The sequence below is a fragment of the Streptomyces sp. MK7 genome (genome assembly GCF_032658145.1).
GTDB classification, from domain to species: Bacteria; Actinomycetota; Actinomycetes; order Streptomycetales; family Streptomycetaceae; genus Streptomyces; species Streptomyces spiralis.
In genome coordinates this window covers 1-56008 of record NZ_JAVACL010000038.1, presented here as the reverse complement: position 1 = coordinate 56008, position 56008 = coordinate 1, and the positions used below count along the sequence as shown (strand labels likewise).

Annotated in this window: 58 protein-coding genes (1 of these 58 cut by a window edge); 25 read left to right on the top strand and 33 right to left on the bottom strand. The window is 71.2% G+C overall.

The window, feature by feature from the left end; genetic code table 11:
• Positions 1-821 carry the 3' portion of an excinuclease ABC subunit UvrA gene (locus R2S09_RS30970; protein ID WP_316744584.1) on the top strand. The gene continues 1570 nt to the left of window position 1, outside the view, so only the last 821 of its 2391 coding nucleotides appear in the window; its start codon lies off the left edge, out of view; the stop codon is at positions 819-821.
• Positions 822-872: 51 nt separating this feature from the next.
• Here the strand turns inward: R2S09_RS30970 and R2S09_RS30965 are convergent, their stop codons facing one another.
• The 5 genes from R2S09_RS30965 to R2S09_RS30945 form a co-directional block, all read right to left on the bottom strand.
• Positions 873-1505, bottom strand: coding sequence for an RraA family protein (locus R2S09_RS30965; protein WP_316744583.1), 633 nt, complete (start codon positions 1503-1505; stop codon positions 873-875).
• A gap of 118 nt (positions 1506-1623) precedes the next feature.
• Positions 1624-3750 (bottom strand): aminoglycoside phosphotransferase family protein, encoded by a 2127-nt coding sequence (locus R2S09_RS30960; RefSeq protein ID WP_306191392.1) that lies wholly within the window; start codon positions 3748-3750, stop codon positions 1624-1626.
• Positions 3751-4054: 304 nt separating this feature from the next.
• Complete coding sequence (locus R2S09_RS30955; RefSeq protein ID WP_316744582.1) at positions 4055-4927, bottom strand: winged helix-turn-helix domain-containing protein; 873 nt, start codon at positions 4925-4927, stop codon at positions 4055-4057.
• A 454-nt stretch (positions 4928-5381) separates the two neighbouring features.
• Positions 5382-6089 carry an HAD family hydrolase gene (locus tag R2S09_RS30950; protein WP_316744581.1) on the bottom strand — a complete coding sequence of 236 codons (708 nt, stop codon included), beginning with the start codon at positions 6087-6089 and terminating at the stop codon, positions 5382-5384.
• Between the two features lie 29 nt (positions 6090-6118).
• Entirely contained in the window at positions 6119-6997 is an 879-nt protein-coding gene (locus tag R2S09_RS30945; protein ID WP_306191388.1) for a FadR/GntR family transcriptional regulator, read from the bottom strand.
• Positions 6998-7180: 183 nt separating this feature from the next.
• Between R2S09_RS30945 and R2S09_RS30940 the strand changes: the two genes are divergently transcribed.
• Positions 7181-7372 carry a hypothetical protein gene (locus R2S09_RS30940; RefSeq protein WP_306191387.1) on the top strand — a complete coding sequence of 64 codons (192 nt, stop codon included), beginning with the start codon at positions 7181-7183 and terminating at the stop codon, positions 7370-7372.
• A 72-nt stretch (positions 7373-7444) separates the two neighbouring features.
• Here the strand turns inward: R2S09_RS30940 and R2S09_RS30935 are convergent, their stop codons facing one another.
• The 4 genes from R2S09_RS30935 to R2S09_RS30920 all read right to left on the bottom strand — a co-directional run bounded on the left by R2S09_RS30935 (position 7445) and on the right by R2S09_RS30920 (position 11980).
• Positions 7445-8362 (bottom strand): winged helix-turn-helix domain-containing protein, encoded by a 918-nt coding sequence (locus R2S09_RS30935; protein ID WP_316744580.1) that lies wholly within the window; start codon positions 8360-8362, stop codon positions 7445-7447.
• 365 nt (positions 8363-8727) lie between these two features.
• Positions 8728-10041 (bottom strand): GNAT family N-acetyltransferase, encoded by a 1314-nt coding sequence (locus tag R2S09_RS30930; RefSeq protein WP_316744579.1) that lies wholly within the window; start codon positions 10039-10041, stop codon positions 8728-8730.
• Positions 10042-10139: 98 nt separating this feature from the next.
• Positions 10140-11144 (bottom strand): asparaginase, encoded by a 1005-nt coding sequence (locus tag R2S09_RS30925; RefSeq protein WP_316744578.1) that lies wholly within the window; start codon positions 11142-11144, stop codon positions 10140-10142.
• 101 nt (positions 11145-11245) lie between these two features.
• Positions 11246-11980 carry an ABC transporter permease gene (locus tag R2S09_RS30920; RefSeq protein ID WP_306191383.1) on the bottom strand — a complete coding sequence of 245 codons (735 nt, stop codon included), beginning with the start codon at positions 11978-11980 and terminating at the stop codon, positions 11246-11248.
• Positions 11981-12174: 194 nt separating this feature from the next.
• On the opposite strand from R2S09_RS30920, the gene dtd reads away from it, so the two are divergent.
• The gene (dtd, locus tag R2S09_RS30915) at positions 12175-12600 is read left to right on the top strand and encodes a D-aminoacyl-tRNA deacylase (protein ID WP_306191382.1); all 426 of its coding nucleotides are present in this window, start codon (positions 12175-12177) and stop codon (positions 12598-12600) included.
• Between the two features lie 29 nt (positions 12601-12629).
• Here dtd and R2S09_RS30910 read toward each other — a convergent pair whose 3' ends face one another.
• The 6 genes from R2S09_RS30910 to R2S09_RS30885 form a co-directional block, all read right to left on the bottom strand.
• A complete protein-coding gene (locus R2S09_RS30910) occupies positions 12630-13595 on the bottom strand; it encodes a folate-binding protein YgfZ (RefSeq protein ID WP_306191381.1) in 966 nt (321 codons plus the stop codon).
• A 10-nt stretch (positions 13596-13605) separates the two neighbouring features.
• The gene (locus R2S09_RS30905; RefSeq protein ID WP_306191380.1) at positions 13606-14043 is read right to left on the bottom strand and encodes a Fur family transcriptional regulator; all 438 of its coding nucleotides are present in this window, start codon (positions 14041-14043) and stop codon (positions 13606-13608) included.
• Positions 14044-14059: 16 nt separating this feature from the next.
• The gene (locus tag R2S09_RS30900) at positions 14060-14635 is read right to left on the bottom strand and encodes an FABP family protein (protein ID WP_306191375.1); all 576 of its coding nucleotides are present in this window, start codon (positions 14633-14635) and stop codon (positions 14060-14062) included.
• Between the two features lie 225 nt (positions 14636-14860).
• Positions 14861-15784, bottom strand: coding sequence for a hypothetical protein (locus R2S09_RS30895; protein WP_316744577.1), 924 nt, complete (start codon positions 15782-15784; stop codon positions 14861-14863).
• Positions 15781-16506: a hypothetical protein gene (locus R2S09_RS30890; protein ID WP_316744576.1), complete on the bottom strand. Its 726-nt coding sequence runs from the start codon at positions 16504-16506 to the stop codon at positions 15781-15783. Before R2S09_RS30890 ends, R2S09_RS30895 begins: the two co-directional genes overlap by 4 nt.
• A gap of 146 nt (positions 16507-16652) precedes the next feature.
• On the bottom strand, positions 16653-17303 hold the full coding sequence (locus R2S09_RS30885; RefSeq protein WP_316744575.1) for a hypothetical protein: 651 nt from the start codon (positions 17301-17303) through the stop codon (positions 16653-16655).
• A gap of 193 nt (positions 17304-17496) precedes the next feature.
• On the opposite strand from R2S09_RS30885, the gene R2S09_RS30880 reads away from it, so the two are divergent.
• Positions 17497-17859, top strand: coding sequence for a DsrE family protein (locus R2S09_RS30880; protein ID WP_316744572.1), 363 nt, complete (start codon positions 17497-17499; stop codon positions 17857-17859).
• 44 nt (positions 17860-17903) lie between these two features.
• Here R2S09_RS30880 and R2S09_RS30875 read toward each other — a convergent pair whose 3' ends face one another.
• The 8 genes from R2S09_RS30875 to R2S09_RS30845 all read right to left on the bottom strand — a co-directional run bounded on the left by R2S09_RS30875 (position 17904) and on the right by R2S09_RS30845 (position 23363).
• Positions 17904-18161: a DUF3099 domain-containing protein gene (locus R2S09_RS30875; RefSeq protein ID WP_030164685.1), complete on the bottom strand. Its 258-nt coding sequence runs from the start codon at positions 18159-18161 to the stop codon at positions 17904-17906.
• Positions 18162-18256: 95 nt separating this feature from the next.
• Entirely contained in the window at positions 18257-18544 is a 288-nt protein-coding gene (locus R2S09_RS30870; RefSeq protein WP_010351646.1) for a DUF1416 domain-containing protein, read from the bottom strand.
• 38 nt (positions 18545-18582) lie between these two features.
• Positions 18583-19428 carry a sulfurtransferase gene (locus R2S09_RS30865; RefSeq protein WP_306191370.1) on the bottom strand — a complete coding sequence of 282 codons (846 nt, stop codon included), beginning with the start codon at positions 19426-19428 and terminating at the stop codon, positions 18583-18585.
• Positions 19429-19578: 150 nt separating this feature from the next.
• A complete protein-coding gene (locus tag R2S09_RS40680; protein WP_350751515.1) occupies positions 19579-19659 on the bottom strand; it encodes an Ms5788A family Cys-rich leader peptide in 81 nt (26 codons plus the stop codon).
• A 197-nt stretch (positions 19660-19856) separates the two neighbouring features.
• Positions 19857-20582, bottom strand: a complete 726-nt coding sequence (locus R2S09_RS30860) for a DUF2993 domain-containing protein (protein ID WP_306191368.1) — start codon at positions 20580-20582, stop codon at positions 19857-19859.
• A gap of 312 nt (positions 20583-20894) precedes the next feature.
• Positions 20895-22118 (bottom strand): hypothetical protein, encoded by a 1224-nt coding sequence (locus R2S09_RS30855; protein ID WP_316744569.1) that lies wholly within the window; start codon positions 22116-22118, stop codon positions 20895-20897.
• 3 nt (positions 22119-22121) lie between these two features.
• On the bottom strand, positions 22122-22376 hold the full coding sequence (locus R2S09_RS30850; RefSeq protein WP_030164669.1) for a MoaD/ThiS family protein: 255 nt from the start codon (positions 22374-22376) through the stop codon (positions 22122-22124).
• Positions 22377-22418: 42 nt separating this feature from the next.
• On the bottom strand, positions 22419-23363 hold the full coding sequence (locus R2S09_RS30845) for an alpha/beta fold hydrolase (RefSeq protein WP_316744567.1): 945 nt from the start codon (positions 23361-23363) through the stop codon (positions 22419-22421).
• Positions 23364-23643: 280 nt separating this feature from the next.
• On the opposite strand from R2S09_RS30845, the gene R2S09_RS30840 reads away from it, so the two are divergent.
• From R2S09_RS30840 to R2S09_RS30795, 10 genes are all read left to right on the top strand, one after another.
• On the top strand, positions 23644-24435 hold the full coding sequence (locus tag R2S09_RS30840) for a response regulator transcription factor (RefSeq protein ID WP_306191364.1): 792 nt from the start codon (positions 23644-23646) through the stop codon (positions 24433-24435).
• 199 nt (positions 24436-24634) lie between these two features.
• Positions 24635-25657 carry a LacI family DNA-binding transcriptional regulator gene (locus R2S09_RS30835; protein WP_306191363.1) on the top strand — a complete coding sequence of 341 codons (1023 nt, stop codon included), beginning with the start codon at positions 24635-24637 and terminating at the stop codon, positions 25655-25657.
• 178 nt (positions 25658-25835) lie between these two features.
• Positions 25836-26909: a trypsin-like peptidase domain-containing protein gene (locus R2S09_RS30830; protein WP_316744565.1), complete on the top strand. Its 1074-nt coding sequence runs from the start codon at positions 25836-25838 to the stop codon at positions 26907-26909.
• 132 nt (positions 26910-27041) lie between these two features.
• Positions 27042-27275 (top strand): hypothetical protein, encoded by a 234-nt coding sequence (locus R2S09_RS30825; RefSeq protein ID WP_306191361.1) that lies wholly within the window; start codon positions 27042-27044, stop codon positions 27273-27275.
• A 138-nt stretch (positions 27276-27413) separates the two neighbouring features.
• The gene (locus R2S09_RS30820) at positions 27414-28166 is read left to right on the top strand and encodes a response regulator transcription factor (RefSeq protein ID WP_306191360.1); all 753 of its coding nucleotides are present in this window, start codon (positions 27414-27416) and stop codon (positions 28164-28166) included.
• Entirely contained in the window at positions 28163-29647 is a 1485-nt protein-coding gene (locus tag R2S09_RS30815) for a HAMP domain-containing sensor histidine kinase (RefSeq protein WP_306191359.1), read from the top strand. The genes R2S09_RS30820 and R2S09_RS30815 overlap by 4 nt, the downstream gene beginning before the upstream one ends.
• Positions 29648-29698: 51 nt before the next feature.
• Positions 29699-30619, top strand: coding sequence for a mycothiol synthase (gene mshD / locus R2S09_RS30810; RefSeq protein ID WP_306191358.1), 921 nt, complete (start codon positions 29699-29701; stop codon positions 30617-30619).
• A gap of 131 nt (positions 30620-30750) precedes the next feature.
• Positions 30751-33102, top strand: coding sequence for an RNA degradosome polyphosphate kinase (locus R2S09_RS30805; RefSeq protein ID WP_306191355.1), 2352 nt, complete (start codon positions 30751-30753; stop codon positions 33100-33102).
• Entirely contained in the window at positions 33083-34312 is a 1230-nt protein-coding gene (locus tag R2S09_RS30800) for a CHAD domain-containing protein (RefSeq protein WP_316744562.1), read from the top strand. Before R2S09_RS30805 ends, R2S09_RS30800 begins: the two co-directional genes overlap by 20 nt.
• A 32-nt stretch (positions 34313-34344) precedes the next feature.
• Positions 34345-34776, top strand: a complete 432-nt coding sequence (locus R2S09_RS30795; protein ID WP_306191353.1) for an NUDIX hydrolase — start codon at positions 34345-34347, stop codon at positions 34774-34776.
• A 34-nt stretch (positions 34777-34810) separates the two neighbouring features.
• On the opposite strand, the gene R2S09_RS30790 is transcribed toward R2S09_RS30795, so the two are convergent.
• Positions 34811-34993, bottom strand: coding sequence for a hypothetical protein (locus tag R2S09_RS30790; RefSeq protein ID WP_306191352.1), 183 nt, complete (start codon positions 34991-34993; stop codon positions 34811-34813).
• Between the two features lie 143 nt (positions 34994-35136).
• Here R2S09_RS30790 and R2S09_RS30785 point away from each other — a divergent pair, with 143 nt between their 5' ends.
• Both R2S09_RS30785 and R2S09_RS30780 read left to right on the top strand, forming a co-directional pair.
• Entirely contained in the window at positions 35137-35991 is an 855-nt protein-coding gene (locus tag R2S09_RS30785) for a hypothetical protein (RefSeq protein ID WP_306191351.1), read from the top strand.
• Positions 35992-36124: 133 nt separating this feature from the next.
• A complete protein-coding gene (locus tag R2S09_RS30780; RefSeq protein WP_306191410.1) occupies positions 36125-36292 on the top strand; it encodes a hypothetical protein in 168 nt (55 codons plus the stop codon).
• 33 nt (positions 36293-36325) lie between these two features.
• On the opposite strand, the gene R2S09_RS30775 is transcribed toward R2S09_RS30780, so the two are convergent.
• Positions 36326-36691 (bottom strand): metal-sensitive transcriptional regulator, encoded by a 366-nt coding sequence (locus tag R2S09_RS30775; RefSeq protein WP_316744559.1) that lies wholly within the window; start codon positions 36689-36691, stop codon positions 36326-36328.
• Positions 36692-36927: 236 nt separating this feature from the next.
• Here R2S09_RS30775 and R2S09_RS30770 point away from each other — a divergent pair, with 236 nt between their 5' ends.
• Positions 36928-37548 carry a DUF47 domain-containing protein gene (locus tag R2S09_RS30770; protein WP_030183796.1) on the top strand — a complete coding sequence of 207 codons (621 nt, stop codon included), beginning with the start codon at positions 36928-36930 and terminating at the stop codon, positions 37546-37548.
• 7 nt (positions 37549-37555) lie between these two features.
• Positions 37556-38554: an anion permease gene (locus R2S09_RS30765; protein WP_316744555.1), complete on the top strand. Its 999-nt coding sequence runs from the start codon at positions 37556-37558 to the stop codon at positions 38552-38554.
• Positions 38555-38686: 132 nt separating this feature from the next.
• On the opposite strand, the gene pstB is transcribed toward R2S09_RS30765, so the two are convergent.
• The 4 genes from pstB to pstS all read right to left on the bottom strand — a co-directional run bounded on the left by pstB (position 38687) and on the right by pstS (position 42824).
• Entirely contained in the window at positions 38687-39463 is a 777-nt protein-coding gene (gene pstB / locus R2S09_RS30760) for a phosphate ABC transporter ATP-binding protein PstB (RefSeq protein ID WP_316744554.1), read from the bottom strand.
• 47 nt (positions 39464-39510) lie between these two features.
• Positions 39511-40575, bottom strand: a complete 1065-nt coding sequence (gene pstA, locus R2S09_RS30755; protein WP_316744553.1) for a phosphate ABC transporter permease PstA — start codon at positions 40573-40575, stop codon at positions 39511-39513.
• Positions 40572-41579, bottom strand: a complete 1008-nt coding sequence (gene pstC / locus R2S09_RS30750; protein ID WP_316744551.1) for a phosphate ABC transporter permease subunit PstC — start codon at positions 41577-41579, stop codon at positions 40572-40574. Before pstC ends, pstA begins: the two co-directional genes overlap by 4 nt.
• Positions 41580-41690: 111 nt before the next feature.
• Positions 41691-42824: a phosphate ABC transporter substrate-binding protein PstS gene (gene pstS, locus R2S09_RS30745; RefSeq protein WP_316744549.1), complete on the bottom strand. Its 1134-nt coding sequence runs from the start codon at positions 42822-42824 to the stop codon at positions 41691-41693.
• Positions 42825-43131: 307 nt separating this feature from the next.
• Here pstS and R2S09_RS30740 point away from each other — a divergent pair, with 307 nt between their 5' ends.
• Positions 43132-44748: an FAD-dependent oxidoreductase gene (locus tag R2S09_RS30740; protein ID WP_316744548.1), complete on the top strand. Its 1617-nt coding sequence runs from the start codon at positions 43132-43134 to the stop codon at positions 44746-44748.
• A 57-nt stretch (positions 44749-44805) separates the two neighbouring features.
• On the opposite strand, the gene R2S09_RS30735 is transcribed toward R2S09_RS30740, so the two are convergent.
• The 3 genes from R2S09_RS30735 to R2S09_RS30725 all read right to left on the bottom strand — a co-directional run bounded on the left by R2S09_RS30735 (position 44806) and on the right by R2S09_RS30725 (position 47590).
• Positions 44806-45513, bottom strand: coding sequence for a phosphatase PAP2 family protein (locus R2S09_RS30735; RefSeq protein WP_316744547.1), 708 nt, complete (start codon positions 45511-45513; stop codon positions 44806-44808).
• 155 nt (positions 45514-45668) lie between these two features.
• Complete coding sequence (locus tag R2S09_RS30730; RefSeq protein WP_306191342.1) at positions 45669-46676, bottom strand: bifunctional lytic transglycosylase/C40 family peptidase; 1008 nt, start codon at positions 46674-46676, stop codon at positions 45669-45671.
• A 116-nt stretch (positions 46677-46792) separates the two neighbouring features.
• On the bottom strand, positions 46793-47590 hold the full coding sequence (locus R2S09_RS30725) for a trypsin-like peptidase domain-containing protein (RefSeq protein WP_316744544.1): 798 nt from the start codon (positions 47588-47590) through the stop codon (positions 46793-46795).
• 457 nt (positions 47591-48047) lie between these two features.
• Here R2S09_RS30725 and R2S09_RS30720 point away from each other — a divergent pair, with 457 nt between their 5' ends.
• The 6 genes from R2S09_RS30720 (at position 48048) to R2S09_RS30695 (ending at position 55395) form a co-directional block, all read left to right on the top strand.
• Positions 48048-48356: a hypothetical protein gene (locus tag R2S09_RS30720; protein ID WP_014673544.1), complete on the top strand. Its 309-nt coding sequence runs from the start codon at positions 48048-48050 to the stop codon at positions 48354-48356.
• Between the two features lie 246 nt (positions 48357-48602).
• A complete protein-coding gene (locus R2S09_RS30715) occupies positions 48603-49460 on the top strand; it encodes a hypothetical protein (protein WP_316744533.1) in 858 nt (285 codons plus the stop codon).
• Positions 49450-50790: a hypothetical protein gene (locus R2S09_RS30710; protein ID WP_316744531.1), complete on the top strand. Its 1341-nt coding sequence runs from the start codon at positions 49450-49452 to the stop codon at positions 50788-50790. Before R2S09_RS30715 ends, R2S09_RS30710 begins: the two co-directional genes overlap by 11 nt.
• A gap of 14 nt (positions 50791-50804) precedes the next feature.
• The gene (locus R2S09_RS30705) at positions 50805-52346 is read left to right on the top strand and encodes an SCO6880 family protein (protein ID WP_399145059.1); all 1542 of its coding nucleotides are present in this window, start codon (positions 50805-50807) and stop codon (positions 52344-52346) included.
• A gap of 14 nt (positions 52347-52360) precedes the next feature.
• Positions 52361-53785 (top strand): ATP-binding protein, encoded by a 1425-nt coding sequence (locus R2S09_RS30700; RefSeq protein WP_306191336.1) that lies wholly within the window; start codon positions 52361-52363, stop codon positions 53783-53785.
• A gap of 14 nt (positions 53786-53799) precedes the next feature.
• On the top strand, positions 53800-55395 hold the full coding sequence (locus R2S09_RS30695) for a type IV secretory system conjugative DNA transfer family protein (RefSeq protein WP_399145035.1): 1596 nt from the start codon (positions 53800-53802) through the stop codon (positions 55393-55395).
• A 3-nt stretch (positions 55396-55398) separates the two neighbouring features.
• Here R2S09_RS30695 and R2S09_RS30690 read toward each other — a convergent pair whose 3' ends face one another.
• The gene (locus R2S09_RS30690) at positions 55399-55965 is read right to left on the bottom strand and encodes a GNAT family N-acetyltransferase (RefSeq protein WP_316744528.1); all 567 of its coding nucleotides are present in this window, start codon (positions 55963-55965) and stop codon (positions 55399-55401) included.
• Between the last annotated feature and the right edge of the window lie 43 nt (positions 55966-56008).

Below are 56008 nucleotides of genomic sequence, written 5' to 3'. Positions count from 1 at the left end.
GTGTCGCCGGCTCCGGCAAGAGCTCGCTGGTGCACGGCTCGATGCCGGCCGGCGCCGACGTCGTCTCGGTCGACCAGACCCCGATCCGCGGCTCGCGGCGCAGCAACCCGGCGACGTACACCGGTCTGCTGGAGCCGATCCGCAAGGCATTCGCCAAGGCCAACGGGGTGAAGCCGGCGTTGTTCAGCGCGAACTCCGAGGGCGCCTGCCCGAACTGCAACGGCGCGGGGGTCGTCTACACCGACCTGGCGATGATGGCCGGGGTCGCGACGACCTGCGAGGAGTGCGAGGGGAAGCGGTTCCAGGCGTCGGTGCTGGAGTACACGTTCGGCGGGCGGGACATCGCGGAGGTGCTGGCGATGCCGGTGACCGAGGCCGAGGAGTTCTTCGCCACCGGTGAGGCGCGGGTCCCGGCGGCCCACAGGATCCTCGAGCGCATGGCGGACGTCGGCCTGGGCTACCTCACCCTGGGCCAGCCGCTCACCACGCTCTCCGGCGGCGAACGCCAGCGCCTGAAGCTGGCCACGCACATGGCCGACAAGGGCGGCGTCTACGTGCTGGACGAACCGACGACGGGCCTCCACCTGGCCGATGTCGAACAGCTCCTCGCCCTCCTCGACCGCCTGGTCGACTCCGGCAAGTCGGTCGTCGTGGTCGAGCACCACCAGGCGGTCATGGCCCACGCCGACTGGATCATCGACCTCGGCCCCGGCGCCGGCCACGACGGCGGCCGGATCGTCTTCGAGGGCACGCCCGCCGATCTCGTCGCCGCCCGCTCCACCCTCACCGGCGAGCACCTCGCGGCCTACGTGGGCGCCTGACCGTGCCGCGCGCGGGCGGGGGTTCGAGGAGGTCCGTGGCCCGGCCTCGGCTCAGATCTCGAACCCCTGCTCGCCGAGGATCCCGTCGATGCGCGCCCGGTGGGCGCTCTCCCACTCGTCCGGGGTCTGTGTCGCCTCCTTGACGAGCTGTGCGTGCGCCGCCGTCAGGATCTCGTCGGCGCGGGCGGCCGGCACCGCCACCACGCCCTCCTCGTCGGCCACGACGATGTCCCCGGCCTCGACCTGGACCCCGCCGCAGCGCACGGGCCGGTTCAGAGGGCTCGCTGCCGACTTGCCGCCCGGGACCGGGATGACACCCCGGGCGAAGACCGGGAATCCCATCTTCCGTACCTCGGCGAGATCGCGGATCAGGCCGTCGGCGACGAAGGCGGCGACACCCCTGCGCCGCGCCACGGCGCACACGTTGCCGCCGGCCAGCGCGTAGTCCAGGTCGCCGGACTCCACGACGATCACCGAGCCGGGTTCGGCGCGGTGGACGGCGGCGTGCAGCATGAGGTTGTCCCCGGGCGGGCAGCGCACGGTGAACGCCGGCCCGGCCACGCGCGGCACCGGCTGCCACAGCGGCCGGATCCCGATGTCCATGACCCGCTCGCGCCCCAGCAGGTCGGCGAGAGTGGTGACGGGAACGTCCCGGAAGGCAGCGACGACGGCGGACTCGGTCATGCCAACGACCCTAGCCTGCCCGGTGGCTTCGGACGGCTGCCGACATTCACGGGACCGCGGAGCAGCCGCCGGACCGGTCGTCGGTCAGGGGCCGGCCGCGGCCGCCACGGCGCAATCCCTACGCCAGGGCGCGGGCAAGGTAGGGGTTCGCCGTGGAGCGGACCTTCAGCCCCAGGGAGCCGGTGGCCGCGGCGAGGGTCATCGCGTACGAGTCGATGGCCCTGCGCACGTTGGGGGCGTCCAGGCTGGCGCCGGTCACCAGGCGGTCCAGGTCCACGTAGGCGGACCGCACCGTCTCGATCCACCGGTACACGCGCCAGTCCTGCGACCAGTCGGCCGTGTAGTCCGCGGGCAGGTTGCGCTCCCAGCGCCGGAACATGCGCTGCCGGATCTCCGGGCGGGTCGGGGTGAGGTGCATGTGCCGGACCAGGTCGTACAGGGGATCACCGATCAGGGCCATCTCCCAGTCGATGAAGGTGAGGGCCAGGGCGTCGTCGCGGCGCACCAGGTTCCAGGGGTTCAGGTCGCCGTGCAGCAGGGCCGGCCGGCGCGGGCTCACCCAGTACCGGCTCAGGATCTGCCGGAGCCTGGGCGCGTCGGGGAGCCCGAGGAGCCGGGCCAGCTGCTGCGACTCCTTCGGCAGGTTCCCCACCAGGATCACCAGCTGGTCGCACAGCCAGGTGAAGAAGGTCTCCTCGCCCGCCACGGGGTCGAGCGCGCTGTAGTCGACGCGGGTCAGCGCGCAGAGCTGGTCGACGAGTCCGTCCGCCTCGTGCGGCAGCAGGCCGTGCACCGGATGGCCGGGCGGGCGGTCGGTGTCCTCGGGCCCGACGTAGGTGTGGATGGCGTACTGCTCACCCCGGTGGCTGCGGCCCAGGGCGAGCACCCGCGGGGCCGCCACCGGGGCCCCCGACCGCTCGATGGCCCACAGCACGGCGTGCTCGCTCAGGAAGCTCGGTTCCCGCCGGCAGACGTTGGCCACCTTGCGGCGCACCACGACCGGACGGCCCACCCCCGGCACCCGCACCACCGAGTTCAGGTGCGCGGTGCCCTTGAACACGCGGCTGGCCGGTGCCATCCCCTCGGCGACCAGCGCGTGCTCGACGGCGGAGGCGGGGAAGTCGGAGCGCTCGGGAAGCCGGCGGTCTCCTGACCAGGAGATCGATCCGCCCGTCCGGCCCGGGCCGCCCCGCACCGCCGCCCGGGAGGCCCGCCAGCGGAAGAGGACACGTTCCACCTCCGGTGTGTCCGGCACGTTCCTGAGGGCGAGCGGTTCGGCGGCCGCCTCCAGCGCCCGGCGTACGGAGGCCGTCGCCTCGTCCAGGCTCTTCTGGTCGGCCGAGTCCTCCAGGGCCTTCGCGGCTCGCATCACGTCCGGGTAGACGGACTGCGCCCGCTCGAAGGCGACATAGTGCTGAAGGTCCTTGGCCAGGCCGTTGACGGCCGCGGGGCGGATGCGGCTCATGGCCGCCGCCCAGGCGTCGATCACCTCGCCCCACTGGTGGCCGGGGTAGCGCATCCGGACCAGGTGCGTCGCCAGGTCGTGCAGCGGGTCGCCGTAGGTCGCCAGTTCCCAGTCGACGCAGATGAGGGGCGGATCGCCGCTGTAGGACATGATCAGGTTGTCGCGGTGCAGGTCGGCGTGGAGCAGGCCGAAGGGCCGCCGGGCCATGGCCGGCACCCGCTCGGCCAGCCGGACAAGGGCGTCCTCCGGAATGCCCAACGCGGCGAACAGTCCACCGAATGCCTGCCAATTGGGCTGGCGGATCTGCCGATCCGCACGGCGTACGAGGGTCTGCAGGAAGCCCTGGCTGTCCTTGTCGTTGCGCGGCCAGTCCGGTGGCAACGGGGGCAGCGCCTCACGGCGGACCTGGGTCATCCGGGCGAGCAGTTCCACCAGCGCCCTGACGAGCAGGGTGTCGACCGGCTTTCCGTTGGCGCAGACGCTGGAGAGGGGCACGCCCTCGACATAGCTGTGGATCGCGAAGGCGTCCTGCTTGACCAGGCATTCCGGGACGTTGGGCAGCACGCCCCGGAGGGAGTCCAGGATCTCCGACTCGTCCGGCCACGTCCTGATCACCACGGGCAGCGCCTCGGCGCGGCGGATCCGGACGGTCACCGAGATGCCGGCCTCCCGGTGCAGCAGCCGGGCCATGTGTTCCGTCAGGGGCAGCACGTAGTTCCGGTTGTGGTGACCGCTGCTCGCCCGGCCGAGCTCCGCCGCGTGCTGTACGAACTCCTCCACGTCGCGGACGGCACGCTCCCCGAGAGAGGGACGGGGAGGAGGTGGTGCGCCCACGGCCGCTCCAAGTGCTCACGCGAGAATCACAGTATGGCAAAACGTAGGACAATGCTCATATCGGGCACGGCTGAGCGCGCTTCCTGTCGGCACAACGGGTGGTGTGCCCATGCCTGTGCCTGCGGCTCGCGTCGCGGAGTCGAGGTCGCCTTGCACACCACCTCTTGCGAGCCATACGTGCCGTGCGGAGCCGTTGCTCATGCGGTGCGGGCATGCTACAGCACACCTCTGGGGCCACCGGCCACTTCCGCTACTCGGCCAGCAGAGTCCACACGGACTCGAACCAGGCCTGCATGGAGGTGGCGAAGACGGAGCCCGGTGAGTCGGGATCCGCGTCGCGCACATGGTGGGTGAGGGTGGAGCCGAGGCCCAGCACGTCGAGTGCCCTGATCTCCTCACCGCTCTCCAGGAGCACCGGACGCTCGATCACCTCGTAGGTCCCGAAGAGGACTTCCGCCTCGTTGATCACGTACAGCTTGAAGGCCGGCGTCAGCGGTGCGTGCCGGATCTGCACGTCGACGTCGGGCACCAGGCCCTCGGTCCTCAGCTCGGCCAGCACACCCCGCAGCGACTCCGTGTGCCGCCGCGTGATGGCGTGCAGACGGTCGCGCAGCAGGTCGGCGCCCTTGTCGTCCATGGCCCTGGGATAGGGCAGCGGCAGCGAGGCGGACGGCAGGAGCATGCGCAGGGCGATGCGCCGGGGCCGGATGAAGCCGCCCCTGATCCGTTCCGCCTGGAGCCGGATGTGCGCGTCCAGCGACTCGGACGTCAGCGTGTAGACGTCCAGGGTCACCTCGGGCTGCTCGAAGGCCTCGCTGATGAGGGGGGCCAGCGTCACGCCCCGGTGCGAGCGGGTGGCCTTGGCGGACGAGGACTGTATGCGCTGGTTCTTGATGACGCGTGAACCGCTGCCCTGCCGTGACTCGATCCAGCCTTCGTTGCTCAGCTCCCGCAGCACCCGCTGCACGGTGTCGCGGGAGACCCCGAACTCCTCGGCCAGGTCCCGCTGGGAGGGCAGGAACGAGCGCCTCGGGTACGTTCCGTCGGCCATCCGGGACCGCAGTTCCTCGGACACCCTGCGGAACGCCCGGCCGCCGCCGTCGCCGGTGCGTTCTTCGGTCACGACTGGACCGTACCGCTACCGGTCCACTCGCAAACGGATTTCCGGCCCTCCGGTCGGCCCTGTCGGTCCGGCCGGTACGGCGGGTGCGGCGCGCCGGGCAGCTTGTACGCCGGTTGTACGCGGGTTAATCGGTCAATCGAACCGGGGACAACCACTTCACGACAACCAGTCCAATTGGTCCAATGGCTGGCCGAGTCACTGGAACTGGAAGGGTGGGTGGGGAACGTGGGGAACGTGGTCCTGCTGCAACTCCTGCGGGTCGCGGGTGAGTTCCTGCTGACCGGCGGAGCCCAGGCCAGGCTGGGCTCCGCCGGTCTGGCCCTGCTGGTCGCGGTCACCGTGGGCGTACGGGCCCGCCGGGCCGGCCTCGCCGTCGGCGCCGCGGTCCTGTTCACGCTGCTGATGGCCCAGGCCCAGGAGTCTCTCCGGCGGACGCCTGTCGCAGGACCACGTCCTAGCCGCGCAGGATCCGCAGCACGGGTTCCAACGAGTCCACGATCACGGTGGCGCCCGCCTCCTTCAGGAGCTTCTCCTTGCGCGCGTTGTGCGCATAGCCGAGGAAGGGGACGCCGGCGCGGAACGAGGCCTCGTGGTCGGAGGGGGTGTCGCCGATCATCAGGGCCTCCGCCGGGGCCGCGCCCGTCGCGTTCAGGGCCCGGTTCAGGCAGTGCGGGTCCGGCTTGAGGTGGTGCAGGTCCTGGGTGCGGCCGTAGACGTGGGGGTCGAAGCAGGCGGTGAGGCCCCGGCCGTCGAGGTAGGCGCGGACCACGAGCGGCGAGTTGTTGGTGGCGATGGCGAGCCGGGAACCCAGCGCGGCCCAGGTACGGATCAGCGGGTCGGCGTACGGCGTGGGCCAGGCGGAGGAGGCGGCGTGCAGCTCCTCGTGGGTGAGGCGGGCCTCCAGTTCGGCGACCAGGTCGCTGCCGGGGTGCCGGCGGTCCACGGCGCGCAGCACGACGTGCGGGTCCAGCGACTCGCGCTCGCCCTCGGTGAGCAGGCCGTGCAGCCCCCGGCCTTCCAGCCACCGCACCAGCCCGGTCGCCACCCGCTCCGAGGAGTGCCCGGCGAACAGACGGCAGATCGGGCCGTCGAAGTCCCAGAGCACGGCCCGCGCACGGGTGACCAGTTCCCGCAGTTTCTCGTTCTCGGTCGTCTCTGCCACCGAATCGGTCTGCGTCGTATCAGAAGTCACTAGGAGAGTGTCAGGTCCGTGGTGATGGTTTCCCAGAGGGCGTCGAACCACTTCTGCGATTCCGTCACGAACGCGGCGTCCCGCTGCCCGGCCCGCTTGACGAAGGAGAACAGCAGCGAGGCGGAACCCAGGGCGTCGTACATGTCCAGGGTCTCGTCGCCCCAGTCCTCCTCGCGCCGGGTGAGGGTGTAGTAGCCGATCAGTGCCTCCTCGCCGTTGAGCAGGTAGAGCTTGACCGGCGGGGTGAAGGGCAGGGCGCGGAAGGCCACGTGTACGTCGATGCCGTGGGTGGCGCGCAGGGACTGAAGGTTGTGCCGCAGCACATGCCCCTGTGCGTTGCGCATCTCCAGCCAGCGCTGGTGCACCACCTCGTCCTCGTCGCCGCCCTCCACGGGAACCGGGAAGGCGAGGGAGATGTGCTTGGACGGCACCAGGATGCGGACGTCGATGGCGTCGGGGCGCATACGGCCCTCGTGGATCAGCCGCAGCGGCTCGCCGATGGCGACCATCAGCGTCTCCGCCGTGTGGCACACGACGTCGATCCGCACCCGCCGGGCCGAGAACGCCTCCGTCAGCCGGGGCGCGAGGCCCACCATCGTCGGCAGGGGCTCCTCGCGCACGGGGGCCGCCTCGGCGATCCTCGGCGGGCTGCCCTTGCTCACGTTGCTGAGCAGGCCGTCCTCCTGGAGCGCCCGCAGGGCCTGGCGCACGGCACCGCGCTCCACCCCGAACTCCTCGGCGAGTTCGGCCTGGGTGGGCAGGCGGTCGCCCGGCTTGAGCTCGCCGGTGCGGATCCTGTCCCGCAGTACCTCGGCGATCTCCTGGGCAGAGCTTCTGCGGCTCCCGTTCACGGCCACGTTCTCCTGGGTCACGACCAAACGCTACAACTCTGATCCACCTGACGGGAGTTGTTTGAAACCTGTTTATAGGTGGCCGCCAAGTGGGGACAACTATAGAAGAGTTGGCCACCAACTTGAATTAGTTGGCGAAAGTTAGTTGCACCTCCTGCTCCACAGCACCCCCACTCCCATCCGCCCAGGACAGCCCGAAGGGGGAACGCCGTGCCTGTTGCTCTCGCTCTTCTGTCCGCCGTCTTCGTCGTCGGCTTCGAGCAGCTCGTCCAGGTGAAGTACGGCGCGACGGGCATCGTCGGCCTGCTGCTGCTCACCGTCGGCATCAAGGCCAAGAGCCCGGCCGTCAGCTCCGCCGGGGCGGTGGTGCTGGCGGTGCTCGTCGCCGGTCCCGCCCTGTGAACGGCCCGGGGCCGCTGCGCGTCACGCCCCGTGGACCGCTCGACCCGTCGTTCCGACGACCCGTGGGAGACGTCAGCTCGTCAGCACCAGCTCCGAGCTGATCGTCTCCCACAGTGCGTTGAACCACACGTGCGACTGCTCGACGAACGTCGTGTCGCGCGGTCCGGCGCCCTCGACGAAGGAGAACAGCATCGACTGGGAGCCCTCCGCGTCGTACAACTGGAGGTGTTCGTGGTCGATCTCCTGCTCACGCCGCCGCACGGTGTAGTACGCGAACAGCGCCTCGGTGGCGTTGAGCAGGTAGAGCTTGACCGGCGGGGTGAAGGGCAGGGCCCGGAAGCTGACGTGCACGTCGATGCCGTGCGTGGCGCGCAGGGCGAGCAGGCTGTGCCTGAGCACCTGGCCCTGCGCGTTGCGCTGGGCCAGCCACCGCCTGCGCAGCCGGCCCGCCGCGGCCGAGTCCACCGGCGCCGGGAAGGCGAGTTCGATGTCCCGGCTGGGCAGCAGCACCCGCACGTCGACCTTGGCCGGTTTCAGTCGCCCGGCATGGATCTGCCGCAGCGGTTCACCGATGGCGAGAGTGAGCGAGATCGACGTCAGGCACAGGGCGTCGATCTCCACGTGGGAGGCCTCGAAGGCGGCGGCGATACGCGGGGCGAGCGCGGCCGTGGTGGGCAGCGGAGGGGCTGCTGTGCCGGTCAGGGCACCTCGCGGGTCGGGGGCGACGGTCGCCGGGCTGCCCTTGGACACATTGCTGAGCAGATGCTCCGAGTACAGGATGCGCAGGGCCCGCCGTACGGCCGTGCGCTCCACGCCGAACTCCTCGGCGAGTTCGGCCTGCGTGGGCATGCGCTGGCCCGGCCGCAGTTCACCGGTCCTGATCCGCCGCCGCAGTTCGTCGGCCACCTCGCGGTGTGACCTCTGTGGCCGTTGTGACCTCTTCCGCCCAGTGGCGGAGGCGTGTTCCGGGTCCACGGTCGAACAGTACAACTTCCCGCCATCTTTAGACAGTTCGCGGAAAGGTGGTTATGAGACGCTTCCAGGCGGAGATAAGACAAGTGAAGTTGGTGGCCAACTTGAACGACATGGTTGAACCATCCAAAGGTTGGCCACCAGGGTGACAGTCGGGGAACGCCGTACCGCGCTCCCTTCCGGAGGGGAGCCGGGAGCCCGGTCGGCACCGCACAGCCACGGCTCGACAGCCGGGACGCACAGCCACAACCGAAGACGGTCGGCACAGCCACAACTCAAGACGGTCAGCACAGCCACAACCGAACATCGTGAGCACGGCCACAACTGAACAGCCAAGCTACGGATGCGTCACCCCTGTCACTGTCACCGGCAGGAAGGAGCGTTCAGAACATGTCCGGGCACCACGGTCGCCTGGATGTACGCAGCAGGGCGTCGGCCACCACGGCGGCGCCCGCTCGTTCTTCCTGGACCCGGCCGAGTGCCGCGAGCCGCACCGCCGACTCGTCGCCGAGCCACAGGGCCGCCAACTCGCCCACGTCCAGCGTCAGATCCGCGCTCCGAGTCGTCGGCGTACAGGACGCTCCCTCGGGCGAGGCCTCCAGCCGCCACCGGCCCCCGGCCGGTCCCGTCCCGTCGCCGATCTCCAGCACCAGCGTGCCCGTCCCCTGGTACGTCCGCGCCTCCAACGCCCGTACGACGTCCAGGATCCGCACCCACAGCCAGTCCGTCTGCGTGGTGACCGCGGCCGCGCGCGGGTCCGGCAGGAGAAGGGGCAGCAGGTCGTCCGGGGCCCGCCGGCCGCTCTTGACCCTCACCACCCAGTCGATCGAGCACACGTGCAGCCACAGCGCGCGCTCGGCGGCCGGGGTCACCGCGATGAGGCTCTTCACGGTGGCCGTGTTCAGCGGCTGCTTGGCATCCGACCAGGTCTCGTCGCACACGTACACCGCCAGGCCCTCGACCGTGCCGTCCGCCGCCCGGTACACGGCGTGGAAGGGCTCGGTCCACGGCTCGCGATCCAGACGCCGCGCGCCGGTGCTGACCTGCCACCAGCGCTCGGAACGGTCGATCAGGCCGGGCCGGGCGTGGCGCAGCCGCTCGTGCAGTTCGGGGCCGAGCTTGCGTACGTCGTCGCCGCCCACGAGGTCGACACGGCCGCCGTCCTGCGGGCCCGACCAGCGCGGGTCGAGGCCCGCCCGGGGTACGTCGATCGTCCACTCGGTGGTCCAGGTGGCGGGGCCGAAGCCGTAGCGGCCGTAGATCGGGTACTCGGCCGCGATCAGGGTGGCGACGACGTCGCCGCGCTCCTTCGCCGCGGCGAGGTCGTGGGCCATCATGCGGGTCAGCAGGCCGCGGCGGCGGTGGGTGGCGGTGACGGTGACGTTGGAGATGGCGTCGGCGGGGACGGGCGTGCCGCCGACGGCGGTGAGCTCCTGCGGGAAGGAGCGGAACGTCGCGACGATGGGGGTCCCCCCGCGCGAGCGCATTCGAGAGTGGGGGAGGCCGGCGTCGAAGGCGCCGAGGGTGCGGGCGGGGACGAGGTAGGAGCGGCGGTCGGCGATCTCCTCGGGGGAGACGTCGGGGCTGCGGAGGAAGCCGGTGTTCAGGGCGCGGATCCAGTCGGGGATCTCGGCTTCGGTGATGGGGCGCACGTCGATGTCGGGGCGGGCGGGGTGGTGCGGGCGGGTGGCGGTCATGGGTTGACGGTAGGGGGTGGGTACGGGGGTGTCGTGGGGATTTTTCCTCGCCCCGCCGCCCCTGCCCGCCCCATCGCTCAGGGGCTTCGCCCCCTCGCTCAGAAAGTCGCCCGTATCTCCCCCACCACTCGTCCTCCGCCCTGGAGCGGGGCGTGTGCGATGCGCTGGATCACCGGGGCGTCGACGCCCATCAGGGCCAGGGCGCGGGCCAGGACCGGGCCCAGTGCCCTTGCGGCGCCGTCGTCGATCTTGAGGGCCAGGGCGCGGCCGTCCGGGAGGGCGACGGCCTGGACGGCCTCCGCGCCCACCTTGGACAGGGCGCCGGGCACCTCGCGCATCAGCCACGTGTCGTGACGGCGGGTGCCGGCGACGTACTCGGGGTGGGCGCGCATGGCGTCGGCGACCCGGCGCTCGGCCGTGCCCGGCGCGGCGAGGACGAACGAGCGGTAGGCGCGGGCCAGGCCGGTGAGGCTGATCGCCATCAGCGGCGCGCCGCAGCCGTCCGTGCCGACCGCCGCCACGTCCTCCTCCGCCGCTTCCTCCACACCCCTGTGGATGAGCCGCTGCAACGGGTGCGCCGGGTCGAGATACGACTCCAGCGGCCACCCCCTCAGCGCGCACGCCGCCAGCATCGCGGTGTGCTTGCCGGAGCAGTTCATCGCCACCCGGTCGCGCCCCGCCCCGGCCGCCAGCCAGGTCTCCCTCTCCTCCTGGTCCAGCGGCAGGTCGGGCGGGCACCGCAGCCGCTCCGGCGACAGCCCGTGCTCGTCCAGCATCTTGTGGACGAGGTCGCGGTGGAAGGGCTCCCCCGAGTGGCTGGCCGCCGCGAGTGCGAGCCGCTCCCCGGCCAGGTCCAGGCCCGCCCGCAGCACGCCCGCCGCCTGCATGGGCTTGTTGGAGGACCGCGGGAAGACCGGCGCCGTCACCTCCCCCCACGCGTGCTCGACCGCGCCGTCCGCGCCCAGCACCACCAGGCTGCCCCGGTGCCGCCCCTCCACGAACCCCGAACGCACCACTTCGGCGAGGACGGGGGAGACGGCGGGCGAGACGCCGGACGGGGCAGCGGACGCGGACGACGCAGGTGACGCAGGTGACGCGGGCATCGGCGGTTGCCTTCCGGGGACGACGGCGACGACGGGCTGGGAGACGCACGGCACGGGGAAGACGTGCCCCGCGCGGGCCCGGGGTCGCCGCGGCCACACCGTCAGACGAGCAGGTCGTCCACCTGTGCCTCACCCTCACGGTACCGGCGGGCGATCTCCGCGCTGCAGCCGTCCGCCGTGCGCTGCAACTGCTGCCGGCGCCGGGAGACCTGCTGCTCGTACCGCACCAGCCGCCCCATCGCCGCGCCCAGCTCCGGATCGGTGCGGGCGCCCAGGTCCGACAGCTCGACCTCGGCGAGCATCTCGGCGGCCAGCCGCCGGTACTCCTCGCTCTGCGGTGTGCCGAGCGTCACATGCCTGGCCGACGAGCGCTGCCGGGCGGGGGCGTCCTTGAGGATCTCCGCGAGCCGTTCGACGACGGACGCCTGCCCGCTGTCGACGACGGCGGCGATCCCGGCGGCCGAACCGCGGGCGGCGCGCCCGGCCGCCGCCCCGCGCCGGGCCAGTTCCGCGCGCAGAATGTCGATGCGCCCCTGGAGCAACCGCCGTACGTAACTCAGGTCGGCCTCGTCCCGCTGCGCCTGCCGGCGCAGGGTGCGCAGTTCGGGCAGGCTCGGCACGGTCAGGTCCGGCTCCGACAGGTCCATCGGCAGCCCGGTGTGTCCGGCGTCCACCGGTGACGGGTCCGGCGGGATGGGTGGGATCGGCGGGATGGATGGGATGGGCGGGCTGTCGGTGCGCTGCACCGGCGGCCGATGGGTCGTCTCCGCGATCGCGGCGCGGAACGGCGGGACCGCTCCGGGCTGCGCCTGCTGCTCGGTACTCGATGTGCTCATGCGCCTCAACCGTCCCCTCGACCGGCGCGTACGGAAGCATCGTGCCACCCCGAGTGGCCAGTATGTGACCGAGTGCCCCCGATCAGCCCCAGATGGGGGGTTACGAAGCATAAATAAGCACGATATGGACGCAGCGGCAGCGCGGGGCCGGGCCCGCCGTGGAACGCGGCCGGCCGCCCGGCATGATGGTCGGCATGCGTGCAGTGGTGCAGAGGGTGGACGGCGCGAGTGTCGTCGTGGACGGCCGGACGGTGGGGGCCATCGAGGGCGAGGGGCTGTGCGTCCTGGTCGGGGTCACCCACGAGGACACCAAGGAGAAGGCGGCGCAGCTCGCCCGCAAGCTCTGGTCGATCCGCATGCTGCACGACGAGAAGTCGTGCAGCGACATCGGTGCCCCGCTGCTGGTCATCAGCCAGTTCACCCTCTACGGCGACGCCCGCAAGGGCCGCCGCCCCACCTGGAACGCGGCGGCCCCCGGCGAGGTCGCCGAGCCGCTGGTCGAGGAGGTGGTCGCCCAGCTGCGTGCGCTGGGGGCGACGGTGGCGACGGGCCGGTTCGGGGCGGCGATGCGGGTGTCGTTGACGAACGACGGGCCGTTCACGGTGCTGCTGGAGATCTAGCTATAGCTAGGGGGCACGAACCGCGAGCGCTACGGCTCCACGACGACCTCCTGGGCCGCCGCCGTGTCCCCCGCCATCAGCCGGGCGTCCAGCGGGACGTTGCGCTTGACCAGGGCGAGGGCGACCGGGCCGAGTTCGTGGTGGCGGGCGGAGGTGGTGACGAAGCCGATCCTGCGGCCGTCGGGCCCCTCGTCGGCGAGGCGGATCTCGGTGCCGGGGACCGGCAGGTGCACCTCGCTGCCGTCCAGGTGCAGGAAAACCAGGCGGCGCGGTGGCTTGCCCAGGTTCTGCACCCGGGCCACCGTCTCCTGCCCCCGGTAGCAGCCCTTGTGCAGATGCACGGCCGTACCGATCCAGCCCAGCTCATGCGGGATGGTGCGGTGGTCGGTCTCGAAGCCCAGCCGGGGGCGGTGCTGCTCGACGCGCAGCGCCTCGTGGGCGAGGATCCCGGCGGGCGGGCCGGCCTGCTCCGCGTACGGCTCCAGGTCCACACGGGGCAGGAACAGGTCACGGCCGTACGGGGTCTCGCGTACGACGACCCCCTCGGGCACCTCGGCGATCGAGCCGGCCGGCAGGTGCACCACGGCGAAGTCGGCCGTCCGGTCGGCGACCTCGACCCGGTAGAAGAACTTCATCGACTCCAGGTACGCGATCAGCGCCTCCTGAGTGCCCGGTTCCACATGGGCCCAGACCGTCTCGCCGTCGTCGACCAGGTACAGCGCGTGCTCGATGTGGCCGTGCGCGGACAGGATCAGCGCCTCGGTGGCCTGGCCGGGGGGCAGCTCGCTGACGTGCTGGGTGAGCAGCAGGTGCAGCCAGCTCAGCCGGTCCTCGCCGCTGACGGTGACGACACCGCGGTGCGAGAGGTCGACGAAGCCGGTGCCGTCGGCGAGGGCACGCTGCTCTCGGAACAGGTCGCCGTAGTGGGCGGCGACACCTTCGTCCACACCCTCGGCGGGAACGGCGCCGGGCAGGGACAGCAGGGGGCTCTTCATACGAGCAAGCCTACGACGTGGCGTTCGGCCGCTTCCGTGAACAGTCCTTGCAGCGGCCGAAGATGGCGAAGTGCTTCATGTCGGTGTCGAAACCGAACTGCTGCCGCAGCTTGGCGGTGAAGTCGGCGGCCACGTCCACGTCGGCCTCGATGACGTTCTCGCAGTCCCGGCAGACCAGGTGCAGATGGTGGTGGCGGTCGGCGAGGTGGTAGGTGGGCGCGCCGTGGCCGAGGTGGGCGTGGCTGACCAGGCCCAGCTCCTCCAGCAGCTCCAGGGTCCGGTAGACGGTGGAGATGTTGACCCCCGACGCCGTCTTCCTCACCTCGCTGAGGATGTCGTCGGGGGTCGCGTGCTCCAGGGTGTCCACGGCTTCGAGCACGAGTTGCCGCTGCGGCGTCAGCCGGTAGCCGCGCTGCCGCAGGTCGGTCTTCCAGTCGGTGCTCACCACACCGATGAGTCTAGGACTACTTGAAGAAGGCGATCCCGTCGTCCGGCAGGTCGTCCGGGAGGGCCTTGGCCCAGCGCTCGACGTCCTCCGGGGTGACGACCTTCTTCAGGTGGGCGGACATGTAGGGGCGCAGCTCGACCTCGGGGGTCTGCTTCTCGCCGACCCACATCAGGTCGCTCTTGACGTAGCCGTACAGCCGCTTGCCGCCGGTGTAGGGGCGGGAGGCGGCGGTGCGCGCCACGGCGTCCGTGACCAGGTCGATCTGCGGCTTCTTGTCGGCCAGCTCGCCGTACCAGATCTCGATGACGCCGTCGTCGCGGGTCATCGTGACCTCGACCTTGCGGTCGGAGTCGATCCGCCAGAAGCCGGCCTCCGACTCCAGCGGCCTGACCTTGTTGCCGTTGTTGTCCAGCACCCAGGTGCGGGAGTGGTACTCCAGGAAGTCCCGGCCGTCGTGGGTGAAGGTGACCTCCTGGCCGAAGTTGCACTTCTCGGCGCCGGGGAAGTCGAAGACACCCGCGCCGGCCCAGTCACCGAGCAGGAAGGCGAGGGGGACGAGGTCCTTGTGGAGGTCGGACGGGATCTCGATCATGAGCTGGTTTCCCTGTTCGGAGTCAGCGCTGGCCCTGGTACAGCTTCTTCACGGTCAGGTAGGCGAAGGCGAGGACGCCGACGCAGACCAGGACCAGCAGGGTTTCGAAGAAGATCTCCACGGGGTGCTCCTTGTTGAGCGCGGTGCGGTACGTACGTACACAGGGCCGGACCCCAGCTTAGTCGGGCGGGATCCGGCCCTCCTGTCGAGGTGACCTTCAGCCGCTCAGCCGAGCAGCTCGCTCTGCAACGTGACCGTCTGCTGGAACGGAACGGCACGGGCGGCGCCCTTGCGGGACTGGAGGATCACGGCGAGGACGTCCCCGGCGCGGAGGTAGGCCTGGCGCACCTGTTCGGCGCCGTACGGCTTGGACTCCACGTAGTAGGTGCCCGGGATGTCGTCGTTGTGGGCCTCGATCGGGAAGTCGGCGTCGAAGACCGACGAGTCCGCGCCGCGTATGGCGTACCCGGGGCTGTGTTCCCGCGTCAGTTTTCCGTCGAGGTCGTCCACGACGGCCGCGGTGTCGAACTGGAGCAGGTAGATCCGGGTGTGCGAGCCGTCCTGCGTGGTCCAGCCGCGGGCCGCGATGTGCCTCAGCCCGTGGTCGGTCAGCTGCTGCCCGAGCTCGGTACGGTCCTGGGGCCGTGCGTACTCGGCGAGGAAGTCCTTCTTCGCCAGCCATCCACCGGTGCCGCGCAGCGCCTTGTCCTCCCGCGCACCCCGGGGGGCGGGCAGCAGCAGGGCGCGCAGATCGGCGTAGTGCGCCCCGGTGGCGTTGCTGTCGGCGAACGGTGCCGGGCTGCCGGAGGGCAGCGGCGGCCTGATGATCTCCGGGTAGTCCCAGCGGCCGTCCGAGGCGGTGGCGAGACCGGGCAGGTCGGTGCGGTCCATGCGCGTGATCCCGTACGCCGTCCCCGTCCCGGCCACGGCGAAGACCACGACCGCAGCGGTCCAGCGCAGCACGGCCCGCAGCCGCCTGCGGTCCTTGGCGGGTGACGCCGGTACGGCGGGTGGGACGGCGGGTACCTCGGGGGGCGCCGGGCGTGCGGGAGGTGCGACGGGTGCGGGAGCTGCCTGGGGTGGCACGGAGGGAGCCTCCTCGGGCATCGGCGGGACCGCCGGCTGCTGGTCCTGGGTCTGCTCGCTCATACCGCCTTCCCCGGGTCCTTGATGCGGTCGAGCTGGTCACGGAACAGCCGCGCCGCGGCCTTGGTGTCCAGCGGCTTCACCGCGTTCATCGTCGCGCTGACCAGAACGTCGCCCTCGTAGGCGGAGCAGACCATGACATCGAGTTTGTCCTTGGAGCCCGCGGGCGGCAGGAAGCACTTGGCGTTCCGGTGGCCCTCGATCTCGGGACCGGCGCGGAAGACCTTCAGCGCGTCGAGGAAGTCCTGCTGGAAGGCGACGATGGAGCGTGCGCTGCGCCGGTCCATGCGGGACAGAACGATCTCGGCGGTGAAGGCATCCTTGGCGAGCTGCCAATCCTCCCTGGTGGCGGTGCTGACATAGCTGCGCATCGCCATGCCCTGGATGTGCTGCTTGTCGATCTCCTTCTCCAGCCGGCGCCGCTGGGCGCGGGGCAGGCTTCGCAGCGACTCCTTGCGCAACGCGGTGGCCTGCGCACCGTTGAGTTCGGCGTCGGCACCGAACTCGTCCAGGTCCGGACCCCGGACGTTGTCGTCGGCGCCATAGGGCAGCAGCAGCCCTTTCAGCCCACGTGCCTCGGACGGGCGCTTGCCCTCGGCGGCGGCCGTCGGCAGGCGCCAGACGGGGGCACCGGGATCGCGATCGGCGTCGCGCACGGTGACCACGGTGAAGCCGGTGCCACCGACCAGAGCGGCGAGCAGCACGGCGCAGCCGATGATCGGCACGGCCCTGCGCCGGCTCCGGGCGGGGCGAGGGGACGGCTCGGCGGGCCCGTCGGGCTGAACGGCCTGCGCGGGCTGCTCGGGCTGTGCAAGACGCTCGGGCTCTACGGGCTCTGCCGGCTGCTCGGGCCTCGGGGGCGGGTTCTCGTTCAAAGCCGCTCCATCTGCCGCTCGGCCAGGCTCATGATCTCCTTCTTGGTGATCGGCTTGGTGTCGGTGACGTAGATCTCCATGGCGATGTCGCCACGCCAGGCGTGCGCCTCGGCCGAGTACAGCGGGACGTAGCCGGGCTTCCGGTCGGGCTCAGTGTCCGAGTACGCCATGCCGTCGCCGGTGCCGGGAACGCCCCAGCTGTGGCCCACGTTGTTCTGCTCAGCCCCGCGCATGGCTGTCTTGGCGCTGGCAGCCGCCTTCAGGGCCTCTTCCTGGCGGTACTGCGCGAGGACGATCAGCACCGAATGTGTGTCACCCGTCTGCCACGAGGTGATCGCTGCCCGCCGAAACTGGGACGCCAGCTCGTCGGCGAACACCTGGGCCGGCTCGGTGTAGATCTCCGCATGCTCGGCGAGCGTCCACCAACCGTCGTCGCTCGCGAAGAAGGGATCGTCCCGGGCGCCCTTCGGCCGGTCGATCAGCAGCTTGCGCAGGTCGCCGTCCGTCTTCACCCGCCGGTCCTGCGCGGCCGGCAGCGGCTCCACCGCACCCTTCGCCTGCCCGACGACCGGCTGCGACAGCGGCGGCAGCACGGTGGGCTCGCGGCCGGCCTGGACGAGGTAGCCCGTGCAGGTGCCGGCGACCAACCCGAGAGCGGCTGCCGCGGCGACGAGCAGAACGGAGCGCCCGCGTCGGCGCGGAGGCCGTGATTCTTCGGGTCTTTCCGGTTCTTCCAAGACGTCCCCCCACAGAACGTGAAGCGCGCCTTCCGTATGCGCGCTCCACAGGAGACCCACAGCCGATGCCCGAAGTTGTAAGTGACCTGATTACGATTCGGGCATGGCGAAGAAGCTCGTGATCAAGGTGACGGCGGGGGCGGACGCGCCCGAGCGGTGCTCGCAGGCGTTCACGGTGGCGGCTGTGGCCGTGGCCAGCGGGGTCGACGTCTCGCTGTGGCTGACCGGGGAGTCGTCGTGGTTCGCGCTGCCGGGCCGGGCGGCCGAGTTCGAGCTTCCGCACGCGGCACCGCTGCCCGACCTGATCGACTCGATCCTCGCGGCCGGCCGGATCACCCTGTGCACGCAGTGCGCGGCCCGCCGGGACATCACGGAGAAGGACGTGATCGAGGGCGTGCGGATCGCGGGCGCGCAGGTCTTCGTGCAGGAGGCGCTGGGCGACGAGACGCAGGCGCTCGTCTACTGAGGGCCCGGAGCGCCGGGAAACGGAGCACTGGGAAAGCAGAGGGCCTAGTGGCGTTTCTTGCCGTCCAGTTCGTCCCACCACTCGTCGGACTTCGGGTCGCCGGACGGGTCGTCCCACCAGCGGTCTTCCGGGCCGCGCCGGTTGGCGATGATCGCGGCGACCGGCGGGATCACCATGGCGAACAGGCACATCCCGACCGCCGCGGGAACCGACCAGATGCGCACGACGCCCCACGCCAGGACGAACAACCCGATACAGGTGCCCATCAAGGCGAAATACGCGTGACGGCGGCGGGCGTACATACCTTCAGCGTATGCCGAAGGGCCGCACCCCAGGCGTCCAGCCCGAGAGGTGCGGCCCTTCAGCGGTCCCGGTGGTCCGAGGAACCCCAGGGGCCTCAGACCGCGATCGCGACCTCCGCGAGGCCGCCCTGCTGGGCGACGACCGTGCGGTCGGCGGTGGCGCCGGGAACGAGGGCGCGCACGGTCCAGGTGCCCTCGGCGGCGTAGAACCGGAACTGGCCGGTGGCGGAGGTGGGAACCTCCGCGGTGAACTCGCCGGTCGAGTCCAGCAGCCGGACGTAGCCGGTCACGGGCTCGCCGTCGCGGGTCACCTGGCCCTGGATGGTCGTCTCACCGGGCTTGATCGTCGAGGCGTCGGGGCCGCCGGCCTTCGCTCCACACATGTGCTTCTCCAGAGGTCAGATAGGTCGGTCGGGACGGTTTACTTGCCGGAGCCCAGCTCGATCGGCACGCCCACCAGGGAGCCGTACTCGGTCCAGGAGCCGTCGTAGTTCTTGACGTTCTCGACGCCCAGCAGCTCGTGCAGGACGAACCAGGTCAGCGCGGAGCGCTCACCGATGCGGCAGTAGGCGATGGTGTCCTTGCCGAGGTCGACGTTCTCCTCGGCGTAGAGGGCCTTGAGGTCCTCGTCCGACTTGAAGGTGCCGTCGTCGTTGGCGTTCTTCGACCACGGGATGTTCTTGGCGGAGGGGACGTGGCCCGGGCGCTGAGACTGCTCCTGCGGCAGGTGGGCCGGGGCGAGCAGCTTGCCGGAGAACTCGTCGGGCGAGCGGACGTCGACCAGGTTCTGGGCGCCGATGGCCTTCACGACGTCGTCGCGGAAGGCACGGATGGAGGCGTCCTGCGGCTTGGCCTTGTACTCGGTCTTCGCGCGCTCGGGCACGTCCGTGCCGTCGACCAGCTCGCGGGCGTCCAGCTCCCACTTCTTGCGGCCGCCGTCGAGGAGCTTGACGCCCTCGTGGCCGTAGAGCTTGAAGTACCAGTAGGCGTAGGACGCGAACCAGTTGTTGTTGCCGCCGTAGAGGATCACCGTGTGGTCGTTGGAGATGCCCTTCTCCGACAGGAGCTTCTCGAAGCCGGCCTGGTCGACGAAGTCACGGCGCACCGGGTCCTGGAGGTCCTTGGTCCAGTCGATCCGGATGGCGTTCTTGATGTGGTTCTTGTCGTACGCGGACGTGTCCTCGTCCACCTCGACGATGGCGATGCTCGGGTCGTCCAGGTGCTCCTGCAGCCAGTCGGCGTCGACCAGGACGTCGCTACGGCTCATGCTCAATCTCCTCCGGGGCAGTTGCGGCGGGGTGTGCGAGTGCGAGGGGGGCGCACCGGTGCGCGGCGACGTGGTACGCCGGCGTACGGGGCGCGGGGACGGCCCCGGATCAGGTGCGGGGCCGGCGGAGGCGGGAGGCGGAGCTCCCGCTCAGAAGGGGCGACAGAGCATGGCGGCAACGCGGCACAGGTCCACTGCCCGCCGCTTCGTGAGATCCGCCTGTCGCTTCATGTGCCCGATCGTAGGGAGGGACGGGCGGACATGTCACCGGCGTGTCGCATGATGAGATTCGATCGTCCGCACTGTGGGACCGAAGGGGTGTCGAGCCGTCCCGGCGCGGGGTCCGGCGGTCGTCTTCCGTCGCCCCATCTGCGCTGCGGACAGGGGTGTCTCGCCAGTCGGACATCGGGCGGCTCGGGCTCCGCCGGTCACCCGGCCAGCTTGACGTCCGACCCCTTCACCGTGATCTCCACGCCGTCCTTGGCCGCCTGCACCGAGTCCAGCCTGATGTCGCCGGGCAGCTGGTCGATCGCCTGCTGGAAGTCGGTGATCGACCGGAACCGGCTCTCGATCAGCTGCACGCCCGCGAGCCTCGGCAGGGAGTCGGCGTGCACCTGCACCTTGTCGTTCCGCACGGTGACCGAGCTGAGCACGGAGATCGGCTCGGGCAGCAGGGAGAACTTGACGGCGACCCTGATCTTGCCGTTGCCCCCGTACGACAGACCCACCACCTGGGCCTTGATGCCGAAGCCGACGTCGGTGGGCTCGGACTTGGCGGTCTTCAGCAGCTCGTCGTAGGCGATGGTCGCGGTGCCGGTGGCGCTGTCCGCGGTGGCGGAGCTGTAGTCGCCGGAGAACCTCACGCCCTTCATGTCGGCCTTGAGGTCGTCGATACGGATCTTCCGCGTGCCGTCGCCCGTGGCCGCGTCGTAGTCCTTGATGCCGACCTCGACGTCGTCCAGCTCGCCGCTCGCCAGCTGCGTGAGGAACGGGAAGCCGTTGATGGACACGTCCGGGGTGCTCGCCAGGTTCTCCGTGGACCTCAGCTTGTCGGCGGCCTCGTTCTGTGCGAAGTGCACCGCCACCCGGTCGACCACGACGAACAGCACGCCGAGGATGACGACGACGATCAGCAGTACCCGCAGCGCGCGCATCCGGTGTTCCCCCACCTCGGCGGTCGAAGGACGGCCGGGCGGCCGTCCTTCGCGAGCGTAACCCTGGCCGTACACCCGGAGGGGGATTGTCGATCAGCTTTGAGCCCTCCCCCAGCCGAAGCAGGGGATTCCTGACTCAGGAAGCCCCGCAGGTCCGCGACCTGAAAGGTCCTACTCCCTCAGCATCAGCCGGGACGGAACCGGCCCGGTTCGGCACAGCAATTCGAGGCAGCTCGTGCTTGGTTCTCGCAACGAGCCGTTGCGCCGGCTTGACCGTCACTCAGCGTGTTGGCCACCTTGCACCAAGTATGGCTACCCCAGCGCGCGCCCCAGCACCCACACCACCGGTGCCGCCGCCGTCAGCGGGAGGGCGACACCGGCCGTGAAGTGCACGAAGCGTGAGGGGTAGTCGTAGCCGGCCGCGCGATGGCCGATCAGGGCGCACACGGCCGCGCCCGCGCCCAGGAGCGCGCCCTTCGAGCCCAGGCCCGTCATGCCGCCGACGGCGATGCCCGCGCCCGCCGCGGCGAGCAGCGAGACGACCACGGAGGCCGCCGTCGGGATCGGCAGCGCACGCGCGAGGACGGCCACGGCGACCGCCACCGCGCCGACCGCGACCGCGTCGGCGCCGCCCGCCGGATACCCGGCCGCGAGGATCGCCAGCGCGGACGCCGCGACGGTCGCCATCAGGCCGTACATCCGCTCGTCCGGGTCGGCGTGCGAGCGCAGCTGGAGGACCAGGGAGAGCAGCACCCACACCCCGAGCGTGCCGAGGATCGCCGCGGGCGCGTGCTCGCGGCCCGCGCCCAGCACCGCCGCGTCCGCGACGAGCGCGCCCGCGAAACCGAGGGCGATGCCCTGCCGGGCGGGCCACATGCCGTTCAGCCGGAACCAGCCCGCGGCGGTCACGGCCTGGAGCACCACCAGCGGCACGAGCAGCGCGTACGTGCCGATCTCCGCCGCTCCGGCCAGCAGCAGCCCCAGCAGCGCGGTGAGCGCGGCCGGCTGCATGCCGGGTTCGATGACGGGCGAGCGGCCCTCGGCACGGGCGCGCTGGGCGTCGGTGACGCGGGCGTTGCCGGCGAGGGTCGCGGGACCGTAGGCGGGCTCGGCGCCTTCCTGGGCGGCCGTGGCGGAGGGGGCGGCGGGTGTCGCGGACGCCGCGGGCGCCGGAGCCGGCTGGTGGTTCACCGGGGGCAGGTAGGCCGTCTGTGCGGCCGGCTCGGCCGCCGCGGGGACGGGCCGGGCGTGGGTCTGGGTCTCCCAGGTCTGCCCCTGCCACTGCTGCGTGTACTGCTGCTGGTCGGCGTGCGGGTCACCGTACGCCTGCTGCTGCCCGGGCCACGGCTGGGGCTGCTGGGGCTGCTGGGGCTGGAACTGGGGGTTCTGGTGCTGCTGTGGGTGCTGGGGGTGCTGTGCGTACGGATCGTGGCCCTGGTACGGGCTCCCGTACGGGTTGTCGTACGAGCCCTCGTAGGAACCCTGGTACGGGGCACCTGGGGCCCCCGGGGCACCCTCATACGGCTGGTCGGTCATCGCTCACCCTCCTGCGAACGGGGGGAGCACCTCGACCGTGCCGCCCTCGGTCAGCCGTACCGTGTCGTGATCGCGCGTTCCCACGGGGTCGCCGTCGATGAGGAACGAGCAGCGCAGCAGGACGCGGGCGAGTTCACCCGGGTGGCGCTCGCGCACCGCGTCGAGCGCCTCGGCGAGCGTCCCCGCCTCGTACGGCTCCTCGGCGACCCCGGCGGCGGCCTTCGCCGCCGCCCAGTAGCGCACCGTGACCTTTGCCATCTGGTCCCTCGATCGAGTCACTCGGTCATGAACAGGGAAAGGCTAGCCCGCCTGCGCCACGCTCCAGCGCGCGATGCGGTGCAGCAGCTCGTCGGCGGCGGCGTTCTCGGCGTGGCCCATGCCGGGCTCCAGCCAGAGTTCGCCGTGGTCACCGGCGGCCGTGGCCAGCATCCGGGGGTGGTCGAGGGGGAAGTAGGCGTCCCGGTCGCCGTGCACGATCAGCAGGGGCGTGGGCGTGATGAGCGGGACCGCCTCGACCGGGGACAGCGGGACGGGGTCCCAGTCGCGGTGGTGGATGCGGGTGCGCAGGCCGTAGCGGCTCAGCAGGCGGCCCTCGGGGCGCATGACGAGCCAGTGCAGCCGGCGCATGGGGGCAGTGCCCCGGTAGTACCAGCGGGCGGGGGCACTGACGGAGACCACGGCGTCCGTCCGCGCCTCTTCCCGGGCCTCCTGGGCGTCCTTGGCGTCCTGGGCGTCCTCCCGGGCCTCCCGGGCCTCCCCGGCCTTCCAGGCGCCCTCCCGGACCTCCCGGACCTCCCGGGCGTCCGATCCCGGGCCGTACAGCGCCGCGTGCCGCAGCACCACGGAGCCCCCCATGGAGAAGCCGACGGTCGTCACGCGCGGGTGCCCGAGGCCGCGCGCCCACGCCACCGCCGCCGCCAGGTCCAGCACCTCCCGGTCACCGACCGTCGAGCGCCCGCCGGAGGCCCCGTGACCGCGGAAGGAGAACGTGACCACGGCTCCGTACCGGGCCAGCGTCCGCGCCACCCGGCGCACGTGCGGCCTGCCCAGGTCGCCGGTGAAACCGTGTGCGATCACGAACACTCCGCCCGAGCCGCGCCCGCCGGCCGCGCCGGGTTCGTACACGGCTTCGATCGCGACCCCGTCCGCCGCGGTCAGGAACCTCCTGACACGTGTCCGCGGCGGCGTCTCAGACTCCGGGACGATCGTCGAATGCGCCACATGACCTGCCGAATCCGAGCTCATGTCGGCTATTCTGCTGGGAAGAGGACTCGGGCAGCGAAGCCCCCGGGTCCTTTTGTGCTTTCGGAAGCGTTGTATACGACGCGGGAAACCGCAGGTGTACGGGCCGTCGAGCGCACAGTGGCCACCCCGGTCACGGCGGGTCCCAGGGGCGCGGGATTCGCACCACGCAAGGAAGCGACGAAGCAGTGCCGCATACGTCCTCGCCGGGACCCGAGGAGGAACCAGACGCCATGGACGAGCGAACCGTGCACGAACATACGACCCAGGCAGGTGGGGCGCGATGAGTTCACTGCTGCTCCTGACCAACGCCCTTCAGCCGTCGACAGAGGTGCTCCCCGCCCTCGGCCTGCTGCTGCACAACGTGCGCGTGGCCCCGGCGGAGGGCCCGGCGCTCGTGGACACCCCGGGTGCCGACGTCATCCTGGTCGACGGACGGCGCGACCTGCCGCAGGTGCGCAGCCTGTGCCAGCTGCTGCGCTCCACCGGCCCCGGCTGTCCGCTGATCCTCGTCGTGACGGAGGGCGGCCTGGCGGCCGTCACCGCCGACTGGGGCATCGACGACGTGCTGCTGGACACCGCCGGCCCGGCCGAGGTCGAGGCGCGGCTGCGGCTGGCCATGGGCCGCCAGCAGATCGTGGGCGACGACTCACCCATGGAGATCCGCAACGGCGACCTGTCGGTGGACGAGGCGACGTACAGCGCCAAGCTCAAGGGCCGGGTGCTGGACCTCACCTTCAAGGAGTTCGAGCTGCTGAAGTACCTCGCGCAGCACCCGGGGCGCGTGTTCACCCGCGCCCAGCTGCTCCAGGAGGTCTGGGGCTACGACTACTTCGGCGGCACCCGGACCGTCGACGTCCACGTACGGCGGCTGCGCGCCAAGCTCGGGCCCGAGCACGAGTCGCTGATCGGCACCGTACGAAACGTCGGCTACCGCTTCGTCACCCCCGAGAAGAGCGACCGCAGCACGGACGAGGCCAAGAACAAGGCGAAGGCCGAGAAGGCCCGGCCGCCCGCCGACGACACGGACTCCGCGGCCACCGCCGTCCGGGCGGACGCCCGCGCGGAGGCCTGACCCGGGCCGGGCGGGAGCGGGTCCGGGAGCCGGCCCGCGGGGACGGCGGAGTGCGCCCGGGAGAGCCGCTCGGGGCGGCCGGAGTGCGCCCGGGTGCGGGGCCCGGGGCGTACTCGTCGGCGTGGTGGGCGTTGCGGGCGCACATCCAAGCTTTGATACGCCCTGCCCCTGGGCGGATCCATCCGCGTAGACTCCGCGCGTGGCAAAGGTGACTCGGGACGACGTGGCGAGGCTGGCGGGGACTTCCACCGCCGTGGTCAGCTATGTCATCAACAACGGACCCCGGCCGGTCGCCCCGGCCACGCGCGAGCGCGTCCTCGCAGCGATCAAGGAACTGGGGTACCGGCCCGACCGGGTCGCCCAGGCGATGGCCTCGCGCCGCACGGACCTGATAGGGCTGATCATTCCGGACGCCCGCCAGCCCTTCTTCGGGGAGATGGCGCACGCGGTCGAGTGGGCCGCCGCAGAGCGCGGCAAGATGGTGCTGGTCGGCAACACCGACTACGTCGCCGAGCGCGAGGTCCACTACCTGCGCGCCTTCCTCGGTATGCGGGTCTCCGGCCTGATCCTGGTCAGCCACGCGCTGAACGACCAGGCCGCCGCCGAGATCGAGGCCTGGGACGCCCGGGTCGTACTGCTGCACGAGCGGCCCGAGGCCATCGACGACGTGGCCGTGGTCACCGACGACCTCGGCGGCGCCCAGCTCGCCGTACGCCACCTGCTGGAGCACGGCTACGACTACGTCGCCTGTGTGGGCGGCACCGCCGAGACACCGGCCGTGGGCGACCCGGTCTCCGACCACGTCGAGGGCTGGCGGCGCGCGATGACCGAGGCGGGCCTGTCGACGGAGGGACGGCTGTTCGAGGCGCCGTACAACCGCTACGACGCCTACCAGGTCGGCCTGGAGATCCTCTCCGGCCCCGACCGGCCGCCGGCGATCTTCTGTTCCACGGACGACCAGGCGATCGGCCTGCTGCGGGCCGCGCGGGAGCTGCGCATCGACGTGCCGGGCGAGCTGGCCGTGGCCGGGTTCGACGACATCAAGGAGGCGGCGCTGACGGATCCGCCGCTGACCACGGTCGCCTCCGACCGCTCGGCGATGGCCCGGGCAGCCGTGGACCTGGTGCTCGACGACGGGCCGCGGGTCGCCGGGTCGCGGCGGGAGCGGCTGAAGGTGTTCCCGTCACGGCTGGTGGTCCGCAAGTCCTGCGGCTGCGCGTAGCCCCTCCCGGTTCGCCTCTCCGGCTACGCTTCTCCGGCTCGGCTCCCGGGTTCGCCCTTCGCCCGAACCCGGCGACCCGGCCCTCCTCGGCCGCCCTTATTTCGGGCATACGCGGTTCTGTCGGGCTTTTCAGCGGGGACTCACGAAGCTCTCATGATCCCGGGACACTCTCATTGACATGACCGAGAGCTTCCGCCGCAGCGGCGCGTACGAGGATCCCCGGGGTGACGGGCAGGACCCGTTCCCGTACCGGCAGCAGCAGGCGTCCCCGGTGAACGCGGGGAACGCGGGGAACGCAGGGAACGCGGTGAACCCGGAGTGGCCGGCCCCGCCGGCGCATCCTCCGGCCTACCCCCCGGCGTACCCTCCCGCGCAGCCCTCGAAGAAGCGCGCCAAGGGTCCGGTCGCGCTGCTCGCCGCCGTGGCGATCGCCGCCGCGGCCGTGGGCGGCGGCACCGCGTTCGCCTTCCAGGAGCTGACCGGCAAGGACACGGTGGCCTCCAGCAGCACCAGCACCAACGTGGTGCCCACCGGCCGGCGGGGCAGCATCGCGGCGATCGCCAAGGCGGTCAGCCCGAGCGTCGCGGAGATCACCGCCACCCTGGCGGGCGGCACGTCCACCGGCTCCGGCGTGATCATCAGCAGCGGCGGCGAGATCCTCACCAACAACCACGTCATAGCCGGAGCCTCCTCGGTCAAGGCCCGGACCAGCGACGGCAAGACCTACACCGCGCAGGTCGTCGGCACCGACAGCTCCAAGGACCTCGCCCTGATCAAGCTGGACGGAGCCTCCGGCCTGAAGCCGGCGACCCTCGGCAACTCCGACGGCGTCGCGGTCGGCGACCAGGTCGTCGCCATCGGCTCCCCCGAAGGCCTCACCGGTACCGTCACCAGCGGCATCGTCTCCGCCCTCGACCGGGACGTGACCGTCTCCACCGACGAGAACCAGGGACAGGGGCAGGGCGACGGCCAGTGGCCGTTCGAGTTCGGCGGCCGCCACTTCAACGGCGACACCGGGTCCTCCACGACCACCTACAAGGCGATCCAGACCGACGCCTCCCTGAACCCGGGCAACTCCGGCGGCGCGCTCATCGACGCGAACGGCAACATCATCGGCATCAACTCGGCGATGTACTCGGCCGCCGCCGCCTCGGACTCGTCCAGCGCGGGCAGCGTGGGCCTCGGCTTCGCCATCCCGATCAACACCGTCAAGGCCGACCTGGCCAAGCTGCGCTCCGGCTCCCAGAGCTGACCGGAGCCGAAGCGACAGCACCGACGACGGAGCGACAGCCCCCCCCCACCGACACCACCGACAGCGACACCGAGGACGACGACCAGCAGACCCAGCCAGCCCCCGCAACACCTCGCACCAAGGAGTACCGCCATGATCCAGCAGGTCGTGCACGAGTGGACCGAGACCGTCGACGCGAGCGTCCCCGCGGGCGTCTCCCTGACGCTGGCCGTAGCGAAGGAACTCCACAGTCCGGCGGACAACCCCGCCGACCGCCCCGCGCTGCCCCCCGCCGCCGTCCCCCAGCTGATGGGACTGCGCACCCCCGCCGGGCGCTCGCGCCGCCCCAAGGTGCCGCTGAGGCGGCTCACGGCCCTCGCGGCGTGACAGGCGCGAGGCACCCCGGCGGTGTGACAGGCCGCGAGGTCCCGTGCCCCACCCGGCGGGCGCGGAACGTGCGAGGCTGGGGGCGTCCCTGCCGCTCCCCTGCCGACCGGCCCCAGGAAAACCGAGGAACAACGACCGATGAGCCCCCTCGACGGCGACCGTGACCGCGACCGCGACCGTGACCCCCAGCGCATCCTGATCGTCGACGACGAGCCGGCGGTGCGCGAGGCACTCCAGCGCAGCCTCGCCTTCGAGGGCTACGACACCGAGGTCGCGGTCGACGGCGCGGACGCCCTGGAGAAGGCGAACGCGTACGGACCGGACCTGGTCGTCCTCGACATCCAGATGCCCCGCATGGACGGCCTGACCGCCGCCCGCCGTATCCGCGGGGCGGGCGACACCACCCCGATCCTGATGCTGACGGCCCGCGACACGGTCGGCGACCGGGTCACCGGGCTGGACGCCGGGGCGGACGACTACCTGGTCAAGCCGTTCGAGCTGGACGAGCTGTTCGCCCGTATCCGCGCCCTGCTGCGCCGCAGCTCCTATGCCGCGGCCGTGGCGGGCGCGGCGGACGAGGGCGACGCGCTCACCTTCGCCGACCTGCGCATGGACCTGGCCACCCGCGAGGTCACGCGCGGCGGACGCCAGGTGGAGCTGACCCGCACCGAGTTCACGCTGCTGGAGATGTTCATGGCCCATCCGCGCCAGGTGCTCACCCGTGAGCAGATCCTGAAGGCGGTCTGGGGCTTCGACTTCGAGCCGTCGTCGAACTCCCTGGACGTCTACGTCATGTACCTGCGCCGCAAGACCGAGGCCGGCGGTGAGCCGCGCCTCGTCCACACGGTGCGCGGGGTGGGGTACGTCCTGCGGCAGGGCGGCGCGGAGTGAGCAAGGTCGGGCGCCGGTTCCGCTCGCTGCCCATCCGCTCGCGACTGGCGCTGCTGGTGGCGGCGGCGGTGGCGTTCGCGGTGGCGGCGGTCTCCATCGCCTGCTGGTTCGTCGTGCAGAGGCGGCTGTACAGCGAGGTGGACTCCCGGCTGGGGAGCTACGGCCGGGTGACCGCCACCACGGCGTCGTCGCTGGCCGCCAACTGCACGCAGACCACGGACGACTCGACCGGCGACATGCAGCGCTCGTTCCTGTACGTGCAGCTGGTGACGGCGCAGGGCCGGTTCTGCGTGGACCCCCGCTCCGAGGGCGTGATCAAGGTCAGCGCCGTGGACAAGAAGGTGGCCGCCGACCCGAGCGTGCGGCAGCGCACCTTCCACACCGCCACCGACACGCAGGGCAACAACGTCCGGGTGATGACCCTCGCCGTTCCGACGGGCCCCGGCCCCGACGCCGAGGCCTACCCGGGCATCGCCTTCATGCTCGCCCTGTCCCTGGAGGACACCGAGAAGACCCTCAACGACCTGGCCCTGCTGCTCCTGCTCGTCTCCGGCCTGGGGGTCGTCGGTTCCGGGGCCGCCGGCCTCGCCGTCGCCCGCGCCGGTCTGCGCCCCGTCGACCGGCTCACCGAGGCCGTCGAGCACGTGGCCCGCACCGAGGACCTGACCATCCGCATCCCGGTGGAGGACGACAGCGAGGACGAGATCGCCCGCCTGTCCCGCTCCTTCAACTCGATGACGTCCGCCCTGGCCAGCTCCCGCGACCTGCAGCAGCAGCTGATCGCGGACGCGGGCCACGAGCTGCGCACCCCTCTGACCTCGCTGCGCACCAACATCGAGCTCCTCTCCCGCAGCGAGGAGACCGGCCGCCCGCTCCCGGAGGCCGACCGCAAGGCGCTGCTGGCCTCGGTCAAGGCGCAGATGACGGAGCTCGCCTCACTGATCGGCGACCTCCAGGAGCTGTCGCGCTCGGAGGGCCAGCGGGGCGAGCGGGTCCAGGTGATCGCGTTCCACGACACCGTGGACACGGCGCTGCGCCGCGCCCGGCTGCGCGGCCCCGAGCTGACCGTCACGGCGGACCTGGACCCCTGGTACGTACGGGCGGAGCCGGCGGCCATGGAGCGCGCGATCGTCAACATTTTGGACAACGCGGTGAAGTTCAGCCCCGAGGCCGGCTCGGTCGAGGTGCTGCTGGCCGACGGTGTCCTCACGGTCCGCGACCACGGACCCGGCATCGCCGCCGACGAACTCCCCCACGTCTTCGACCGTTTCTGGCGCTCCCCGAGCGCCCGCGCGCTGCCCGGCTCGGGCCTGGGCCTGTCCATCGTCGCCCGCACGATCCAGCAGGCCGGCGGCGAGGTCGCCCTCGCCCCGGCCGAGGGCGGCGGCACGGTGGCGACCGTACGGCTGCCCGGGGCGCCCACTCCGCCGCCGGAACTGCCCGAGTTGCCGGAACAGCCGGAACAGCCCGAACTGCCGTGACCCGTGGCAAGCCGACCGCCCGATCCGGTGGTCGTCGGTAGTCTCGGACGCATGACCAGCGACGACACCGCACCGATCGCCCGCTCCCTGGAGTCCGTCTCCGCTCTCTCCCCCGACCAGGCCGAAGCCGTGCTCGGCCTGCTGGCGGAGGCCGCCCGCACCGACGGGCAGCAGGCGGTGTCCGAACAGGGCCGGCTCCAGCTGCGCGGCGGTGCCCGGGAGGGCGTCTCCCATCTGCTGCTGAGCGTCGACGGCGAGCTGGTCGGCTACGCGCAGCTGGAGGACACCGACCCCGTGGAGGCGCCCGCCGCCGAGCTGGTCGTCCATCCCGCGTACCGCGGCCACGGGCACGGACGCGCGCTGGGATCGGCGCTGCTGGCCGCCTCCGGCAAGCGGCTGCGGGTGTGGGCGCACGGCGGTCACTCCGCCGCCCGGCACCTGTCACAGGTGCTCGGGCTGACCCTGTTCCGGGAACTGCGGCAGATGCGTCGCCCGCTGGCCGGCCTCGACCTGCCGGAGCCGGTGCTGCCGGAGGGGGTGACGGCACGGACCTTCGTCCCCGGCCAGGACGACGCCGCCTGGCTCGCCGTGAACGCGGAGGCGTTCGCCCACCACCCCGAGCAGGGCTCCCTCACCCAGCGTGACCTCGACGCCCGCAAGGCGGAGCCCTGGTTCGATCCGAGCGGGTTCTTCCTGGCCGAGCGCGAGGGCCGGCTGGTCGGCTTCCACTGGACCAAGGTCCACGCGGCCGAGGGGCTCGGCGAGGTCTACGTCCTCGGGGTCCGTCCCGGGGCACAGGGCGGCGGCCTCGGCAAGGCCCTCACGCTGATCGGCCTGCGCCACCTGGCCGCGCAGGGCCTGCCCACCGCGATGCTCTACGTCGACGCCGACAACAAGGCGGCGGTGTCGGTCTACGAACGGCTCGGCTTCACCACGTACGAGACGGACCTCATGTACCGCACGGAGACGTGACGGCGGCATCCGGTCACCTCGAGTGACACAGGGCCCGGGGGCTGCCGCTGATCCCTGTGGGCCGCCCCCCGCTATCCGGCACGTCATGTCTCCGTAACCGGCGATTCAGACGGTCTTGCGACGCTCACTCAATGAGACCCGCCGTGCCAGAGCCTTCGCCGCCCCCCGAGGGGATCGCAGCCGTGCTCCCGCCCGCGCTTTCCGACGCGCCTGTCTTCCCCCCGGCGCGGAAGAATGGGTTCATGAGCCAGTCAGACACCCAGGCCGCAGCACAGGTCCCGCACGTCCAGCCCTCCGTGGGCTCCATAGCCGCGCACCGCCCGCACACCGTGGCGGCGGCGGTCTCCGACCTGGACCCCGATCTCGACGCCGACCTCGACACCTACGAGGTGACGGACGCCGAAGGGGAACAGCTGCCGCAGGGCCGGTTCCTGGACCGGGAGCGCAGCTGGCTCGCCTTCAACGAGCGGGTCCTGGAGCTCGCCGAGGATCCGAACACTCCCCTGCTGGAGCGGGCGAACTTCCTCGCGATCTTCGCCAGCAACCTCGACGAGTTCTTCATGGTCCGGGTGGCCGGCCTCAAGCGCCGTATCGCCACCGGAGTCGCCACCCGGTCCGCCTCCGGCCTCCAGCCGCGCGAGGTGCTGGAGATGATCTGGGCCCGCTCCCGCGAGCTCATGGCCCGGCACGCCGCCTGCTACCACGAGGACGTCGCCCCCGCCCTGGCGGAGGAGGGCATCCACCTGGTCCGCTGGAGCGAGCTGACCGAGAAGGAGCAGGCCCGCCTGTTCACCCTCTTCCGGCAGCGCATCTTCCCCGTGCTGACCCCGCTGGCGGTCGACCCGGCGCACCCCTTCCCGTACATCTCCGGCCTCTCCCTGAACCTGGCCGTCGTCGTACGCAACCCGGTCACCGGCCACCGCCACTTCGCCCGCGTCAAGGTGCCGCCGCTCCTGTCCCGCTTCCTGGAGAGCTCCCCGGGCCGCTACGTCCCCCTCGAGGACGTCATCGCCGCCCACCTGGAGGAGCTGTTCCCGGGCATGGAGGTCCTGGAGCACCACACCTTCCGCCTCACCCGCAACGAGGACCTGGAGGTCGAGGAGGACGACGCCGAGAACCTGCTCCAGGCCCTGGAGAAGGAGCTCATGCGGCGCCGCTTCGGGCCGCCGGTGCGCCTGGAGGTCGAGGAGTCCATCGACCGCGAGGTGCTCGACCTCCTCGTGCGCGAGCTGAAGATCAGCGAGGCCGAGGTGTACCCGCTGCCCGGCCCGCTCGACCTCACCGGCCTCTTCCGCATCCACAGCCTCGACCGGCCCGAGCTGAAGTACCCCAAGTTCGTCGCCGGCACCCACCGGGACCTCGCCGAGGTGGAGTCGGCGTCCGCGCCCGACATCTTCGCGGCGCTGCGCCAGCGGGACGTCCTCCTGCACCACCCGTACGACTCCTTCTCCACCTCCGTCCAGGCCTTCCTGGAGCAGGCGGCGGCCGACCCGGACGTCCTGGCCATCAAGCAGACCCTGTACCGCACCTCCGGCGACTCCCCGATAGTCGACGCGCTCATCGACGCCGCCGAGGCCGGCAAGCAGGTCCTGGTCCTGGTGGAGATCAAGGCCCGGTTCGACGAGCACGCCAACATCAAGTGGGCGCGCAAGCTGGAGGAGGCCGGCTGCCACGTCGTCTACGGCCTCGTGGGCCTGAAGACCCACTGCAAGCTGTCCCTGGTGGTCCGCCAGGAGGGCGACGACACCCTGCGGCGCTACAGCCACGTCGGCACCGGCAACTACCACCCCAAGACCGCCCGGCTGTACGAGGACCTCGGCCTGCTCACCGCGGACCCGCAGGTCGGCGCGGACCTGTCCGACCTGTTCAACCGCCTCTCCGGCTACTCCCGCCGCGAGACCTACCGCCGGCTGCTCGTCGCGCCCAAGTCCCTGCGGGACGGCCTGATCTCACGGATCAACAAGGAGGCCCAGCACCACCGCGCCGGGCGGCCCGCCTCCATCCGCATCAAGGTCAACTCGATGGTCGACGAGGCGGTCGTCGACGCGCTCTACGGCGCGGCCCAGGCCGGAGTGCCCGTCGACGTGTGGGTGCGCGGCATCTGCGCGCTGCGCCCCGGCGTACCGGGCCTGTCGGAGAACATCCGCGTCCGCTCGATCCTCGGCCGCTTCCTGGAGCACTCGCGGATCTTCGCCTTCGGCAACGGCGGCGAACCCGAGGTCTGGATCGGCAGCGCCGACATGATGCACCGCAACCTCGACCGCCGTATCGAGGCCCTGGTCCGGGTCACCGACCCGGCCCACCGAGCCGTGCTCAACCGGCTCCTGGAGACCGGCATGGCCGACACCACCGCCTCCTGGCACCTCGGCCCGGACGGCGAGTGGACCCGGCACGCGGTCGACGGTGACGGCCAGCCCCTGCGCAACATTCAGGAGACGCTCATAGACGCCCGGAGGCGCCGGCGTGGCACAGCAACACCTTGACCCGACGGACCCCACGGCCGCCGGTCCGGTGGCCGTCGACGCCCTCGCGGGTTATCTGCGGGCGCAGGCAACGGAGTTCCTCCGCGCCCTGCGCCTGCACCGCGAGACGGGCGGCGGCGCCGCGGGCGGCAGCGAGGAGTCCGTCGACGCGGCCCGGGCCCTGCGCCGCGCGGCCCGCCGCATCAGCGGCACCCTGCACACCTTCCGCCCCCTGCTGGACGAGACCTGGGCGGAGGAACTCCGCCCCGAACTCGCCTGGCTCTCCGGCACCCTGGCCCGAGAACACGCCTACCAGGCCCGCCTGGAAAGGCTCTTGCAGGCACTCCACAGGCTGTCACCCGGGGGAGCCGGGGGCAGTCGTGCCGATGCAGGGGATGCGGCTGCGGGCAGTCGTGCGGACGCAGGAGACGTAGCCGCGGGCAGTCGTACCTCCCCCCGTGCCGAACGCCTGGGAGGTACCCCCAGGGCGGCACGGGTGGGCGATGGGGGTGCCCCCGCGCGAGCTCGTTCGAGCGTGGGGGAGGCAGCCGGCAGCGCCGGAACCGTTCCCCACCCACCCGCACCCGACCGCGGCAACGGCAACCTCACCGTGGGCGCGGCAAAAGCAGGCGCCCTCCTGGACCGCCAGCTGACGCTGGCCCGCACCCGCGCCCACTCCACAGCCCTCCAGGCGCTCGGCTCCAGCCGCTTCCACGCCGTCGCCGACAAGGTCGCCGTCCTCGCCAGTGACGTCCCCCTCACCCCCACCGCACACACCATGGCCCCCCATCCGCTCGCCACCGCCGCCGAGGAACGCCTGACGGACGCCGTCGCCGCGCTCCCCCTCGTCACCGCGGGCAGCCCGTACAACGCGGCCGCACTGGTCCACGGCCTGTCCCCGGACCCGTCCCCGCATCCCCAGGACGCCCCCTGGCACCAGGTCCGCCTGCTGCTGCGCCTGCACCGGTACGCCCAGGAGGCACTGCACGCCGTCGACGGTGAGGGCGCCCCCGTGGACGTACGGCTTCTGGCGGCCAGCCGCGCCCTCGACCGGCACCGCGACGCCTCGGAGGCGGCGGCCGCCGCGGCCGCGGCCGCCCGTACGCCCCGCATCGCCCCGGCGACGGCGTACGCGCTCGGCGTGCTCCACGCGGATCAGCGCCACGAGGTGGAGGCGGCCAGGTTCGCCTTCCAGCAGGTGTGGCAGATGCAGGCGATCGGCGCGAACTGAAGGCCACGGACTGAAGGAGGCGGTGAGCCCCGGTGCCGCGTACGAAGGAAACGAAGGACACCGTCGTCCGGGCGGCCGGCTGCGTCCTGTGGCGGCGCGCGCCGTCGGGCGGCTCCCTCGAACTGTGCCTGGTGCACCGGCCGAAGTACGACGACTGGTCCTGGCCGAAGGGAAAGCTCAAGCCCGGCGAGGACCCGCTCGCGGGCGCGCTGCGTGAGGTGGCGGAGGAGACGGGGTACACGGCGGTTCCGGGCGTGGAGCTGAGCACCGTCGCCTACATGGCGGGCGGGCGTCCCAAGCGGGTGCGGTACTGGGCGGCCGAGGCCACCGCGGGCCGTTTCACTCCCAACAAGGAGGTGGACCGGCTGCGTTGGCTGCCGCCCGCCGCCGCCCGCGACCGGCTGACCCAGTTCCGCGACCGCGAACTCGTCGACGAACTCCTGACCGTGCTGCGCCTGACCTGATGCCGTGAGACAGCCCTGCGCCCCTTCGGGGCCGTCAGGCGTCCCGCGCGTGCCCCTCCGCGTCCGAGCGGGCCAGGCTGCGCGCCCGGCGGGCGGGGCCGCGCCAGCCGCAGCTGCACCGGGCCAGGCAGAAGCGCCCCTGTTCGACGGTCGTCGTGCGGTGTTCCTGGTGCTGCCGTTGTTCCTGCGCCGGGCCGAGCCCTTCTCGTCGCGCCACGCCGACCACGCTACCCACGCCAGATGAACAACCGGTTGCCGCTTCCCGCGGCTGCCGCCCGCGCGTGACGGGCCTGAGCACCCGTCGTTGAACCGGAGGACAGGGGGCCGGTGACGGACAGAGCGGCTGGGGGTAGGCAGGCGATGGCGGAGCGGCAGCGGCGGCAGACGGGCAAGACGGTGCTCGCGGCGGGGCTGTTGGTCTGCGCGTGTGCCACCGGATGCTCCGGCAACGGCATGGCCGCCGAGGACTCACGCGCGGCCCACGACCCGGTGCGGACCGTGCGCCAGGCCCCCGACGCGCTGCTCGCGGCGGGCAGTTCCCAGGCCCGTACGGCGATGGAGATGGCCGCGGGCGGCACACGCGTGACGATCCGCGGCGAAGGGGTCTACGACTTCCGGCAGCAGCTCGGGCGGTTGACGCTGGTGCTGCCGCAGGACCCGGCCGGGGCCCCCGAGCACCGGCCGATCACCGAACTGCTCGCTCCGGGCGCCCTGTTCATGAAGAACCGGGGAGCGGGCGTGCCCGCCGACAAGTGGGTGCGGGTGGAGACGGCGACGCTCTCCGACGGCAACCTGGTCACCGGCGGCGCCACCGACCCGTTCGCGGCCGCCCAGGTGCTGCGCGGGACGCGCACGGCGGCGTTCGTGGGGGACACACAGGTGGCGGGTGTCGCGGTGCGGCACTTCAGGGGCACCGCCGATCTGGCGCTGGCGGCGAAGAACGCCTCGGCGGCCGACGACGCGGCGCTGCGGGCCGCGCTGAAGGCGGCGGCGAAAGGGTTCGCCACGGCCGATGTCCCGTTCGACGTCTACCTCGACGACCAGGGCCGGATCCGCAAGCTCAGGCAGCGCTTCGGCTTCGTCGGCAGGCACGGGCACGACAAGGAGACGGTGGCCGTCTTCTCCACGACCCTGCTGTACGCCTTCGGGACCCCGGTGAGCGTGACGCTGCCGCAGTCGAAGGACATCTTCGCCGGCCGGATCGCCGAGCAGTGAGGGCACCGGGCGGCCCGGTGAAGCGGTCCGGTGGCCGGAAATGACCGGCGGACTAGCCCTTCCGTGCCATGCGCGGTCCGTGGGCGGCTCCCTACTCTAGGAAGCCGGCGACGACAGGGAAGAGGTGACGCGCGTGGCTCCGGTGGGTACGGCAGTCCAGGACCACGTGGCCCTCGCCGAGATCGAGCTGTGCGGAGAGCTGATCATCGCCGCCTCGGCGGCCCGGGAGCGGCTCAGCCTGGAAAGCATCGACGAGGTGCTGAGAGTCGCCGAGGAACGCCGCACCGGCGCCGACAGCTGAGCGCCGGCCCCGCCGGCCCCCTGCGTCACGCGCTCAGGTCCGCAGCAGCCGCCCGATCGCCTTGGTGGCCTCCTCCACCTTCGCGTCGATCTCCGAGCCGCCCTTGACGGCCGCGTCGGCCACGCAGTGGCGCAGGTGCTCCTCCAGCAGCTGCAGGGCGAAGGACTGCAGGGCCTTGGTGGAGGCGGACACCTGGGTGAGTATGTCGATGCAGTAGGTGTCCTCGTCGACCATCCTCTGCAGCCCGCGGATCTGGCCCTCGATCCGGCGCAGCCGCTTGAGGTGCTCGTCCTTCTGCTTGTGGTAGCCGTACGTGGCGTGCTCATGCCCGGCTTCCCCGGGGAGCGCGGCCGTGGTGCCGTCGGAGGGCGCCGTCGCGCCGGCCTCGGTGGTCGTCATCGCGTCCTCCCGCTCGTAACGGAGTCAAGGCATACCCCTGCCGGGTATATCGTACCGAATTTCCCGGGTAGGGGCCCCTGGCAAGCCCCCGTGACGAGCACCGTGCCCGATGGGCGACACTGGGGGACGGCCCTCTGAGAGCCCCGGGCAGAATGGACGCCCGAGGCCCTCGGCCGTGGCCGGATGATGTGCTTAGCATCATCCTGACCGAAACCGAAGCACCCCGAGGACCCCACGTGCGCTTTCGTCTGACCCCCAGGGAGACGAGCTTCTACGACATGTTCGCCGCGTCCGCGGACAACATCGTCACGGGCTCGAAACTCCTGATGGAACTGCTCGGGGCGGACGCTTCCGCCCGGGCCGAGATCGCAGAGCGTATGCGGGCCGCGGAACACGCAGGCGACGACGCCACGCACGCGATCTTCCACCAGCTGAACTCCTCCTTCATCACGCCCTTCGACCGCGAGGACATCTACTCCCTCGCGTCGTCCCTCGACGACATCATGGACTTCATGGAGGAGGCCGTCGACCTGGTCGTCCTCTACAACATCGAAGAACTGCCCAAGGGCGTCGAGCAGCAGATCGAGGTCCTGGCGCGGGCGGCGGAGCTGACCGCCGAGGCCATGCCGCACCTGCGCACGATGGAGAACCTCACCGAGTACTGGATCGAGGTGAACCGTCTGGAGAACCAGGCGGACCAGATCCACCGCAAGCTCCTCGCCCACCTGTTCAACGGCAAGTACGACGCGATCGAGGTGCTCAAGCTCAAGCAGATCGTGGACGTACTGGAGGAGGCGGCGGACGCCTTCGAGCACGTGGCGAACACGGTGGAGACCATCGCGGTCAAGGAGTCCTGAGGCGTCCATGGACACCTTCGCTCTGATCCTGACCATCCTGGTCGCCCTCGGCTTCGCCTACACCAACGGATTCCACGACTCCGCGAACGCCATCGCCACCTCCGTCTCGACCCGTGCGCTCACCCCGCGGGCCGCGCTGGCGATGGCCGCGGTGATGAACCTCGCCGGCGCCTTCCTGGGCAGCGGGGTCGCCAAGACCGTCAGCGAGGGTCTGATCGAGACCCCCAGCGGCGGCAAGGGGATGGGGATCCTCTTCGCGGCGCTGTTCGGCGCCATCGTCTGGAACCTGATCACCTGGTACTTCGGCCTGCCCTCGTCCTCCTCGCACGCCCTGTTCGGCGGCCTGGTGGGCGCGGCCCTGGCGGGCGGCACGGCGGTGCACTGGAACGGCGTCCTGGACAAGGTCGTCACGCCGATGTTCCTGTCGCCGGTGGTCGGCCTGATCGTCGGCTACCTGGTCATGACGCTGATCATGTGGATCTTCCGCCGGACCAACCCGCACAAGGCCAAGCGCGGCTTCCGTATAGCGCAGACGGTCTCCGCGGCCGGCATGGCGCTCGGCCACGGCCTGCAGGACGCCCAGAAGACCATGGGCGTGGTGGTGATGGCGCTGGTCATCGGCGGCGTCGAGACGTACGGCGACCCGATCCCGGTGTGGGTGAAGCTGATCTCCGCGCTGATGCTGTCGCTGGGCACCTACGCGGGCGGCTGGCGCATCATGCGCACCCTGGGCCGCAAGATCATCGAGCTGGACCCGCCGCAGGGCTTCGCGGCCGAGGCGACCGGCGCGTCGATCATGTTCGGCACCGCCTTCCTGTTCAAGGCGCCGATCTCCACCACCCACGTCATCACCTCGGCGATCATGGGTGTGGGCGCAACGAAGCGGGTGAACGCCGTCCGCTGGGGCGTGGCGAAGAACATCGTCCTCGGCTGGTTCATCACCATGCCGGCCGCCGCGATCATGTCGGCCCTGGCCTTCTGGCTGGTCAACCTGGCGTTCCTGTAGAAGCGCCGGCCGTGGCGGGAACGCCTGGCCGGAACGCGCAGGGCCCGCCCCCGGGAGCCAGGGGCGGGCCTTTCCGCATCCTCACGGTGGCACCGCCATGCAGCACCGCGAGGGGTCATGTACCGGCTCGGATCAGCCGAAGCGGCCGGAGATGTAGTCCTCGGTCGCCTGGACCGAGGGGTTGGAGAAGATCCGCTCGGTGTCGTCGATCTCGATCAGCCGGCCCGGCTGCCCGACGGCCGCCAGGTTGAAGAACGCCGTACGGTCCGAGACGCGCGCCGCCTGCTGCATGTTGTGCGTCACGATGACGATCGTGAAGCGTTCCTTCAGCTCGCCGATCAGGTCCTCGATGGCGAGGGTGGAGATCGGGTCCAGGGCGGAGCAGGGCTCGTCCATGAGCAGCACCTTCGGCTCGACGGCGATCGCCCGCGCGATGCACAGCCGCTGCTGCTGACCACCGGACAGCCCCGAGCCCGGCTTGTTCAGGCGGTCCTTGACCTCGTTCCAGAGGTTCGCGCCCTTGAGCGACTTCTCGACGATGTCGTTCAGCTCGCTCTTCTTGTAGTTGCCGTTCAGGCGCAGCCCCGCCGCCACGTTGTCGAAGATCGACATGGTGGGGAACGGGTTCGGCCGCTGGAAGACCATGCCCACCTCACGGCGGACGTTCACCGGGTCGATCCCGGCGCTGTAGAGGTCCTCGGAGTCCAGCATCACCTTGCCCTCGACCCGGCCGCCCGGCGTGACCTCGTGCATCCGGTTCAGGGTGCGCAGGAACGTCGACTTGCCGCAGCCGGACGGCCCGATGAAGGCCGTCACCGAACGCGGTTCGACCGTCATCGAGATGTCCTCGATCGCCTTGTGGGAGCCGTAGTAGGCGGTGAGCCCGCTCACGTCGATTCGCTTGGCCATGACTACTTCTTCACTTCCAGTCGTCTCAGTCGCTTCAGTGGCCGCCGTCAGCGACCGGTCTTCGGGGCCTTCCAGCGGGCGATGCCGCGGGCCACCAGGTTGAGGATCATCACGAAGGCGATGAGGGTGAGAGCCGCCGCCCAGGCGCGGTCGTAGGCCGCGCCGGAACCCGAGCTGTTCGCGTACTGCTGGTAGATGTACAGCGGCAGCGAGGCCTGCGGGTCCTTGAAGGGGTTGGAGTTGATGAAGTTCGTGCCCCAGACCAGCAGCAGGACGGGAGCGGTCTCACCGGTGATGCGCGCGATGGAGAGCATCACACCCGTGGCGATGCCGCCGATGGACGTCGGCAGGACCACCTTGAGGATGGTGCGCCACTTCGGGACGCCCAGCGCGAGGGAGGCCTCGCGCAGCTCGTTGGGGACGAGCTTGAGCATCTCCTCGGTGGAGCGGACCACCACGGGCATCATCAGGATCGCCAGGGCGAGCGAACCGGCGAAGCCGGAGTAGCCCATCTTGAGGATCAGGATCCAGAAACTGAGGACGAAGAGGCCGGCGACGATCGAGGGGATGCCGGTCATCACGTCGACGAAGAAGGTGACGGCCTTGGCGAGCCCGCCGCGCCCGTACTCGACCAGGTAGATCGCGGTCAGCACACCGATCGGCACGGCGATCAGGGTGGCGAGGCCCACCTGCTCCAGGGTGCCGAGCAGGGCGTGGTAGATGCCGCCGCCCGGCTCGGTGTCGGCGACACCGGCCATGGAGTGGCTGAGGAAGTAGCCGTCGAAGACCTTCACACCGCGCTTGACGGTGGCCCAGATCAGGGAGGCCAGCGGAACGACGGCGACGAGGAAGCAGACCCAGACCAGGCTGGTGGCGATACGGTCCTTGGCCTGCCTGCGACCCTCGACCCGGCTTGCGACGACATAGGTGACGAGGACGGCGAGGACCGCGGCGATCAGGCCCCACTGCACCTTGCTGTCCAGTCCGGCGCCCAGGCCGATGGCCACGGCGACGGCGACGGACCCCACGACGACGGCGAGCGGGAACCACTTGGGAAGGCTGGCGCCGCGCAGCGAGCCGGCGCGCTTGTCGGTGACGGCTGGCGTGCTCATGCGTTGGCCCCCGAGTACTCCTTGCGGCGGTTGATGATCATGCGGGCCGCACCGTTGACCAGCAGGGTGATCACGAACAGCACGAGACCGGAGGCGATCAGCGCGTCCTGACCGAACTCGGTGGCCTCGTTGAACTTGCTCGCGATGTTCTGGGCGAAGGTGCCGCCGCCCGGGTCCAGCAGGCTGGCCTTGATGTCGAAGGTCGGGGAGAGCACGGTGGCGACGGCCATCGTCTCGCCGAGCGCGCGGCCGAGGCCGAGCATCGAGGCGGAGATCACACCGGAGCGGCCGAAGGGCAGCACCGACATGCGGATGACCTCCCAGCGCGTGGCGCCGAGGGCCAGCGCGGCCTCCTCGTGCATCCGCGGGACCTGGCGGAAGACCTCGCGGCTGACGTTGGTGATGATCGGCAGGATCATGATCGCCAGCAGGATGCCCACGGTGAGCAGCGACCGCGGGGCGCCGCCCTGCCAGGACAGGACGCCGGTCCAGCCGAAGTACTCGTCGAGCCAGCCGTACAGGCCGTTCAGATGCGGCACGAGGACCAGGGCGCCCCACAGGCCGTAGACGATCGACGGTACGGCGGCCAGCAGGTCGATCACGTAGGCGATGGGGCCGCTGAGCTTGCGCGGGGCGTAGTGCGTGAGGAACAGCGCGATGCCGACCGCCACCGGGACCGCGAGGGCCATGGCGACGATCGAGGAGACGACCGTGCCGAACGCCAGCACGGCGATGCCGAACTGGGGCGGCAGGACGCCGGTGTTCCACTCGAAGGTGGTCAGGAAGTTGCCGTCGTCCTTGTTGATGGCGAGGACGGCACGGTAGGTGAGGAAGACCGCGATCGCGGCCATGATCACCAGGAGCAGGATGCCCGATCCCCGGGAGAGCCCGAGGAAGATGCGGTCCCCGGGACGGCCGGCGCCACGGGCGGCGCGCTTGTGGGCGGCCGGGCCCGTGGGGGTGAGGGGCGGAGCTGCGTCGTTGTGCTGTGTGGTTGTGTCCATCGGGTTCTCCGGTCTGCGGAGCCGTACGCGGTGTACGGGCTCCTGGCGGCGGTGCACCGGACGATGCGGTCCGGGTCCCGTTCGGTGGCGGGACCCGGCCGCACGCTCAGATCAGCTCAGGCCCGAGATGGTGGAGCGGACCTTGGTGATGATCTCGTCGGGGATCGGCGCGTAGGAGGCGCTGGTCAGCTGCTTCTGGCCGTCCTCGGAGGCGATGTACGACAGGAAGGACTTCACGGCCGGCAGGGTGTCGGCCTTGTTGCCCTTGTCACACGCGATCTCGTAGGTGACCAGGGTGAGCGGGTAGGCGCCGTCCTCCTTCGGCTCGTAGTTGAGCTTCAGCGCCATGTCCTGCCCGGTGCCGACGACCTGCGCCGCGGCGATGGCCTTGCTGGCGTTCTCGGCGGTGGCCTTGGCCGGGGTGGCGGCGCCCGTCTTCAGGTCGACGGTCTTGATGCCGTCGGAGGCGTAGGAGAGCTCGAAGTAGGAGATCGCGCCGGAGGTCTGCTTGACCTGCTGGGCGAGGCCGGAGGAGCCCTGCGCGGACTGGCCGCCCTTGGCCTGCCAGGCCTTGCCGCCCGAGTACGGCCAGTCGCTCTTGGCGGTGGCGATCAGGTACTTGGTGAAGTTGTCCGTGGTGCCGGACTCGTCGGAGCGGTGGAACGCCTGGATCTTCAGGTCGGGCAGCTTGGCGCTCGGGTTCAGCTTCTTGATCGCCTCGTCGTTCCAGTTGGTGATCTTGCCGTTGAAGATCTTGGCGATGGTGGACGGGTCGAGGGTCAGGCTGTCCACGCCCGGCACGTTGAAGCCGACCGCGATCGGACCGCCGACCATGGGCAGGTCGATCGCCTGGCCGCCCGAGCAGACCTTCTTGGACTGCTCGATCTCCTCCGGCTTCAGCGGGGAGTCAGAACCGGCGAACGCGGTCTGGCCCTGGAGGAAGGCGGTGATACCGGCGCCCGAACCGGTCGGGTTGTAGTTGATCTGCACGTCCTTGCAGGCCTGGCCGTACTGCTTGACCCACGCGTCGATCGCGTTCTTCTGCGCCGAGGAACCGGACGCCTGCAGCTGGCCCTTGGCGCTGTCGCACTTGACCGAGCCGGGAGCGGCGGCGGCGGACGAGCTGCTGTCGCCGCCGTCCTTGCCGCTGTTGTTGTCGGAGCCGCACGCCGTGAGGGCCAGGGCGCCGGAGGCGGCGAGGACGCCGAGAGCGAGTGCCCGCCGGTTCTTGCGCTGAAGCTTCACTTGAGGGAGTTCCTTCCAGGAGCCGCCGTCCTGATCGGCGGCGTGCGAAGAGTGGTGGACGCCGATGCGACGAGATGCGCATCAGCACCGGGTAAGGCCGAAATTAGGCAGAACAGGTGAAGCCGCCGATGGCCGGAAGTGAACGAGGGGTGAACCCCTGCCGACGGTGCGGTGAGGTCACGGAATGCTCACGGGGAGGGCACGTGAAGGTCCCGACGGACGGGCCGGGACCGCCGGTCCGGACTTCCTGGAACCCGCCGGGCCGGACCGTCGTCTCGGTCCACGGGAGCCGACGGAAGGCGCAGACATGGAACGGCGTGCGTTCATCGGGGGCGGGGCGGCCGCGCTGGCCGCGCTGGCCACCGCCGCGTGCAGCGGCGGCGGCAGCGGGTCGGCCGCGGGAGCGGCCGGTAGCGCCGCCGGAGCGAGCCCACCGTCCTCGGGCGTGCCCTCCGGCACGGGGACACGCACCACCGGTGCCGCGGCCCCCGCCGGCTGGACCGCGCTCGGCCGCGCCCTGGACGGCACCCTGATCCGCCCCGGCGACGCCCACTGGAGCACCGCCCACCAGCTCTACAACACCCGTTTCGACGGGCTGAAGCCCGCCGCCGTCGCCTACGTCGCCCACGCCGACGACATCCGTACGGCCCTCTCCTACGCCCGCGCCCACCGCCTGCGCGTGGCCATCCGCAACGGCGGCCACTCCTACGCCGGCTGGTCCTCCGGCGACGGCCGCCTGATCCTCGACGTCTCCAGGCTCGACCAGGTCAGAGCCGGCGGCACCTCGGCGGTGGTCGGCGCCGGCGCCAAACTCATCGACGTCTACCGGGCGCTCACCGCGAAGGGCGTGACAATACCCGCCGGGTCCTGCCCGACGGTCGGCGTCTCCGGCCTGGTGCTCGGCGGCGGTCACGGCGTCGTCTCCCGCGCCTACGGCCTGACCTGCGACAGCCTCACCCAGGCCACGATCGTCACGGCCGACGGCCGTCAACTGACCGTCAGCGCCACCGAGAACAAGGACCTGTTCTGGGCGCTGCGCGGCGCCGGCAACGGCAACTTCGGCGTCGTCACCGAACTGCGGTTCCGCACCCACCCCGCGCCGCAGGGGGTGTCCGCCTACCTGACCTGGCCGTGGGCGAAGGCGGCGGCGGTGGTGACGGCCTGGCAGGAGTGGGGCCCCGGCCAGCCGGACGAGATCTGGTCCTCCCTCCACCTGGAGAACACACCGGGCGGCACCCCGAGGGTCTCGGTGGCCGCCTTCTCCCTCGGCACCTACGGCGAGCTGCAGAACGCGGTGGACCGCCTGGCCGCCGCGATCGGCGCCCGTGCCTCCAGCGTCTCGCTGAACCGCCACTCCTACGAGGGCGCCATGGAGGCCTACGCCGGCTGCTCGTCCTTCCCCACCGAGCCCCAGTGCCATCTGCCCGGCTCGACACCCGGCCGCTCCCCGCAGGGCAGGCTCGGCCGCGAGACCTACGCGGCCCGCTCCGACTTCTTCGACCGGTCCCTGTCCGCCGCCGGCGTCCGGACGCTGCTGTCACAGCTCCCGTCGGTGCGGGGCGGCGCGGGCAGCATCGCGCTCACCGCCCTCGGCGGCGCGGTCAACCGCGTCCCGCCCACGGCGACGGCCTTCGTCCACCGCCGCTCGCGCATGCTCGCCCAGTACATAGCGTCCTGGACTCCCGGCACTGGGGGTACCTCCCAGGCGTCCAGCACGGGGGGAGGCACGAGCGCCCAGTCCTGGCTCACGTCCGCCCACACCGCGATGAGGCCGTACGCCTCCGGCGCCGCCTACCAGAACTACACCGACCCCGCCCTGACGAACTGGCGCACGGCCTACTACGGTGCGGCGGCCCCCCGCCTGAAGCAACTGAAGCACCAGTACGACCCAGAGGGCTTCTTCACATACCCACAGGGGCTGTAACCGCGGCCGTCGCTGAGGTGGGGGTGCGCTCACCGCGCTTGCGGGGTGCCGCCGGCGCTACGCCGCCAGATCCCGCTCCTCCGCGGCGGCCAGCTCGTCCCCACGCGCCCCGGCCAGCACAGCCCGCCGACGCACCCCAGCCGACCGAGCCCGCACGACCCATGCCCCCCACCGAGCCCCCTCGACAGCCTTCAGCACCGGCGTGAGCAATGCCATGGCGAGGGGCGACAGCAGCAGCGCCACCGCAGTACCGAGCGCGAACCCCCCGACCACATCCGTCGGATAGTGCACGCCCATGTACACCCGGCAGAACCCCTCCAGCAGCGCCAGCCCGATCCCCACCAGCCCGAACCGCCGGTTGGCCACGAACAGCGCCACCCCCATCGCCATGGTGAGCGTCGCGTGATCGCTGACGAAGGAGAAGTCGCTCTTCCCCGACACCAGGACGTCCAGCCCCTGATGGTCCCGGAACGGCCGGGGCCGCTGCACGAACCCCCGGATCGGCACGTTCACCAGCACCGCGATCCCCGCCGCGAGCGGCGCCCACACCAGCGCGGCCACGGAGGAGGCGGCATCCTCGGCGCCCCGCCGCCGCACGGACCACCAGCACCACACCACCAGCAGGACCATGGCGAGCAGCAGCCCGTACTCACCGACGTACTCCATGACCCGGTCGAACCAGTGCGGCGCGTCCTTGGCCAGGCCGTTGATGTCGTAGAGCAGGTCGACGTCGGGGTTCGACCCGGATTCGGCGAGTCCAGCCATCGTGCTGCGGCCCCTTCGTCGTGTCCTTGGACGTCAGTACGTCAACAGGAACGCACGACCCCGTTTGATACGTTCCACGGTCCACCGAATGATCACGCAGACGTTATCGAAGAGAGACTCGTCGTCGCAGCTCAGGGGTGGGGTTCACGCTCGGTTCAGACCGAGGTGGGGAGTGCTTTCGCGCCATCTTCGGTGACCCGGGTGGCCCCGAAGTAGTCCGGAGTGTCGACCGGGTCGAAGCGGATGACGGCCCCCGGCCGGGGCGCGTCGATCATGTACCCGCCGCCGACGTAGATCCCCACGTGCCGAATGGCCCGGGAATTGGCCGGATCGTCGGAGAAGAACACCAGATCGCCCGGCAGCAGTTCCTCCCGCCGGGGGTGCGGACCCGCGTTGTACTGGTCGTTGGCCACCCGCGGCAGGCTGATCCTCACGCTCTCGAACGCGGCCTTGGTCAGCCCCGAGCAGTCGAACCGCCCGTCCTGGTCGGCGGTGCCGTTCCCGCCCCAGAGATAGGGGGTCCCGAGCTTGCTCTGAGCGTAGGAGATCGCACCGGCGGCCTGCTGCGAGGGATCGACCCGGGTGACGGGCGCGGCGAAGCTCTTCTCCAGGGTCGTGATCGTCTTCACGTAGTTCCGGGTCTCCGCGTACGGCGGCACACCCCCGTACTTGATGACGGCGTACGCACCCGCGTTGTAGGCCGCGAGCATGTTGTGCGAGAGATCGCCGGGCACGTCCTTCACGTACTTCGCGAGCTCGCAGTCGTAGGACGCGGCCGAGGGGATCGCGTCGTCCGGGTCCCAGACGTCCCGCTTGCCGTCGCCGTCGCCGTCGACGCCGTGCGTGGCCCAGGTCCCCGGGATGAACTGCGCGATGCCCTCCGCCGCGGCCGCCGACCTGGCGTTCGGGTTGAACCCGCTCTCCTGGTACAACTGGGCGGCGAGCAGGGCCGGGTTGAGGGCGGGACAGAGATTGCCCCACTTCTGCACGAGCGACTGGTAGACGGCCGGCACGGCCCCCTTGGCGAGTCGGACGGCCCCGCCGCCCACCCCGTTGACGAGGTTGCCGGCGACGACGTACACGCCGACGGCGAGCAGCATCACGAAGGCGACCCCGGATCCGACGGCGGCGATCGCCACGACCCATGCCTTACGCACCGTCAACCACCCCTCGCCGCCCGGGAGTCAGTCCGCACAGGACAGTCTAGGGGGTGTCTCGTCGATGAGGCCCCAGGGCGCTACCGGGGCCGGCCCAGCGGAAACGGGGTGCGGATCGGCCCTCATGGATCGGCGGCGGCGTCCTTGTAGAGCGCGGCCGCCTCGGCACCGAAGACGACGCTGTACGACGTGTCGGCCGTGGATCCGCCCTGCTCGTGCCCGCCGAGCACCCCGACCACCTGCCGGTCGCCGTTGACCCACGGGCTGCCGCTGGTGCCGCTGGTGAACTCGGGGCAGTCGATGCGCTGCTGGGTGCGGCTGTGCGAGTGGGGTTTGTTGGTGCAGGTGATGGGCACCTCGCGGGAGTCGGGATACCCGGTGACGGTCACCGCGGTCGCCCCGGTCGCCACCCCGCTGACGAAACGGTTGCTGCCGACGACGTCCTCGATGTCCCTGCCGTCCTTCGGGGCGATCACGGCGAAAGCCAGGTCGCTGTCCTCGTCCTGGTCCCTGGACCAACCCTCGGGCAGGAAGCGCTTCTTGACCTGCCAGACCCCGTACGGCGCCTTGCCGTCCCGGTATCCCGGCGCGAAGACCAGATCGGTGTCGTCGGTCAGGCAGTGCGCGGCGGTGAGGACGAGGTTCCGGTTGGGGCTGTGCACGACCGACGCGGTGCAGAAGTGGTTGCCGGGGAGGTCGTCGGCCCTGTCGACGCCGAACAGCGCCCCGATCCGCGCGCTCTGCGCGTTCTCCGCGATCACCGCGGTCACCCCGAGGGGGCCTGGCCCGTCGGAGGCGGACGCGACGGAGGCAGAGGTCACGGCGATCAGCACCAGACCGACGAACAGCGCGGAGTTCCGGGTGCGGGCGCGCGGGCGTACGTGACGGGCGTGGCTCTGGATCCCTGAGGTGCGCTTCATCAGGCCCCACTGTGTCCCAAGAAGGTGAGAAAGGGATCCCGACTTCACTGAGATTTTTCTGTGAAACCCCCGTTCACCGCACACTCTGCCCGGCATCGCCCCTCTTGCCCCACCTCGCCCGCGATCGGCACGGACCGCTTCCCCACACGGCACCCGGAGCCGGACAGGGCGTACAGACATGCGAGTTCGGCCGCTTCGCGACCGGCACGGCGTGAGACCATCGACGGGGCACGCGACCACACGCGATCACTCACCCGACCGGCCGACAGAAGCCCTGCGGGAGCGTGAGAAGTGTACTCGGCGTGACCTGCCGTGATACACAGAGTGACCATGCGCACGAAACCCGTCGCCAATGACGCCAAGTCGACATACGCGGGCGTCATTGTCGGCGACAATGAGGCCTGACCTCTGCGTGCCCGCAGGGGCCCGGAACTACCCACCAGGGGCGGTGACTTACATGCTCTTTGCGGCCGACAAGGGAGACATCAACACCATCATCGGCGGGATCGCTCCGGACTGGGGCCCCTTCGGCAGCCTGGGCAACGAGGCGAAGGTGATGATCGAGGTGGTGATGGCGGTGGCCATCCTGCTCTGCCTCGGCATCGCCGTCTGGGGCGCGGCGAAGCAGCGTATCGGCGCGACGGCCCTACGGGACACCTTCAGCGCCGAACAGGGCAAGGGCCTCATCATCGCCGGCCTCACGGGCGTCTTCATCATCGGCTCCCTCGGCACACTGTTCACCATCGTGTACGGCATGGCGGTGTAGAGCGCCGCCCTGTGCCCGGCGCACACCCGCGCATGCCGCGCACGGTGCCCCGCCCGCGCCGCCGGACGGCCCGTCCGGGCGCGTCCGGTGCCCCCGCTGCCCCCACCCACCCACCGTGCCCACCGGCCGAGGTTGCGTTTCCCTGATGTCGAGTCACCACACCGCGCCCGCGCGGGAACCAGCACGGCTACCGTCGTACTCCTACGCGTTCCGGTACGAGGTCGAGGTCGAGGGGGCGTACGGGACATGAGTCTCGGAGACGAGCACGGACACGGCGATCCCGCGCGCGCCGACGACGAGCTGTACGCGGGCGGCGGACAGACCCGCACCCGGCTCCCCGAGCGTTCCACCGACCCCTACGGCGGTGCCCGCCGCGGCCCCCGATCGTCCTCGCGCAGCCTGATCACGGTGGTCGCCGTCGTCGTCCTCCTCGTCGCCGCGATCGCCTTCGCGAACCGCGGCGGAGGCGACCCCTCCGCCGCGGACTCCGGCGGCCACGGCAACGACCCCAAGGCGGCCGCCACCGCACCCACGGGCAAGCGCCCGGTGACCACGAAGACGGCCGGCATCCCCTCCGGCTTCAGCCACGACGAACAGGGGGTGCAGAGCGCGGCGGCGAACTACGCCGTGACGCTCGGCTCGACCGGCATGTTCAAGAAGGACAGCCGGCACACCATCGTGGACCTCCTGTACACGCCCCAGGCCGCGGCGAGACTCCAGGGCCCCATGGACCAGGCCTACTCGCCCGGCCTCCTCGACAGGATGGGCCTGAACGCGGACGGCGAAGCCCCGGCCGGCAAGACGTTCGTCTCCCGCGTGGTCCCCGTGGGCACCACCGTGCAGCGGTACAGCGCCGACAGTGCCAAGGTCGCGGTCTGGTACGTGGGGCTCATCGGGATGTCCGGTGAGACCTCGACCGACCCGGTCACCTCGTCCTGGAAGACGTGGACGTTCGACCTGCAGTGGACGAGCAACGACTGGAAGATCGTCTCCGACGCGCAGCAGAACGGCCCAGCCCCCGTCCCCGGCGACGACAAGGCCGCCACCTCCGACGAGATCCGCAAGGCCATCGAAGAGTACGGAGGGTTCACGTATGCCCGGTAGCAGGCAGCGCACGCTCGAGCTCACCGGAGTCGTGGCAGCCGTGCAGACGTCGGTCGTGCTGCTGGCGACCCGTGCCGTCGCCGCGCCCTCGCCCAGCCCGACACCGTCGCCGTCGGCGAGCAAGAACAACTGCGACCTCATCTTCGGCGAGGCCAAGAAGTACTGCGAGCGCGGCAACGGCAGCAGCGGCGGAGGTTCCGACGCGCCCGACCCCACCTCCACCCTCGATCCCCTCTCCTCCCTCGCCAAGGGCTGTGCCGACGCCGCCTCCTGGACCATCGACAAGCTCAGCCACGCTGTGAAGGAGACGGCCAACGTCGACTTCACCAACCAGAAGTTCCTCCAGCAGTACGCCGTCGTCTTCGCCGCGTCGACGATCCTCACCCTGCTGCTGTGGCTGCTGGCCGTGGCCAAGCGGGCCGTGCGCGGCGTACCGCTGACCACCGCGATCTCGGAGGCGGTCGGCTTCCTCTGGCTGACCGTGCTCGCCTCCGCGTTCACCCCGCTGATCCTCTACACGGTCGTCTCGGCCGCCGACGGCGTCTCCGATGTGCTCGCCAAGACGACCGGGGACCAGGCGGACACGTTCTTCGGCACGTTCTCCGCCGCCCTCGGCAAGGGCAACGAGATCGGCGGCGGCCCGATCATGCTGATCGTCGTCTCCCTCGTGTCGATCCTCGCCGCCGGAGTGCTCTGGCTGGAGCTGGTCATCCGCGCCGCGCTGCTCTACGTCGGCGCGCTGCTCGGAACGGTCGTCTACGCGGGGCTCGTCGACAAGAACCTGTGGGGGCACGTCCGCCGCTGGGCGGGCATCATGATCGCGGTGATCCTGGTCAAGCCGGTCATCGTGATCGTGCTCGGGCTCGCCGGGGCCCTGTCGTCGGACGACAAGGGCCCGGGCGCGTTCTCCGCCGTCGTCTCCGGCCTCGCCATCATCCTGCTCGCCATCTTCGCCAGCGCGATGATCTACCGTTTCGTCCCCGGCTTCGGCGACGAGATCGCCGCCGGCCGCAACAACCGCATCATGCAGGGCGCCGAGAGCAAGGCCGCGGCCGTCATCAGCTCCCCGGCGACCCTGGTCGCGCAGGGCATCAAGACCCACAGCACCCGGGCCGACAGCAACGGCGCCGCGGCCGGCCACACGCCCGCACCCCGCCCGGCCAACCCCGTCTCCGGTGGCGTGGCCGCACACAGCACCCGCGTCCCGGACGGCGGCGGATCCGTCCCCTCCGCCGCACCCGCTCCCCGCGCACCCAGCCCGGTGAACACCCCCCACGCCAGCAGCAGCCGCAACAGCAGTACCAACCGCACGGGAGGTGAAGGGCGTTGACGACCGAGTCCCACATGTCCCACACGGTCACGCCCCGCCGTACATATCTGATCGGCCGCGCCCGGCCGAACGCGATCATCGGCCGCAACCGGGAGACCGGCGAGATCGCGCTGATCGTCGTGGGCGCGTTCATCGGCATGATGTGCGGGCTCCTCGTCCCCGTCCTGCCCCTGCGGATCGTCCTGCTGACCGGCTTCCCGCTGCTCGCGCTGGCCGCGGTCTACGTGCCGTACCGGCACCGCACCTTCTACAAGTGGTTCGAGATCAACCGCAGCTACAAGCGCACCGTCAAGCGGGGCGCCGCCTACCGCTCGGCCGTGATGGAGGCCGGTACGCGCATCGACGGACGGGAGATCGAGATCGGGCCGCCCCCCGGGATCGGCCGCATCACCTGGCTGGCCGCGCCGTTCGGCCCGGACGAGATCGCGGTACTGCTGCACGCCGACCGCAAGACCGTCACCGCCGCCATCGAGATCGAGGGTCCCGGCGTCGGACTGCGCGACTCGGAGGACCAGGAAGCCCTCGTCGACCGGTTCGGCACCCTGCTCAAGCACGTGGCCAACGGCGACGGCTTCGTCACCCGCCTCCAGATGCTCGCCCGCACCCTGCCCGCCGACCCCGACGCCCACGCCAAGGACGTCGCCCAGCGCGGGGACGAACGCGCGCCCGTGTGGCTGCGGCAGTCCTACGACCAGCTCCAGTCCATGGTGTCCACCAGCAGCGAGCAGCACCGCGCCTACCTGGTCGCCTGCATGCACTACAGCCGCGAACTGGCCGCCGAGGCCAACGCCATGGCGCGGGCGGCCCGGGCGCAGTCCGGCCGCAGACTCGACCGGGACGCCGGTCTCGCCGTCGTCATGGCCCGCGAGCTGACCGACATCTGCTCCCGGCTCCAGGAAGCCGACATCCGCGTACGGCAGCCGCTCGGTCAGGGGCGGCTGGCCTCGCTGATCCACTCCATGTACGACCCGGACCACCCGATCGACCACATCCAGGCGATGACCCAGCGCAACGCCTGGCCGGCCGAGCTGGACGCGATGGAGCCGACGTACCTCCAGGCCAAGACCCGTGAGTCCGCCACCCGCGAGCCCTGGTGCCACGCCACCGCGTGGATCAAGGAGTGGCCGATGACCCCGGTCGGCGTCAACTTCCTCGCCCCGCTCCTCGTCCACACCCCGGACGTCATCCGCACCGTCGCCGTCACCATGGACCTGGAACCCACCGAGGTCGCCATCGAACGCATGCTGACCGAGAAGACCAACGACGTCGCCGAGGCCAGCCGCGCCGCCAAGATGAACCGCACCGTGGACCCGCGCGACGTCCAGGCCCACCACCGCCTCGACCAGCGCGGCGAGGACCTCGCCAGCGGCGCCGCCGGCGTCAACCTGGTCGGCTACATCACCGTCTCCGCCCGCACCCCGGAGGCCCTGGCCCGCGACAAGCGGACCATAAGGGCCTCGGCCGGAAAGTCGTACCTGAAACTGGAGTGGTGCGACCGCGAGCACCACCGCGCCTTCGTGAACACGCTCCCGTTCGCCACCGGAATCCGACGGTAGGGGCTGATGCTCTGATGCGGGACCCGCTGACCGCACTCACGGACGCCTTCACGTCCTTCCTGTTCGGGAAGGTCGAGACGACCCGGCTGCCGGTGCGCACCTCCACGGGCCAGGCCCAGGCGGTCTACCTGCCCACGGCCGCGCCCGGCCTCGGCGACTCGGGCGTCATCATCGGCCGCGAGGTGTACTCCGGGAAGGGCTACATCTACGACCCCTTCCAGCTGTACGGCCAGCAGCTCCCCGCCCCGCACTGGCTCGTCCTCGGCGAGTCCGGCAACGGCAAGTCGGCGCTCGAGAAGACCTACGTCCTGCGCCAGCTGCGCTTCCGCGACCGCCAGGTCGTCGTCCTGGACGCCCAGGGCGAGGACGGCGTCGGCGAATGGAACCTCATCGCGCAGGAGCTGGGGATAACTCCCATCCGGCTGGACCCGACGGCCGCCCTCGACCACGGCATCCGGCTCAACCCCCTGGACCCGGCGATCACGACGACCGGGCAGCTCGCGCTGCTCCGCACCATCATCGAGGTCGCGATGGGGCACGGCCTGGACGAGCGGTCCGGCTTCGCGCTGAAGGTCGCGCATGCCTACGTCAACGAGTCGATCGTGGAGCGCCAGCCGGTCCTGTCCGACATCGTCGAACAGCTGCGCCACCCCGAGCCGGAGTCGGCCGAGGCGATGAACGTCGCCATCGACGACGTACGGGCGTGGGGACTGGACGTCGCCCTGGTCCTCGACCGTCTGGTCGACGGCGACCTGCGCGGCATGTTCGACGGACCGACGACGGTCGGTATCGACCTGGACGCCCCGCTGATCGTCTTCGACCTCTCCCACATCGACCGCAACTCCATCGCCATGCCGATCCTGATGGCGATCGTGGGCGTGTGGCTGGAGCACACCTGGATCCGCCCCGACCGCAAGAAGCGCATCTTCCTGGTCGAGGAGGCCTGGCACATCATCAACAGCCCGTTCGTGGCACAGCTGTTCCAGCGGCTGCTGAAGTTCGGCCGCCGGCTCGGTCTGTCCTTCGTCGCGGTCGTCCACCACCTGTCCGACGTGGTGGACGGGGCGGCGGCGAAGGAGGCGGCCGCGATCCTGAAGATGGCGTCGACCAGGACGATCTACGCCCAGAAGGCCGACGAGGCCAGGGCCACCGGCCGGGTGCTGGGCCTGCCCCGGTGGGCGGTCGAGATCATCCCGACCCTGACGCCCGGCATCGCGGTGTGGGACGTCAACGGCAACGTCCAGGTCGTCAAACACCTGGTCACAGAGACCGAACGGCCGCTGGTCTTCACCGACCGCGCCATGACGGAGTCGTCCCGCGACCTCGCCGCCGACGACGCCCTGCGCGCCGCCGAGCTGGAGGCCGAACAGCGTGCGGCGGCCTTCGTGGAGCAGCACGTCCCCGATCTGGGCGGCTCCTCCGAGTCGACGGTGGCGTAAGGGGGCGCACAGAGGTGGGATCGAACGACCACTACCCGAGACATCAGGGTCAGGGGTACGGGCAGCAGGCGCAGGGCCGGAGTGACGGCCAGGGCGGCATTCCGGACGGCCTGCTGGTCGGCCTCCTGGCCTTCCTTCTCGGCATGACCCTGCTGGTGTGGACGGCCACGGGCCTGGCCGGTCTGTTCGCACACGGCGCCTGGCCCTCCGGGGTCACCTTCACCCGTACGCCCCTGGCCATGCGCCACCTCGTCGGCGAACCGCACGACATCGCCGGCGCCTGGCCGGACACCCCGGCCGGGCAGCTCTCCGGGTACGGGCTGTTCTGGGGCCTGTTCATCGGCCAGCTGATGGTGCTGTTCGTGCTGACGGTGTTCGTGATGGGCACGGTGGCGAGATGGCGGGCCGGGCGGGCGAGAAGACGGGCCGAGCAAGCGGCGGCCCTGGAGCCCCGGGAGGCGGCGGCAGCCAGGGAGCCTCGGGAGGCGTCCGTTTCCCCGGTCCACCACGAGGTCCCCATGCAGAGGGCGGTCCCGGAGCCCGTACCACAGCAGGGACCGCAGCCTGGAGCACAGGCCGAACCGCAGCCCGCTCCGCAGCCCGGTCCGCAGCAGGCGCCGCTCGCGCCGCCCCAGCAGCCGAGGCCGACGCCCGAAACCCACGAACCGGTGTTCCCGGGCCGCCGACGGGCCACGGTGTTCGTGGCACCGCGTGAGGAACGGCAGGCCACCGCCGTCCAGGCGATCCGCGACGCGGCCGGCCCCGCCCTCGTGGTCACCTCCAACCCGGCCCTGTGGCAGGAGACCAAGGACTCCAGGGCCAAGCTCGGTCCGGTCCTCCTCTACGACCCGGGCCACCGCTGCGACACCCCGGCACGCCTCCACTGGTCGCCCATCAGCGGCTGCGAGGACAAGGAGACGGCGGTCGCGAGAGCGGACGCCCTCCTCGCCCCGGTCCGCCCGACGGCCAGGATCGACCAGGCGGTGAGCGACACCGCACACACACTCCTGCGCAGCTATCTGCACGCCGCGGCCATCGACGGCCGCACCGTCCGCCACGTCCACCGCTGGTCGCAGGGAGGCCAGCTCCACGAGGCCGTACGGTCCCTCCGTACGAACCCCAAAGCGGCCTCCGGTTCCGCCGGGGAGCTGGAGGCCGCGCTCACCTCGCACCCCGAACGCCGCGACATCGCCCTGGAGTTGACCAGCCGGGCACTCGCCTCGCTCGTCATGGTCAACATCCGGGAAGCCTGCACACCCAACCGAAGTGATGCGCTCGCCTTGGATTCCTTCGTGAACGAGGGGGGAACGCTTTATGTGGTGGGGGAATCGATCGAGGATCCCCGCACCAACCCGGGCGCGATGCCGCTGCTGACGGCACTCGCCGCAAGCGTGGTCGAGCGCGGCCGGCGCATGGCCGAACGGTCATCCTCCGGTCGGCTCGACCCACCACTCACGCTCGTCCTGGACGACGTGGCCGCCGTCGCCCCGCTGCCCCAGCTCCCCGAACTGCTCTCCGGCGGAGCCGAGCGCGGGATGCCGACGCTGGCCCTGCTGCGCTCCCGGGAACAGGGTCGCGCCCGCTGGCCGCACGACGAGCTCCCGGCGTGACCTTCAGGGGCGCTCGAGGACGTACTCCAGCTCGGTCTCGTCGGGGCGGGCGCTCAACGGCACGGTACGCCCGGTGGGCACGAAGCCGACCCTGCGATAGAAGCGCTGGGCCCGCCCGTTGTCCTCGTGCACGATCAGCCGTACCCGTTCGGCATCCGCGTTCCACGCCCACTGGAGGGCCTCGTCGAACAGCACCTCGGTCAGCCCGCACCCGCGGTGCTCGGGCCGTACGTACACGCCGACGACGTGACCCTGCCGCTGCTCGACGGGGAACCCGGCCCAGTCCGTCGTGCCGGCCCGCTCCAGAAGCATCGTGACGGTCCCGGCCCACTCACCGTCCGGCCCTTCCGCGACGAACGTCTGGGCCTCGGTCGCACCAGCCGCGGCATTGGTCGCCCGATCCTGCCAGAAGGAATCCGGCCGGGCCGCGGCCTCGTCGTAGGTCTCCAGGAACGCGAGAGGGGCCATCGGATCCTGCAGGGCGAGGAGCCGCAGCGCCTTCACCGTCGGCCACTCCGCGGCGCGTATGGCGCGGACCACGAACTTCTCATCGCTGTCGGGGCTGCTCATGGGGCCACGGTAGTCCAGCAAAACGAAAAGGCCCACGCCTTTT

What these genes read in the sequence shown, in the direction of transcription:
- R2S09_RS30965 (WP_316744583.1), bottom strand. Translation starts at nt 1,505, where the DNA reads ATGACCGAGTCCGCCGTCGTCGCTGCCTTCCGGGACGTTCCCGTCACC.
- R2S09_RS30930 (WP_316744579.1), bottom strand. Translation starts at nt 10,041, where the DNA reads ATGACCGCCACCCGCCCGCACCACCCCGCCCGCCCCGACATCGACGTG.
- R2S09_RS30925 (WP_316744578.1), bottom strand. Translation starts at nt 11,144, where the DNA reads ATGCCCGCGTCACCTGCGTCACCTGCGTCGTCCGCGTCCGCTGCCCCG.
- R2S09_RS30920 (WP_306191383.1), bottom strand. Translation starts at nt 11,980, where the DNA reads ATGAGCACATCGAGTACCGAGCAGCAGGCGCAGCCCGGAGCGGTCCCG.
- dtd (WP_306191382.1), top strand. Translation starts at nt 12,175, where the DNA reads ATGCGTGCAGTGGTGCAGAGGGTGGACGGCGCGAGTGTCGTCGTGGAC.
- R2S09_RS30910 (WP_306191381.1), bottom strand. Translation starts at nt 13,595, where the DNA reads ATGAAGAGCCCCCTGCTGTCCCTGCCCGGCGCCGTTCCCGCCGAGGGT.
- R2S09_RS30900 (WP_306191375.1), bottom strand. Translation starts at nt 14,635, where the DNA reads ATGATCGAGATCCCGTCCGACCTCCACAAGGACCTCGTCCCCCTCGCC.
- R2S09_RS30895 (WP_316744577.1), bottom strand. Translation starts at nt 15,784, where the DNA reads ATGAGCGAGCAGACCCAGGACCAGCAGCCGGCGGTCCCGCCGATGCCC.
- R2S09_RS30880 (WP_316744572.1), top strand. Translation starts at nt 17,497, where the DNA reads ATGGCGAAGAAGCTCGTGATCAAGGTGACGGCGGGGGCGGACGCGCCC.
- R2S09_RS30875 (WP_030164685.1), bottom strand. Translation starts at nt 18,161, where the DNA reads ATGTACGCCCGCCGCCGTCACGCGTATTTCGCCTTGATGGGCACCTGT.
- R2S09_RS30870 (WP_010351646.1), bottom strand. Translation starts at nt 18,544, where the DNA reads ATGTGTGGAGCGAAGGCCGGCGGCCCCGACGCCTCGACGATCAAGCCC.
- R2S09_RS30865 (WP_306191370.1), bottom strand. Translation starts at nt 19,428, where the DNA reads ATGAGCCGTAGCGACGTCCTGGTCGACGCCGACTGGCTGCAGGAGCAC.
- R2S09_RS40680 (WP_350751515.1), bottom strand. Translation starts at nt 19,659, where the DNA reads ATGAAGCGACAGGCGGATCTCACGAAGCGGCGGGCAGTGGACCTGTGC.
- R2S09_RS30860 (WP_306191368.1), bottom strand. Translation starts at nt 20,582, where the DNA reads ATGCGCGCGCTGCGGGTACTGCTGATCGTCGTCGTCATCCTCGGCGTG.
- R2S09_RS30855 (WP_316744569.1), bottom strand. Translation starts at nt 22,118, where the DNA reads ATGACCGACCAGCCGTATGAGGGTGCCCCGGGGGCCCCAGGTGCCCCG.
- R2S09_RS30850 (WP_030164669.1), bottom strand. Translation starts at nt 22,376, where the DNA reads ATGGCAAAGGTCACGGTGCGCTACTGGGCGGCGGCGAAGGCCGCCGCC.
- R2S09_RS30845 (WP_316744567.1), bottom strand. Translation starts at nt 23,363, where the DNA reads ATGAGCTCGGATTCGGCAGGTCATGTGGCGCATTCGACGATCGTCCCG.
- R2S09_RS30840 (WP_306191364.1), top strand. Translation starts at nt 23,644, where the DNA reads ATGAGTTCACTGCTGCTCCTGACCAACGCCCTTCAGCCGTCGACAGAG.
- R2S09_RS30830 (WP_316744565.1), top strand. Translation starts at nt 25,836, where the DNA reads ATGACCGAGAGCTTCCGCCGCAGCGGCGCGTACGAGGATCCCCGGGGT.
- R2S09_RS30825 (WP_306191361.1), top strand. Translation starts at nt 27,042, where the DNA reads ATGATCCAGCAGGTCGTGCACGAGTGGACCGAGACCGTCGACGCGAGC.
- R2S09_RS30820 (WP_306191360.1), top strand. Translation starts at nt 27,414, where the DNA reads ATGAGCCCCCTCGACGGCGACCGTGACCGCGACCGCGACCGTGACCCC.
- mshD (WP_306191358.1), top strand. Translation starts at nt 29,699, where the DNA reads ATGACCAGCGACGACACCGCACCGATCGCCCGCTCCCTGGAGTCCGTC.
- R2S09_RS30805 (WP_306191355.1), top strand. Translation starts at nt 30,751, where the DNA reads ATGAGACCCGCCGTGCCAGAGCCTTCGCCGCCCCCCGAGGGGATCGCA.
- R2S09_RS30785 (WP_306191351.1), top strand. Translation starts at nt 35,137, where the DNA reads ATGGCGGAGCGGCAGCGGCGGCAGACGGGCAAGACGGTGCTCGCGGCG.
- R2S09_RS30775 (WP_316744559.1), bottom strand. Translation starts at nt 36,691, where the DNA reads ATGACGACCACCGAGGCCGGCGCGACGGCGCCCTCCGACGGCACCACG.
- R2S09_RS30765 (WP_316744555.1), top strand. Translation starts at nt 37,556, where the DNA reads ATGGACACCTTCGCTCTGATCCTGACCATCCTGGTCGCCCTCGGCTTC.
- pstB (WP_316744554.1), bottom strand. Translation starts at nt 39,463, where the DNA reads ATGGCCAAGCGAATCGACGTGAGCGGGCTCACCGCCTACTACGGCTCC.
- pstA (WP_316744553.1), bottom strand. Translation starts at nt 40,575, where the DNA reads ATGAGCACGCCAGCCGTCACCGACAAGCGCGCCGGCTCGCTGCGCGGC.
- pstC (WP_316744551.1), bottom strand. Translation starts at nt 41,579, where the DNA reads ATGGACACAACCACACAGCACAACGACGCAGCTCCGCCCCTCACCCCC.
- R2S09_RS30740 (WP_316744548.1), top strand. Translation starts at nt 43,132, where the DNA reads ATGGAACGGCGTGCGTTCATCGGGGGCGGGGCGGCCGCGCTGGCCGCG.
- R2S09_RS30735 (WP_316744547.1), bottom strand. Translation starts at nt 45,513, where the DNA reads ATGGCTGGACTCGCCGAATCCGGGTCGAACCCCGACGTCGACCTGCTC.
- R2S09_RS30725 (WP_316744544.1), bottom strand. Translation starts at nt 47,590, where the DNA reads ATGAAGCGCACCTCAGGGATCCAGAGCCACGCCCGTCACGTACGCCCG.
- R2S09_RS30720 (WP_014673544.1), top strand. Translation starts at nt 48,048, where the DNA reads ATGCTCTTTGCGGCCGACAAGGGAGACATCAACACCATCATCGGCGGG.
- R2S09_RS30715 (WP_316744533.1), top strand. Translation starts at nt 48,603, where the DNA reads ATGAGTCTCGGAGACGAGCACGGACACGGCGATCCCGCGCGCGCCGAC.
- R2S09_RS30710 (WP_316744531.1), top strand. Translation starts at nt 49,450, where the DNA reads ATGCCCGGTAGCAGGCAGCGCACGCTCGAGCTCACCGGAGTCGTGGCA.
- R2S09_RS30705 (WP_399145059.1), top strand. Translation starts at nt 50,805, where the DNA reads ATGTCCCACACGGTCACGCCCCGCCGTACATATCTGATCGGCCGCGCC.
- R2S09_RS30700 (WP_306191336.1), top strand. Translation starts at nt 52,361, where the DNA reads ATGCGGGACCCGCTGACCGCACTCACGGACGCCTTCACGTCCTTCCTG.
- R2S09_RS30690 (WP_316744528.1), bottom strand. Translation starts at nt 55,965, where the DNA reads ATGAGCAGCCCCGACAGCGATGAGAAGTTCGTGGTCCGCGCCATACGC.